General features: G+C 69.6%; 52 protein-coding genes and 1 pseudogene (1 of these 53 cut by a window edge). 26 read left to right on the top strand and 27 right to left on the bottom strand.

The window, feature by feature from the left end; all coding sequences use genetic code 11:
* The 3 genes from AB0M24_RS00925 to AB0M24_RS00915 all read right to left on the bottom strand — a co-directional run.
* Window positions 1-476 carry the beginning of an amino acid adenylation domain-containing protein gene (locus tag AB0M24_RS00925; RefSeq protein WP_363758964.1) on the bottom strand. It extends 2833 nt beyond the left edge of the window, so only the first 476 of its 3309 coding nucleotides appear in the window; its start codon is at window positions 474-476; its stop codon lies beyond the left edge, outside the window.
* 10 nt (window positions 477-486) lie between these two features.
* Window positions 487-2097 (bottom strand): BTAD domain-containing putative transcriptional regulator, encoded by a 1611-nt coding sequence (locus AB0M24_RS00920; protein WP_363758961.1) that lies wholly within the window; start codon window positions 2095-2097, stop codon window positions 487-489.
* A 114-nt stretch (window positions 2098-2211) separates the two neighbouring features.
* Complete coding sequence (locus AB0M24_RS00915; RefSeq protein WP_363758958.1) at window positions 2212-5262, bottom strand: BTAD domain-containing putative transcriptional regulator; 3051 nt, start codon at window positions 5260-5262, stop codon at window positions 2212-2214.
* Window positions 5263-5618: 356 nt separating this feature from the next.
* Between AB0M24_RS00915 and AB0M24_RS00910 the strand changes: the two genes are divergently transcribed.
* Together AB0M24_RS00910 and AB0M24_RS00905 are read left to right on the top strand one after the other, a co-directional pair.
* A complete protein-coding gene (locus tag AB0M24_RS00910) occupies window positions 5619-6161 on the top strand; it encodes a hypothetical protein (RefSeq protein ID WP_363758955.1) in 543 nt (180 codons plus the stop codon).
* Complete coding sequence (locus tag AB0M24_RS00905; protein ID WP_363758952.1) at window positions 6155-6982, top strand: sporulation-delaying protein SdpB family protein; 828 nt, start codon at window positions 6155-6157, stop codon at window positions 6980-6982. Before AB0M24_RS00910 ends, AB0M24_RS00905 begins: the two co-directional genes overlap by 7 nt.
* Here the strand turns inward: AB0M24_RS00905 and AB0M24_RS00900 are convergent.
* Complete coding sequence (locus AB0M24_RS00900) at window positions 6951-7589, bottom strand: TetR/AcrR family transcriptional regulator (RefSeq protein WP_363758949.1); 639 nt, start codon at window positions 7587-7589, stop codon at window positions 6951-6953. The genes AB0M24_RS00905 and AB0M24_RS00900 overlap by 32 nt on opposite strands.
* A 135-nt stretch (window positions 7590-7724) precedes the next feature.
* Between AB0M24_RS00900 and AB0M24_RS00895 the strand changes: the two genes are divergently transcribed.
* Genes AB0M24_RS00895 through AB0M24_RS00885 form a run of 3 tightly spaced genes read left to right on the top strand, consistent with a single transcriptional unit; the run spans window position 7725 to window position 11180 of the window.
* Window positions 7725-8528 (top strand): SDR family oxidoreductase, encoded by an 804-nt coding sequence (locus AB0M24_RS00895; protein WP_363758946.1) that lies wholly within the window; start codon window positions 7725-7727, stop codon window positions 8526-8528.
* A 1-nt stretch (window position 8529) separates the two neighbouring features.
* Window positions 8530-9651, top strand: coding sequence for a DUF5938 domain-containing protein (locus tag AB0M24_RS00890; RefSeq protein WP_363758943.1), 1122 nt, complete (start codon window positions 8530-8532; stop codon window positions 9649-9651).
* Window positions 9651-11180 (top strand): long-chain fatty acid--CoA ligase, encoded by a 1530-nt coding sequence (locus AB0M24_RS00885; RefSeq protein WP_363758940.1) that lies wholly within the window; start codon window positions 9651-9653, stop codon window positions 11178-11180. Before AB0M24_RS00890 ends, AB0M24_RS00885 begins: the two co-directional genes overlap by 1 nt.
* On the opposite strand, the gene AB0M24_RS00880 is transcribed toward AB0M24_RS00885, so the two are convergent.
* The 4 genes from AB0M24_RS00880 to AB0M24_RS00865 form a co-directional block, all read right to left on the bottom strand.
* Window positions 11173-12270: a zinc-dependent alcohol dehydrogenase family protein gene (locus tag AB0M24_RS00880; RefSeq protein ID WP_363758937.1), complete on the bottom strand. Its 1098-nt coding sequence runs from the start codon at window positions 12268-12270 to the stop codon at window positions 11173-11175. The two genes, AB0M24_RS00885 and AB0M24_RS00880, sit on opposite strands and share 8 nt — an antisense overlap.
* Window positions 12267-12692 (bottom strand): thioesterase family protein, encoded by a 426-nt coding sequence (locus AB0M24_RS00875; protein WP_363758934.1) that lies wholly within the window; start codon window positions 12690-12692, stop codon window positions 12267-12269. The genes AB0M24_RS00880 and AB0M24_RS00875 overlap by 4 nt, the downstream gene beginning before the upstream one ends.
* A gap of 15 nt (window positions 12693-12707) precedes the next feature.
* Window positions 12708-13892 (bottom strand): serine/threonine-protein kinase, encoded by a 1185-nt coding sequence (locus AB0M24_RS00870; protein WP_363758931.1) that lies wholly within the window; start codon window positions 13890-13892, stop codon window positions 12708-12710.
* A gap of 82 nt (window positions 13893-13974) precedes the next feature.
* Window positions 13975-14931 (bottom strand): WYL domain-containing protein, encoded by a 957-nt coding sequence (locus AB0M24_RS00865; protein WP_363758928.1) that lies wholly within the window; start codon window positions 14929-14931, stop codon window positions 13975-13977.
* Window positions 14932-15011: 80 nt separating this feature from the next.
* On the opposite strand from AB0M24_RS00865, the gene AB0M24_RS00860 reads away from it, so the two are divergent.
* Together AB0M24_RS00860 and AB0M24_RS00855 are read left to right on the top strand one after the other, a co-directional pair.
* Window positions 15012-15407, top strand: coding sequence for a RidA family protein (locus AB0M24_RS00860; protein WP_363761528.1), 396 nt, complete (start codon window positions 15012-15014; stop codon window positions 15405-15407).
* A complete protein-coding gene (locus tag AB0M24_RS00855; protein ID WP_363758925.1) occupies window positions 15404-15880 on the top strand; it encodes a DUF488 domain-containing protein in 477 nt (158 codons plus the stop codon). Before AB0M24_RS00860 ends, AB0M24_RS00855 begins: the two co-directional genes overlap by 4 nt.
* Window position 15881: 1 nt before the next feature.
* Here AB0M24_RS00855 and AB0M24_RS00850 read toward each other — a convergent pair whose 3' ends face one another.
* A complete protein-coding gene (locus AB0M24_RS00850; RefSeq protein ID WP_363758922.1) occupies window positions 15882-16160 on the bottom strand; it encodes a hypothetical protein in 279 nt (92 codons plus the stop codon).
* Window positions 16161-16442: 282 nt separating this feature from the next.
* Here AB0M24_RS00850 and AB0M24_RS00845 point away from each other — a divergent pair, with 282 nt between their 5' ends.
* From AB0M24_RS00845 to AB0M24_RS00820, 6 genes are all read left to right on the top strand, one after another.
* Entirely contained in the window at window positions 16443-17345 is a 903-nt protein-coding gene (locus tag AB0M24_RS00845) for an ABC transporter ATP-binding protein (RefSeq protein WP_363758919.1), read from the top strand.
* Window positions 17342-18070 (top strand): ABC transporter permease, encoded by a 729-nt coding sequence (locus AB0M24_RS00840; protein WP_363758916.1) that lies wholly within the window; start codon window positions 17342-17344, stop codon window positions 18068-18070. The genes AB0M24_RS00845 and AB0M24_RS00840 overlap by 4 nt, the downstream gene beginning before the upstream one ends.
* 10 nt (window positions 18071-18080) lie before the next feature.
* Window positions 18081-19160 (top strand): histidine kinase, encoded by a 1080-nt coding sequence (locus tag AB0M24_RS00835; RefSeq protein ID WP_363758913.1) that lies wholly within the window; start codon window positions 18081-18083, stop codon window positions 19158-19160.
* Window positions 19157-19762, top strand: coding sequence for a response regulator transcription factor (locus AB0M24_RS00830; RefSeq protein ID WP_363758910.1), 606 nt, complete (start codon window positions 19157-19159; stop codon window positions 19760-19762). Before AB0M24_RS00835 ends, AB0M24_RS00830 begins: the two co-directional genes overlap by 4 nt.
* An 83-nt stretch (window positions 19763-19845) precedes the next feature.
* Window positions 19846-20406, top strand: a complete 561-nt coding sequence (locus AB0M24_RS00825; RefSeq protein WP_363758907.1) for an NAD(P)H-dependent oxidoreductase — start codon at window positions 19846-19848, stop codon at window positions 20404-20406.
* 10 nt (window positions 20407-20416) lie between these two features.
* Entirely contained in the window at window positions 20417-21016 is a 600-nt protein-coding gene (locus tag AB0M24_RS00820) for a helix-turn-helix domain-containing protein (RefSeq protein ID WP_363758904.1), read from the top strand.
* On the opposite strand, the gene AB0M24_RS00815 is transcribed toward AB0M24_RS00820, so the two are convergent.
* From AB0M24_RS00815 to AB0M24_RS00805, 3 genes are all read right to left on the bottom strand, one after another.
* Entirely contained in the window at window positions 21009-21515 is a 507-nt protein-coding gene (locus AB0M24_RS00815; RefSeq protein ID WP_363758901.1) for a hypothetical protein, read from the bottom strand. The genes AB0M24_RS00820 and AB0M24_RS00815 overlap by 8 nt on opposite strands.
* Window positions 21505-22278 carry a thermonuclease family protein gene (locus AB0M24_RS00810; RefSeq protein ID WP_363758898.1) on the bottom strand — a complete coding sequence of 258 codons (774 nt, stop codon included), beginning with the start codon at window positions 22276-22278 and terminating at the stop codon, window positions 21505-21507. The genes AB0M24_RS00815 and AB0M24_RS00810 overlap by 11 nt, the downstream gene beginning before the upstream one ends.
* A 244-nt stretch (window positions 22279-22522) precedes the next feature.
* The gene (locus AB0M24_RS00805; RefSeq protein WP_363758895.1) at window positions 22523-24139 is read right to left on the bottom strand and encodes a M28 family metallopeptidase; all 1617 of its coding nucleotides are present in this window, start codon (window positions 24137-24139) and stop codon (window positions 22523-22525) included.
* A gap of 204 nt (window positions 24140-24343) precedes the next feature.
* On the opposite strand from AB0M24_RS00805, the pseudogene AB0M24_RS00800 reads away from it, so the two are divergent.
* Window positions 24344-24865, top strand: a pseudogene (locus tag AB0M24_RS00800) (SGNH/GDSL hydrolase family protein); the annotation flags it as partial.
* A gap of 269 nt (window positions 24866-25134) precedes the next feature.
* Here AB0M24_RS00800 and AB0M24_RS00795 read toward each other — a convergent pair.
* Complete coding sequence (locus AB0M24_RS00795; protein ID WP_363758892.1) at window positions 25135-25755, bottom strand: ester cyclase; 621 nt, start codon at window positions 25753-25755, stop codon at window positions 25135-25137.
* Window positions 25756-25964: 209 nt separating this feature from the next.
* Between AB0M24_RS00795 and AB0M24_RS00790 the strand changes: the two genes are divergently transcribed.
* The 5 genes from AB0M24_RS00790 to AB0M24_RS00770 all read left to right on the top strand — a co-directional run bounded on the left by AB0M24_RS00790 (window position 25965) and on the right by AB0M24_RS00770 (window position 32694).
* Window positions 25965-26699, top strand: a complete 735-nt coding sequence (locus AB0M24_RS00790; RefSeq protein WP_363758889.1) for a CHAP domain-containing protein — start codon at window positions 25965-25967, stop codon at window positions 26697-26699.
* A 70-nt stretch (window positions 26700-26769) separates the two neighbouring features.
* Window positions 26770-30345: a helix-turn-helix domain-containing protein gene (locus AB0M24_RS00785; RefSeq protein ID WP_363758886.1), complete on the top strand. Its 3576-nt coding sequence runs from the start codon at window positions 26770-26772 to the stop codon at window positions 30343-30345.
* 65 nt (window positions 30346-30410) lie between these two features.
* Window positions 30411-30953, top strand: coding sequence for a VanZ family protein (locus AB0M24_RS00780; protein ID WP_363758883.1), 543 nt, complete (start codon window positions 30411-30413; stop codon window positions 30951-30953).
* Window positions 30941-31600, top strand: coding sequence for a response regulator transcription factor (locus AB0M24_RS00775; protein ID WP_363758880.1), 660 nt, complete (start codon window positions 30941-30943; stop codon window positions 31598-31600). Before AB0M24_RS00780 ends, AB0M24_RS00775 begins: the two co-directional genes overlap by 13 nt.
* Complete coding sequence (locus AB0M24_RS00770) at window positions 31597-32694, top strand: HAMP domain-containing sensor histidine kinase (RefSeq protein ID WP_363758877.1); 1098 nt, start codon at window positions 31597-31599, stop codon at window positions 32692-32694. Before AB0M24_RS00775 ends, AB0M24_RS00770 begins: the two co-directional genes overlap by 4 nt.
* Here AB0M24_RS00770 and galK read toward each other — a convergent pair.
* Complete coding sequence (gene galK / locus AB0M24_RS00765; protein ID WP_363758874.1) at window positions 32654-33793, bottom strand: galactokinase; 1140 nt, start codon at window positions 33791-33793, stop codon at window positions 32654-32656. The two genes, AB0M24_RS00770 and galK, sit on opposite strands and share 41 nt — an antisense overlap.
* Window positions 33794-33882: 89 nt before the next feature.
* On the opposite strand from galK, the gene AB0M24_RS00760 reads away from it, so the two are divergent.
* From AB0M24_RS00760 to AB0M24_RS00745, 4 genes are all read left to right on the top strand, one after another.
* Window positions 33883-34578: a hypothetical protein gene (locus AB0M24_RS00760; protein ID WP_363758871.1), complete on the top strand. Its 696-nt coding sequence runs from the start codon at window positions 33883-33885 to the stop codon at window positions 34576-34578.
* A 68-nt stretch (window positions 34579-34646) separates the two neighbouring features.
* Entirely contained in the window at window positions 34647-35792 is a 1146-nt protein-coding gene (locus tag AB0M24_RS00755) for a histidine kinase (protein ID WP_363758868.1), read from the top strand.
* Window positions 35789-36415 (top strand): response regulator transcription factor, encoded by a 627-nt coding sequence (locus AB0M24_RS00750; RefSeq protein ID WP_363758865.1) that lies wholly within the window; start codon window positions 35789-35791, stop codon window positions 36413-36415. Before AB0M24_RS00755 ends, AB0M24_RS00750 begins: the two co-directional genes overlap by 4 nt.
* A 140-nt stretch (window positions 36416-36555) precedes the next feature.
* Entirely contained in the window at window positions 36556-37764 is a 1209-nt protein-coding gene (locus AB0M24_RS00745; protein ID WP_363758861.1) for a glycosyltransferase 87 family protein, read from the top strand.
* On the opposite strand, the gene AB0M24_RS00740 is transcribed toward AB0M24_RS00745, so the two are convergent.
* The 6 genes from AB0M24_RS00740 to AB0M24_RS00715 all read right to left on the bottom strand — a co-directional run bounded on the left by AB0M24_RS00740 (window position 37653) and on the right by AB0M24_RS00715 (window position 45028).
* A complete protein-coding gene (locus AB0M24_RS00740) occupies window positions 37653-38882 on the bottom strand; it encodes a glycosyltransferase 87 family protein (RefSeq protein ID WP_363758858.1) in 1230 nt (409 codons plus the stop codon). The two genes, AB0M24_RS00745 and AB0M24_RS00740, sit on opposite strands and share 112 nt — an antisense overlap.
* Window positions 38879-40075: a glycosyltransferase 87 family protein gene (locus AB0M24_RS00735; protein ID WP_363758855.1), complete on the bottom strand. Its 1197-nt coding sequence runs from the start codon at window positions 40073-40075 to the stop codon at window positions 38879-38881. The genes AB0M24_RS00740 and AB0M24_RS00735 overlap by 4 nt, the downstream gene beginning before the upstream one ends.
* Window positions 40068-41570, bottom strand: coding sequence for a polyprenol phosphomannose-dependent alpha 1,6 mannosyltransferase MptB (gene mptB, locus AB0M24_RS00730; protein ID WP_363761526.1), 1503 nt, complete (start codon window positions 41568-41570; stop codon window positions 40068-40070). The genes AB0M24_RS00735 and mptB overlap by 8 nt, the downstream gene beginning before the upstream one ends.
* A 169-nt stretch (window positions 41571-41739) precedes the next feature.
* Window positions 41740-42177 carry an HIT domain-containing protein gene (locus tag AB0M24_RS00725; RefSeq protein WP_363758852.1) on the bottom strand — a complete coding sequence of 146 codons (438 nt, stop codon included), beginning with the start codon at window positions 42175-42177 and terminating at the stop codon, window positions 41740-41742.
* Window positions 42178-42246: 69 nt separating this feature from the next.
* Window positions 42247-43122 (bottom strand): NYN domain-containing protein, encoded by an 876-nt coding sequence (locus AB0M24_RS00720; RefSeq protein ID WP_363758849.1) that lies wholly within the window; start codon window positions 43120-43122, stop codon window positions 42247-42249.
* A gap of 205 nt (window positions 43123-43327) precedes the next feature.
* On the bottom strand, window positions 43328-45028 hold the full coding sequence (locus tag AB0M24_RS00715; protein WP_363758846.1) for a discoidin domain-containing protein: 1701 nt from the start codon (window positions 45026-45028) through the stop codon (window positions 43328-43330).
* Window positions 45029-45213: 185 nt separating this feature from the next.
* Here AB0M24_RS00715 and AB0M24_RS00710 point away from each other — a divergent pair, with 185 nt between their 5' ends.
* Window positions 45214-46110 (top strand): DUF1996 domain-containing protein, encoded by an 897-nt coding sequence (locus AB0M24_RS00710; protein WP_363758843.1) that lies wholly within the window; start codon window positions 45214-45216, stop codon window positions 46108-46110.
* A gap of 89 nt (window positions 46111-46199) precedes the next feature.
* On the opposite strand, the gene AB0M24_RS00705 is transcribed toward AB0M24_RS00710, so the two are convergent.
* From AB0M24_RS00705 to AB0M24_RS00695, 3 genes are all read right to left on the bottom strand, one after another.
* On the bottom strand, window positions 46200-48395 hold the full coding sequence (locus tag AB0M24_RS00705; RefSeq protein WP_363758840.1) for a discoidin domain-containing protein: 2196 nt from the start codon (window positions 48393-48395) through the stop codon (window positions 46200-46202).
* 93 nt (window positions 48396-48488) lie between these two features.
* Complete coding sequence (locus AB0M24_RS00700; protein WP_363758837.1) at window positions 48489-49502, bottom strand: LacI family DNA-binding transcriptional regulator; 1014 nt, start codon at window positions 49500-49502, stop codon at window positions 48489-48491.
* A gap of 49 nt (window positions 49503-49551) precedes the next feature.
* Window positions 49552-52635 carry a PA14 domain-containing protein gene (locus AB0M24_RS00695; RefSeq protein WP_363758834.1) on the bottom strand — a complete coding sequence of 1028 codons (3084 nt, stop codon included), beginning with the start codon at window positions 52633-52635 and terminating at the stop codon, window positions 49552-49554.
* A gap of 126 nt (window positions 52636-52761) precedes the next feature.
* On the opposite strand from AB0M24_RS00695, the gene AB0M24_RS00690 reads away from it, so the two are divergent.
* Window positions 52762-53712 (top strand): hypothetical protein, encoded by a 951-nt coding sequence (locus tag AB0M24_RS00690; protein WP_363758831.1) that lies wholly within the window; start codon window positions 52762-52764, stop codon window positions 53710-53712.
* Here AB0M24_RS00690 and AB0M24_RS00685 read toward each other — a convergent pair.
* From AB0M24_RS00685 to AB0M24_RS00670, 4 genes are read right to left on the bottom strand one after another with little or no spacing between them, the layout of a single operon-like run.
* Entirely contained in the window at window positions 53684-53944 is a 261-nt protein-coding gene (locus tag AB0M24_RS00685; RefSeq protein ID WP_363758828.1) for a DUF6510 family protein, read from the bottom strand. The two genes, AB0M24_RS00690 and AB0M24_RS00685, sit on opposite strands and share 29 nt — an antisense overlap.
* A 13-nt stretch (window positions 53945-53957) precedes the next feature.
* The gene (locus AB0M24_RS00680) at window positions 53958-54698 is read right to left on the bottom strand and encodes a ferredoxin reductase (protein ID WP_363758825.1); all 741 of its coding nucleotides are present in this window, start codon (window positions 54696-54698) and stop codon (window positions 53958-53960) included.
* Window positions 54668-55267 (bottom strand): sulfite oxidase-like oxidoreductase, encoded by a 600-nt coding sequence (locus AB0M24_RS00675; protein ID WP_363758822.1) that lies wholly within the window; start codon window positions 55265-55267, stop codon window positions 54668-54670. Before AB0M24_RS00675 ends, AB0M24_RS00680 begins: the two co-directional genes overlap by 31 nt.
* A gap of 18 nt (window positions 55268-55285) precedes the next feature.
* Window positions 55286-56806: an FAD-dependent oxidoreductase gene (locus AB0M24_RS00670; RefSeq protein ID WP_363758819.1), complete on the bottom strand. Its 1521-nt coding sequence runs from the start codon at window positions 56804-56806 to the stop codon at window positions 55286-55288.
* 137 nt (window positions 56807-56943) lie between these two features.
* On the opposite strand from AB0M24_RS00670, the gene AB0M24_RS00665 reads away from it, so the two are divergent.
* Window positions 56944-57633, top strand: a complete 690-nt coding sequence (locus AB0M24_RS00665; RefSeq protein WP_363758816.1) for a methyltransferase domain-containing protein — start codon at window positions 56944-56946, stop codon at window positions 57631-57633.
* The last annotated feature ends 38 nt before the right edge of the window (window positions 57634-57671 follow it).

The following is a 57671-nucleotide window of genomic DNA, read 5'->3' as shown; positions in this document are numbered from 1 at the left end:
TGGACGCGCACCACCGGTTCGTCCGCCTCGACGACCGGCACGACCCGCGTCAGCACATGGCCTGCGAAGTCCACAGTGGAGGGTTCGCCCTCGACGAGCAGACCGCCCAGCGCCGCCACGACGTCTTCGGTGACGCCTTCGAGCTCAACCCACGCGGTGGCTCGGCCGGTGCCGCCGGGTTGTACTTCGGCGCCCGGCAACGGATGGCAGTCGAGGAGCGGATGGATCACCACGCGCAGCACGCCGTCCGCGACCGACACCCGGAACAGCGGCGGGTTGGCGGGGTCGAGCGGGGAGTCGTCGTTGATCCGGACGGCGATCCGGCGGGCGACCAGCCGCACCGGCGTGCCGTCCAGCTCGCGGAAGTAGGCGCGCAGCTCCACGCGCTTGGACGCCTCCGCGGTGAGCGCCTGTTCGAGCGCGGCCACGTCGGGGGCGTTCACCAGGAACTCGTCGACGATCGGGTCGAGGGACATCGGTCTCTCCTCAGAGCGAGACGGACTCGGACAGCTCGCGGGCGACTAGCTGGACCAGCGGGTCGACCAGACCGGCGGGGTCGACCAGGCCTGCCGCCACCAGCTCCTCGACGGCGAGGTCCACTTCGGACTCGGTGCGCCCATCCCCGCCCGCGTCGCCGGTGGTGGCGAGCGCCCGCAACGCCCTGACCGCGTTGGGCGACAACGCATCGAGGCTCGCAGTGATCTCCGCCCGGACACTGGTCGTGCCGATGGCCAGCTCGTCCAGCACCCCGGCGCCGGTCATGCGGTCCGCCAGCCGTGCCAGCGTCATACCCGGCCGCAGCGCCAGTCGTTCGGCGATGATCTTCAGCGCTCGCGGGTTGCCGGCGCAGGCGCGGATGACGGCGTGCGCGGCCTGGGGTTCGTTCGCGGCTCTGGCGATCCCCAGCACCCGAACGGCATCGCGATTCGACAGCGGACCGAGCCTCACGGTCTCGAACCCACCCGGGATGCGGCGCGTCGACACGAGCACCCGGCTCTGCCCCGCGCCGAGGACGAACGGCGCAACCTCCCGCGCGCCGTCCAGCACGATCAGCACCCGTCGTTCGGCCAGCAGCGACCGGTACGCCGTCGCCCGGTCCGCGATCTCGGCCGGCACTTCCTCGCGCCGGATGCCCAACGCGCACAGCAACTCGGTGAGCGCCTCACCCGTGCCGCGGGTGACGCTGTGGTAGAGCTGACCGTCTGGAAAGGACGGAGCGAGGCGCTCGGCGGCGCGCAGCACCAACGCCGACTTGCCGATCCCCGGCGGCCCGCACACGACCGTGACCCGGCTGGTCGCCGCGACGATCGCGTCGAGCTCCTTCCTGCGACCGGCGAAGTCGGCGGGCCCGGGAGGCAGCCCGCGCGGCACGGCGGCGAACACCCGGCGTTGCGCGTCCCTCAGCTGTGGACCGGGATCCAGCCCGAGCTCGGCGCGCAGCACGTCCCGCGCCTTCCCGAACGCGGCCAGCGCCTCCGCCGTGCGCCCGGCCCGGTGCAACGCCCCGACCAGCTGCGCCCAGGTCCCCTCCGCGAACGGCCGTTCCGCGACCATCTCCCGCAGCACGCAGATCGCGTCGTCCCCGCGCCCGGCCCCGCTCAACGCCTCCACCAGCGCCGACGACACGGCCCACCGCCGGTCGTCCAGCGCCGTGGCCGCCGCGTCCACCCAGGGCCCGAGCTCGACCCCACCGAACGCCCGCCCGCGCCACAACCCGAGCGCCTGCGTCAGCACCTCCACCGCACGCGAGTGCTGCCCGGCCCGCAGCGCCTCCTCGCCGGAGTCCGCGAGCCGGTGGAACACGTGCAGGTCGACCTCGCCCGGATCCACCTCGATCCGGTACCCGACCCCCACACTGCTGACCTGAGCCGTGCCGGCCAGCACCCGCCGCAGATCCGACACGTACGTGCGCACGTTCGACGGCGCCGACCGCGGCGGAGCCTCCCCCCACAACGTCTCCACCAGCCGATCGGTGGACACCATCTCGCCGGCCCGCAACAACAGCGCGACCAGCACCCCCTGCCGCTTCACCCCGCCGATCGGCAGGCGCCCCGCGGCACCGTGCACCTCCAACGGACCCAGCACGTGCAGACGCATCCGACCCCCCGGTCCCAGTCCGGCGTCACCACCGGGTGGGGAGTCAAACAACGCTCAGCATCGGCTCGGCCTTCGCTCGACATCGGCCACCGCGCGACTCGAAGGCCGAGCAAGCTAGTGGTGCGTCTCCTGCGGAACCTTCACCTCGGCCAACGGCAGCGCGCCCGCCCGAGTCCGGCACCGGCTGCACAACACGGACTCGTCACCCAAAGCCGCGAGGTGCGCACGGATCTGCGCGACCTCCGGCGCCTCACCCTGGTAGACGGGCAGCGCCTTCTCCCACAGCTTGCGCGCCCGATCGTGCTCCCCGAGCGCGGAAGCCACGTGCGCCAGCCCCTCCCGAGCCCGCGCGAGCGCCAGCGGCAGGTCTCCCTCCAAGGCGATCTGCTCCGCCTCGTGGAACGCCGCCTGCGCCTCCACGAACCGCCCCGCCGCCAGGTCCGCCTCCGCCACGGCGGTGATCGCGTCGCACTCCGGCTCGTGCAGGTCCGACGAGCGGGCCACCTCGCGCGACTCGAGGCCGATGGCCGTCGCCTCGTCCAGCCGGCCCTGGGCGCGATACGTCACGGACAACCACGACAAAGCCACGACCTCGCCCCGCACGAAACCGATCGACCTGCACAGCCGCACCGCACGCGCCAACGGGTCGAGGGCGACCGTGTCGCGTTCGCGGTTGTGTTCGAGCCAGCCGATGTTGATGAGGGTGATCGCCTCGCCCTCGACCGATCCCACCCGCTGGTGGTGCGTGAGAGCCACCTCGAACAGGGCGCGGGCACGGTCGTGCTGGCCCAGCTGGCAGGCGACGATGCCCAGGTTGATGGCGGAGTTCACGCTGTTGGTGTCGTCGCGGAGAACCCGCGCGACCTGGCGCGCTTCCTCGAACCGGACCGCGGCCTCGGTCAGCGAACCCGCCTGCAGCAGCGAGACGCCGAGGTCGCGCAGCCCGCCGGCCAGTGCGGGCAGGTCTCCCGTCGCGCGGCAGATCGCCACCGACCGCTCCAGCACGTCGCGGACCTCCAGGTTGCGGCCCTGCTCGCGCAACGCGAAGGCGACGGCCTGCCACGCCAGCGCGAGACCCTGCTGGTCGTCCAGCGTGCGCGCGGCCCGCACCGCGTGGTCGGCCAGGTCCAGGACGCCGGCGCGCTGGCCGATGCGCTGGAAGTACGGCAGCAGCACGAACGGCAGCTGCCACGCGTGCGTCAGCCAGCCGTGCTTCGAGGCGTGTTCGACGGCCGCGACGAGGTTGCGGTGCTCGGCTCGCAGCCGGCGCAGCGCCTCCTCCGGCGAGTCCGGCGGGGGTGCCGGAGAGGGGAAGGCGATCTCGGGCGTGAAGCGGGGCGCGCCCATCGTCAGCGTCGCGCAGTGCGACTCGGTGAAACCCAGGTAGTGGTCGAACAGCCGGTCGAGGGCGGTGTGCGCCTCGTCCGCGCTCAGCTCCTCCGCCATGCCGCGGGCGCAGTCGCGCACCAGGTCGTGCAGGCAGTAGCGGCCGGGGTCGCGTTGCATCACCAGGTTCCGCTCCAGCAACGCCTCCAGCCCGTCCTCGGCGTCGGCGGGCGGCAACCCGGCGAGCGCGGCGGCCGCGTACACGTCGAAGTCGTGGCCCGGCACGAGCCCGAGCAACCGGAACAGCCGCTGCCGCACCGCGCTGAGGTCGCGGTAGGACAACGCGATCACCCCGGACACGCTGTGGTCGTCCGCGGTGAACGTGCGGTCCCGTCTTCGCCGGTCGCGCAGCTGGCCGGCGAGGTCGTCCATCGTCCACTGTGGACGGCGACGGAACCGGGAGGCCGCGATGCGCAACGCGAGCGGGAGGCCGCCGCACAGTGCGACCACCTCCTCGGTCGCCGAGCGCGATGCCTGCACGCGATCGGACGACGCGATCCGCCCGAACAGCTCCACCGCCCCGTTCGGTTCGAGCACGTCCAACGGCAGCGGCACCGCGCCGGGCAGGTCGAGCAGCTGCCGCCGGCTCGTCACCAGGACCAGCGATCCCGGTCCGCCGGGCAGCAGCGGGCGCACCTGGGAGGAGTCGGAGGCGTTGTCGAGCAGCACCAGCACGCGCTTGCCCGCCGTGCGTTCCCGCCACCGGTCCCGGCGCGACGCGGGATCGAGCGGCATCTGGTGCGCGGGCACCCCGGTCTGCCACAGCAGGGCATCCACCGCCTCGTCCGCCGTCATCGGCCGCACGTCGTCGGTGTGCCCCCTCAGATCCACGAAGTACTGACCGTCCGGATAGCGGTCGCGCAGCAGATGCGCCACGTGCACGGCCAGCGCCGTCTTGCCGACCCCGCCCATGCCCTCGACCACGAGGATCACCAGACCGTCGGCCGCGAGCCCGAGCAGCTGCTCCACCTCGGCGGCCCGGCCGGTGAAATCCGGTGTGTCGTAGGGGAGGAACGACCCGACCCGCTCGCGCTCCAGCGCGCCGCCGGGCTCCGAGCGCAGCATCTGCTCGTGCAGAGACCGCAGTTCGGGACCGGGATCCGCGCCCAGCTCCTCCGCGAGAAGCCGTCGCCCCTCCTCGAACACGGTCAGCGCGTCGCCCTGCCGCCCCGCGCGGTACAGCGCCCGCATCAGCGTGGCGCGCAACGACTCCCGCAGCGGGTTCTCGGCCACGTGCCCGACGAGCTCGGCGACGAGGGCGGGATCGTCGAGCTCCAGCCGCAGCCGTGCCAGGCGTTCGACCGCGACCAGCCGTTGCTCGGCCATCGCGTCGCGGGAGGTGGAGATCGACGACGACACGAGCCCGTCCAGCAACGGCCCGCGCCACAACGCCAGCGCGTCGGTCAGCGACGCCGCCGCCTCCCGGAGCAGGCCTGCCTCGGCGGCGGCGTCCGCATCTCGCACCAGAGCGTGGAAAACCGCGGTGTCGACGGTCTCGCCGGAGATCTGCACCCGGTACCCGTGGGTCGTCGTGACCAGCCGCCCACCCGCGGCACCGATCACGCGGCGCACCCCCGCCGCCGCGTTCGACACCTGCCGCCGCGCGGTCTGCGGCGGGTCGTCCCACAGCTCGTCCACCAGCCGGTCGAACGAGACGACCGCGCCGGCGTTCAGCAGCAGGACCGCGAGCAGCTTCTGCTGTCGTTCTCCGCCGAGCTCCACAAGGCTGCCCGCGCGGCGGAGTTCGAGCGGGCCGAGTAACCGATATTCAAGAACCACGACTCCCCCGAATCGATGTGAAGGCTTTTGAATACCACAACTCGGCAGAACCGAAGCATCGTTTTCCGAAAGCATTTCGATTACCCTTCGAACGCATTCGGACACGTGCAGTGAGTGTTGACAGCGCGCGTCGAACCGGCTCTTATGTGTAACCGCCGCCACACTTGCCCGTGGCGGACCAACCAGAAGCGGGGGCCTTGAAAATGCGTTGGTATGCCTTAGCAGGAGCACTGACCGCGGCGTTGGCACTGGCCGCTGCCCTACTGCTGCCCGGCGCCGACAAATCGGGTCCGGGCTCGACCGAGACCGTGCAGGCAGGTCTCGCACCGTGCTCGACCGGGTGCTGAGCTGTTTCGGTGCCCGCCGATCCTGACGATCGCGCACGCGCCGCGCAGGGTTTCGCGTTCACCTGCGCGGCGCTTTTAGTACTCGTCGCCGTCATCGGCAGCACTTATCTGCCCACTCGTGTTGCCGGTGAAGAGATCACCGCCCGGCAGGACACCGCTAAATTGATCTGGCCGATGGCGTGGCGTTTCTACATCAATTCCGCCGAACGCGAGTACACGGTCGCCTATCAACAGGCCGCCGGCGAGTTCGTGCCACTGAGCCACCCGGCCGCCGACGCCCGTTACCTGCACGGCATCAGCAGGACCTCCTACGGTGACGCGATCAGGGTCGTGTCGACCGCGCAGTCCATTCAGGCGGACCAGTGGCGCGACTGCGACGCGCCGGACGTCTCCGCGTGCCGCGACGTGATCGCCGGGGCTCCGCGCACCCGGATTCCCGACCGGTTCGCGCCGCACGTGTGCGGGCCGGCGGTCTTCACGATCGAGCGCCCCTCCGACGAGCGAACCACCCGGCGGATCAGCCGCGTGGCCGCCGTGGAGCTGACGTGCTGAACCGGCTCCTCGCCGCTGACCCGCGGTCACCGCTGCTCGGCGCGGCCAGATCCCTCGTCGCCGCCGCCCAGCTGCTCACCCTGATGTCGACGTCCGACACCGGTCTCTTTCCCGGTCTCGACGGCGCCCCGGACGGCCCGCTGTGCACCGGTCTGCGCGCGACGTCGTTGTGGTGCCTGGGTTTCGACCCGGTGATCCCCCGCTGGACGGCCATCGTGGTCCTCCTGGCGGTGGCGAGCGGCTACCGTCCGAAATGGACCTGCGTGCCACATTGGTACGTCGCGTTCAGCTTCACCGCCGCTCTGATCGCACCCAACGGCGGCGAGCACATCAGCAAGATCCTCGCCCTGCTGCTGATCCCCATGCTGCTCGGCGACGACCGCCGCTGGCACTGGACCCAGCCGCGGACACCGATGTCCCCGCGCTGGCACGGCGCGGCGGTCGCGAGCCACCTGGCGATCCGCGCCCAGGTCGCGTACGTCTACGGCTCGGCGGTGTGGTTCAAGCTGCGCGAACCGGAGTGGCGTTCCCGCGACGCCATGCACTACGCGATGCAGGACGCCTACTTCGGCGCCACCCCCGCGATCGCCGAGCTGATCGACGGCGTGGGGCCGGTGCTGACCTGGGGCACGATCGCCGCAGAGGCCTTCCTCGCGGTGTCGGCGTTTTGCGGTCTGCGCATCCGGCGGTGGGCGGTGCTCGTCGGCGCCGCGCTGCACGCCGGGATCCTGGTCGTGCTGGGCCTGGTCGGCTTCGGCCTGGTGATGGTCGGCCTGCTGCTGGCGTCCGCTAGCCGGAGCTCTTCACCAGCAGATCCATGACGTCCGGAAGTTCGGCGCGCAACGCGGCGACCGTCTCGGCGTTGCCGCTCAGGTGGTGCAGCAGCGCGCGCTGGAAGACGCCGTCCAGCGTCACGTAGGCCGTCCCGGGTGAGGCGGCAGGCGTCGCTTGGCGCAGCTCGGCGTACCGGGTGATCACCCGCCACACCATGTCCTCGCGGTGGCCGTCGATCTCCAGCACGTCGGCGCGGAAGTACTCCTCGTACAGGCTCTGGTTGCGCAGGTCGTACCAGAGCCGGTGCAGCGTCGCGTCCTGGACCAGGGTGTCGAAGAACATCGCCACGAACTCGTCGCGCAGCTGGTCCGCGCTGGTGGCGTGGGCGACCACCTCGTCGTACTTGGTCACGCAGACGCGCTCGTACTGGCGGACGGCCTCGATGATCAGGTCGCGCTTGTCCGCGAAGTAGTAGTGCAGGACGCCGTGCGAGAACTCGGAGTTCTGCGCGATCTCCCGCAGGCTCGTGCGCGCATAGCCCAGCTCGGCGAGCGTGTGCAGCGTCGCCACGGCGAGCTCGGTCCGCCTGGCGTCGAACTTGTCGACCTGCCGGCGGGCGATCTTGTCCTGTTTGCGCTGGGCGACCTCCGTCACAGCGCTGATGCTAACCCAGATCGCGACAACGCCTGACCACTCGTCCAAAAAATCTTGGACAGTCGTCAAGAAAAAACTTGACGACTGTCAAGCATTGATTAGGGTGTGAGCCAACTCACTTCAGGAGGCGACTCGATGACGAGCTATCAGCTGAGCGGGCGAAAAGCGCTGGTCACAGGCGGTGCGCGCGGTCTGGGCGCGGGCATGGCGGAGGCGTTGGCCGCAGCCGGCGCGGCCGTTCTGATCGGGGACGTCCTGGAGGACGAGGGCAAGCAGACCGCTCAGACGCTCAGGGACTCGGGCGCGACGGCGGAGTTCGTGCCGTTGGACGTCACCGACGACGCGAGCTGGGCCTCCGCGGTGAACACGGCGATCGACGCGATCGGCGGGCTCGACATCCTCGTGAACAACGCGGGCATCGAGATCACCAGCCTGATCACCGAGCTTGACCCGTCCGACATCCGCAAGATGCTCGACGTCAACGTGCTCGGCACGGCGCTCGGCATGAAGCACGGCCTGCGCGCGATGCGTCCCGGCGGCGCGGCGGGCAACGGCGGCTCGATCATCAGCGTCGCGTCCGTGGCCGCGACCATCGCCTTCCCCGGCATCAGCGTCTACTCGGCGACCAAGTCCGCCATCGACCGCCTGACCCGCGTCGCCGCGCAGGAGTCCGGAAAGCTCGGCTACGGCGTGCGCGTCAACTGCATCTACCCCGGCCTCACGCCCACCGCCATGGGCAACCAACTCGCGGTCGACTGCGCCAACCTCGGCCTGTTCCCGTCGCCGGAAGCCGCTGCCGGTGCCGTGGTGGAACTGACGCCGCTCGGACGGCTCGGCCAGGTCGACGACATGGCCGACGCCGTGGTGTTCCTCGCCTCCGACGCCTCGAAGTTCATCACCGGCGCGGGTCTGCCGGTCGACGGCGGAATGGGTATGTGACATGGCCAAGCCTGTTGTCGTCTACGGAGCGTCCGGCTACACGGGGCGCCTGATCTGCGAGTACCTGCGTGAGTACGGGATCCCGTTCCTCGCCGTCGGCCGCGACGCGAAACGGGTCAAGGAAGCCGTGGACGCGGTGCCCGGCATCGACACGGTCGAGTACGAGGTGCTGGAGGTCGAGCACACCGAAGAGGCGCTCACCGAGGCGTTCGCCGGCGCTCGCGTTGTGCTGAACACCGTCGGGCCGTTCTCCCGCTACGGCCACGAAGCGGTCAAGGCGAGCCTCAACGTCGGCGCCCACTACACCGACACCAACGGCGAGCAGGACTGGATGATCGACGCCGACGCGCAGTACGGCGCCGACTTCGCGGCACAGAACCTGCTGCTCTCCCCCGGCCTCGCGCAGATGTACACGGTCGGCGAGATCGCCGCGCAGATCTGCCTGGAGAACCCCGGACTGGACACTTTGGACGTCGCGGTGTTCTGGAAGGGTTATCCCACCGTCGCTTCCACCAACACGATCCTCACCAACGCGGCGTTCGCGAAGGCGTACTACCTGGAGCAGAACGAGTACGTGGAATGGCAGGCGGACGCGGGCCTCTACGAGCTCGTCGTGCCCGGCCAGCACGAGCTGGGTCTCGCGTTGCCGTGGGGCGGCACCGCGCATCCGGTGTGGTTCAAGAGGGATCCGCGCGTCGCGTCGGTCCGTGCGTTGGGTGGCGTGTTCAACCGGCCGTTGATGCTCGGGGTGCCGCAGATCGTCGCGGCGGCGCTGGAACAGATGGAAGGCAAGACGGACGCGGAGAAGTACGAGATCGTCGACGCGTTCTCCGCCCAGGTCCGCAGTGAGATGCCGCCGCGCGAGAACCCGCGGATCAACATCTCGCTCGACTCCGTGCACGCGTCCGGGCCGCTCGGTCGCGCCAGCTGCGTCATCCACGGCAACTGCAACTACAAGCAAACGGCGTTGCTGAACGTGCACGCCGCCGTGCACCTGCTGCAGGACGCGCCGCGCAGGGTCGGGTTCGCGTCGGGCTGCCAGGCGTTCGGGCACCGGGAGCTGCTGGGCGCGCTGCGGTCGTTCGGCCTGGTGCTCGACCCGATCGTCGAAGTGCACCGCTGATGCGGCTCTCCGACTACCTGGACAAGGGCGCGTCGCTCGGGGGCGACGCGCCCTGCCTCACGATCGGCTCCCGGTCCCAGACCTACGCCGAGGTGCGGCAGCGCTCCTGTGACATCGCGGGAGCGTTGCAGGACAGCGGAATTCTTCCCGGAGATCGGGTCGCGGTGTTGTCCGCCAACGATCCGCTGGCGCTCACGTGCGTGTTCGGCATCTCGCGGGCCGGGGCGGTGTGGTGCCCGGTCAACCCGCGCAACGAAGCGGCGGAGAACCGGGAGCTGTTGGATCTCTTCGGGTGCCGGTGCCTGTTCTTCCAGTCGGCGTTCGCGCCGCTCGTCGAACGCATCCGGGGCGATCTTCCGGCGCTGACCACGTTGGTGTGCCTGGACGGCGAGGTCGAGGGCGCTGTCACGTTCACCGAGTGGCTGGCGAAGCACGGCCGCGAGCCGTCGCCGGTGTCCGTGGCCGACGACTCGCTGTGCGTGCTGGCCGGGACCGGTGGCACGACCGGCAGGCCCAAGGGCGTGCGGCTGACCGGGCACAACCTGGAAACCGCGACCGCGCTGACGTTGATGAGCTACCCGTTCGGCGTGCGGCCGCGCTACCTGGCTTTGGCACCGCTGACGCACTCGGCGGGCGTGCTCACGTTCCCGATCATGGCATTGGGCGGCGAGACGGTGATCATGCCGGCGCCGGATCTCGGCGAGTTCCTGCGGCTGATCGAGCACCATCGGATCACGCACGCGTTCCTGCCGCCGACCGTGATCTACGGACTGCTCGACCACCCGGCTCTCGACTCGACGGACCTCAGTTCGTTGCGGTGCCTCTGGTACGGCGCCGCGCCGATGTCCCCGGTGCGGCTCACCGAGGCGCTGCACCGGATCGGCCCGGTGATGGGTCAGCTGTTCGGGCAGACCGAGGCGCCGAACATGATCGCCACGCTCGCTCCGGCCGATCACTTCCTGCCCGACGGTTCGATAGCGGTTTCCCGCCTGTCCTCAGCGGGCCGACCGACTCCGTTGACCCAGGTCGCGATCATGGCTCCGGACGGCGAAGTTCTGCCTCCCGGTGAGCGCGGCGAGATCGTCGTGCGCGGGCCGTTGGTGATGGAGGGCTACCACGAGAACCCCGCCGCCACGGCCGAGGTGAGCGCGCACGGCTGGCACCACACCGGCGACATCGGCTACCTGGACTCCGAGAACTTCCTCTACATCGTCGACCGCGCGAAGGACATGATCATCACGGGTGGTTTCAACGTGTACTCGGCCGAGGTCGAGCAGGCGCTGCAGGCCCATTCCGCCGTCCAGGACTGCGCCGTGGTCGGGCTGCCCGACGACAAGTGGGGCGAGCGGGTGACGGCGGTCGTGCAGCTGCGGGCGTCCGGGAACACCGATCCTGATGCGTTGATCGCGTTCGTGAAGGAACGGATCGGCAGCGTGAAAGCACCGAAGCAGGTCGAGATCTGGCCCGACCTGCCGCGGTCCAAAGTGGGCAAAGTGCTCAAAGCCGAGATCCGGCAACGACTTACATGACCACGACCTGACGAACCGCCTCGCCGGACGCCAGCTTGGCGAAGCCCTCGTTGATCTCGGTCAGCCCCAGCCGCCCGGACAGCAGCCCTTCGACCGGCAGCCGTCCGGCGCGGTAGAGGTCGATGAACCGCGGCACGTCCCGGCGCGGCACGCACGACCCGAGGTAGCTGCCCTTGAGCGTGCGTTCCTCGGCGACCAGGTTCAGCGCGGGCAGCGTGACGGTCCGGTCCGGGTGCGGCAGCCCGACCGTGACCGTCGTGCCGCCCACAGCCGTTGCGGCGTAAGCCTGTTCGAGCACGGCCGCGACACCGGTCGTGTCGATCACCTTGTCCGCGCCGCCGTTCGTGAGCTCGCGGACGTGCTGGACGACATCCGGTCCGCCTGGCGCGTCGTGCGTCGCCCCGAGGGTTCTCGCGAGCTGCCGTTTGTGCTCGACCACGTCCACCGCCACCACCTGCGTCGCCCCCGCCGTGATCGCCGCCAGCACCGCCGCCAGCCCGACCCCGCCGAGCCCGAACACCGCGACCCGGTCTCCCGGTGTCACCTGAGCGCTATAGAACGCCGCACCCGCACCCGTCAGCACCGCGCACCCGAACAGCGCGGCGATGTCCAACGGCAGATCTGGCGGGACGAGTGTCGCCGACCTGTCCGAAATCACCGTGTACTCGGCGAAACCGGACACGCCGAGGTGGTGGTGGGGCTGCGTGCCGTCCGGGAGCGTCCACCGGCGATGTCCGCTGAGCAGTGTGCCCTCGCGGTTCGCGGCAGCGCCCGGCTCGCACAGCGCCTGACGCCCCGACGAGCACGGACGGCACGCACCACACGCCGGAACGAACGACAGCACGACGTGATCACCGGGCTTGAACTCGGCGTTCGGCCCGGCCTCGACGACCTCGCCCGCCGCCTCGTGGCCGAGCACCATGGGCAACGGCCGGATCCGCGAGCCGTCGATCACCGACAGGTCGGAGTGGCACAGGCCGGTGGCGTGCACCTTGATGAGCACCTCGCCGGGGCCGGGAGGGGCCAGGTCGAGGTCGAGGATCTCCAGCGGCCCGCCGACTGCGGTGAGCACGGCTCCACGAGTCTTCACGCTGCCACCACCAGCCCCTCCATCGCGGCACGCAGTCCCGCCGGGATCTCCACCGGCTTGCGGCTCACCCGATCCACGAACACGTGCACGAAGTGACCTTCCGCCACCACGTCATCGCCGCCCTCGACGAAGAACCCGACCTCGTACCGCACGCTCGACCGGCCGAGGTGCCCGACCCGCAGCCCGGCGTCCAGCGCGTCCGGGAACGAGACCGAGGCGCGGTAGTTGCAGTGCGACTCGACGCACAGCCCGATCTCCTGCCCCGCCTGGATGTCCAGCCCGGCCGCGATCAGCCACGTGTTGATCACCGTGTCCATGAACGCGTAGTGGACGACGTTGTTCACGTGCCCGTAGACGTCGTTGTCCGCCCATCGGGTCGGAATCCGCTGCCAGTGCCCGTAGTCGTCGCGCGAGGTGCTCACCGGCCCACGATAACGTCAGAAGCCGCAGCCCTCCTGCGACCACGCGTTGTCGCTCGCGTTGCTGCCGTCCGCCCGCACGACCCGCACCTGCACGCACAGCGCACCTGGCGCGTAGAGCTCGACCGACGGGGTGTCGACGGTGCCGGACTTCAGGTCGTCGTTGGTGCGCCAGGCGAACTTGTCACCCTCGGCCGGCTGCGGGTACGTCCAGGTGAACCGCAACGTCGTCGGGTTGACCCGAGACACGGTGACCTCCGCCTTGCCGGTCGGCGCGGTCGGGCCGTCCGCTGCGGCCTGCGGCTGCACCTTCTCCGGAGAGTTCGGCAGCGAGTCGCCCTGCAGGAACAGGACTCCGCTGGTACCGATCACTCCGGCGGCGACCGCGGCGACCGTCGCGTACACCGGCCAGCGCTTCCGCTTGGGCGACGGCGGGGCGGCGTGCACCGCCACGACGTCCGATGTGGACGGAACACCCTGGAGCATTCCCCGCAACCGCAGGCCGAACTCCTCGGCAGACCTCGGCCGCAACGCCGGGTCGGCCGCCATCGACTGGTGCAGCAGGGCTTCCATCGCCTGCGGTGCTCGCCTGGTCGGGGGCGGGCTGCCGCGCAGGACGCGGTGCTCCAGGGCGGCGTGCGAGTTGTCGCCGCGCGGCACCACGAACGGCGGGTGCCCGGCGAGCAGGTGCCACAGCGTCGCCGCGAGCGAGAACACGTCCCCGCGCACGCCGTAGGAGCCGCTGGTGACCACCTCGGGCGCCGTCCACGGCAGGCGGTCGCGGCCCAGCACGCCGAAGTCCGTCAGGCACGCGGATCCGCCCTCGTCGAGCAGGACGTTGGCCGGTTTCACGTCGCGGTGCACCACGCCGGCCTCGTGCGCGGCCTGCAGCGCGTCCGCCAGCTGGACGCCGATCTCCAGCACCCGCTCGAACCGCAACGGTGCGAGCGCGCCGGCATCGCCGCCGGTGTAGTGCTTCATGACCAGGTACAGCAGACCGGCGCGGGTGCGCCCGGCTCGGTGCACGGTCACGATGCCGGGGTGCCCGAGGCCGAGCACCGTGCGCATCTCCGCCGCTCGGGCCGGGTCGACGAGCAGTTTCACCGCCACCTCGCCGCCACCTTCGTCGCGGTACAGGTGCACGTTCTTGCCGAGCGGTCGGACGTACCGGAATCCGGGGATCTCCGGTAACTCCTCTGTCATTCGCCACCTCGTTGCCACACGGCTGCCGTCAGGTGGCCCCGACCACCTTCCGGTGACTGAGTAATCCACCTCGCGGCGACTGTCAACGGTCAACCACCAGTTGAGACGACCGGTAGCGGTCGGCGATCGCCGCCGCGCGGTCGTGCAGCCTGGCCCGCAACTCTTGGGGGGCCAGTGCTTCCGCCTGAACACCAAGCTCCCAGAGAGCCCACTCCGCGTGCCACAAATCCTGGAACATCGCATCGATCTTCATCCAGCCGTCACGTTCCCGTGAGGCCGCGCGGACGGCCACGGCGAAGTTCAGGAGGTCCTCGTGCCGTGAAGGATTCACGCGCAGCTGCACGGAGATGTGGCCGCTCGACAGGAACTGCGCGCACCTCTCCCGCCAGACGCGATCGAGATCGACCTGCGGCGGCCGCAGCGCCGGTTCGTCGAGTGCCTCAGCAGCCAGCACGCGGGACAGCCGGTAGGTGCGGTCGGCGCCGGATCTGGTCGCCAGCAGGTAGCCGCGGTCCCGCACGGTCACGAGCCCGATCGGGTCAACGATGCGCCACTGCGGTTCCTGGTTCGAAGCCGCGTAGTGCAGGCGCAGCTTGTGCCCGGACAACACCGCTTTCCGGATCTCGGCCATGCCCGGCACCTGCTCGGTCGCCGCCCGCCGGTTCAGCAGGTCGGTTTCCGGCTCGACCAGGAACCGCCGGGCAGCGTCCTGACTCCCGGGCAGCGCGTCGGCGACCTTGCGCACGGCCGACGCCAGCGCGCTGCCGAGCCCGAACGCCTGCTCCCGGCCCACGGTCAGCAACGCGAGCGCCTCGTCGTGGTTCAGGCCGGTCAGCTCGGTCCGGAAGCCGGGCAGCAACGAGAACCCGCCGTTGCGACCGCGGTCGGCGTAGACCGGCACACCCGCCGCGGACAGCGCCTCGATGTCGCGCAGCACGGTCCGCGTGGACACCTCCAGCTCGCGGGCCAGCGCCGGCGCGGACAGGCGGCCGCGTTGGCGCAGCAGCAGAACGAGCGAGACCAACCGGTCGGCGCGCATGGTCCGAAAATACACGACAGAGGATGTCGTGTATTCGTTGCGAGGCTGCCACCACCAACGTGAATGGAGCTGAAGTGGCAGTGGAACGAACGGCGGTCACCCCGGTCTCGTGGTCGGTCGAGCTGGGGTTCGACCAGGGCGTCCTGGTGTCCGGGCACACCAGGACCCTGTACTGCTCCGGGCAGACCGCGATGGACGCGGACGGCAAGCCGCGGCACGACGGCGACATGGCCGCTCAGCTGGCGCTGAGTCTCGCCAACCTCGAAGCTGTGCTCGAGGAGGCCGGCATGACGCTCTCGAACCTGGTGCGGCTCAACGTCTACAGCACGGACGTCGACCTGTTGTTCGAGCACTACGGGGTGCTGGCCGGACGACTGGGTGCCGCCGGCGTCGCGCCGGCGACCACGATGCTCGGCGTGACGCGGCTGGCGGTTCGCGGTCAGCTGGTCGAACTGGAAGGGACAGCGGTCGCGTGACCAAGGTGGTGACGATCGGCGTCTACGGCTTCGACGCGGACTCGTTCTTGAAGTGCTTGCGGCAGGCGGACGTCAGCGTGCTGATGGACGTGCGGCAACGGCGCGGGGTGCGCGGGCACGAGTACGCGTGGGCGAACTCGCAACGGCTGCAGGCCGCGCTCGCCGACGCCGGGATCGCCTACGAGCACCACACCGACCTCGCGCCGACCACGGACATGCGGCAGGCCCAGTACGCCGAGGACGATCGTCTGGGCGTGGGCAAGAGGTCACGGCAGGTGCTCTCCGACTCCTACGCCCGCCGCTACACCGCCGAGATCCTCGCGCACGCCGATCTGGCACCGATCGCGACGGGTGACGGGGTCGCCGCGTTGTTCTGCGTGGAGGCCGACGCCGAGGCGTGTCACCGCTCGCTGGTCGCCGAGAGGCTCGCGAAGGAGTTCGGGGTGACGGTCGAGCACCTCCACCCGGCCTGACTCAGGGGATGCGCAGGTCGGAGGCGCCCTCGCCGGTCCAGAGGGCGACCTCCACGTGGTAGGCCGGCCGCTCGTCGGACCAGTCGTCGAAGTGGAAGGCCCGCTCCGAGAACAGCTCGTCGTCGGGTGGCAGCACGGGCCGCACGCCGTAGTGGTCGAGTGCCCAGGCCATGTCCTGCGCCGGCAGGCCGGTGGTCCAGCCCTCCAGCTCGGCGTACTGCCCCGCGGCGAGGTGGCCCACCGCTCGCCGCACCAGGTCCTGGACCTCCCGCGGTGCCATGTCGAGTCTCCCGAGTCAGGGTCGTGCCGCGGCCAGTGCGCTCGTCCTGCACGCCGGTCACCCTGCCGTGCTCGGTCGAGCCCAGCGGATGGCCTTCGCGCCGGGTGGACGGGCCTTCCAGGTTGACTGCAGGAGCCTCGCATTCACAGCGGTTCACCCAACAATTCGGACAAATTCCACAGTGGACCCTTTTGGACGTGGCCGAAAGCATGACATCTGTCATGGCGGAGTCGTGACAGCCGATCCCTCACTCGCCGACTACCGGACCCGAGCATTGAGGGCATGACGGAGACAGCTGTGCGAGCGGGCGCCGCCGTGGCGCTCGGAGGGTTGCAGAAGCGGTTCGGCGAGGTGCGCGCGGTCGACGGGATCGACCTGGTGATCTCGCCCGGCGAGGTGGTGGCGTTGCTCGGCCCGAACGGAGCCGGCAAGTCGACCACGGTGGACATGCTGTTAGGTCTGTCCACTCCGGACGGTGGGACGATCAGCGTGTTCGGCAAGACCCCGCGCGAGGCCGTGGTGGCCGGGCAGATCTCGGCGATGCTGCAGAGCGGGGCGTTGCTCGACGACGCCACGGTAGCCGAGGCGGTCGGGTTGATCGCGGCGCTGCACCACCGGCCGATGCCGGTGAAACAGGCCTTGCAGCAGGCCGGGATCGCGGATCTCGCGAACCGCAAGTGCACCAAGCTTTCCGGCGGGCAGCAGCAACGGGTGCGGTTCGCGCTCGCGCTGGTGTGCGACCCGGATCTGCTGGTGCTGGACGAGCCGACCGTGGCGATGGACGTCGAGACGCGGCGGGCGTTCTGGCAGCAGATGCGCGCGTACACCGACACCGGCAGGACCGTGCTGTTCGCGACGCACTACCTGGAGGAGGCCGAGGAGTACGCGGACCGCGTGGTGCTGATGCGGTCCGGGCGGATCGTGGCGGACGGGTCCGTGGCACAGGTGCGGGCCGCGGTGTCCGGGCGGACGTTGCGCGCGGTGGTACCGCACGCGGCCGACCTCGACCTGCCCGGTGTGCGCGCCACCGAACGCCGCGGCGACCGGATCACGTTCACCTGCACCGACTCCGACGCGGCGGTGCGAGCGCTGATCCAGCGCTACCCGGCCGCGCACGACATCGAGATCACCGCGCTGGGCCTGGAGGACGCGTTCCTGGCGCTCACCGGGGAGGACAACCGATGAACGCCCGATTCCTGACGCTGGAGCTGATGCGCGCGGTGCGCAACGGCCGGTACCTGATCTTCACGGTGGTGGTGCCGTCGGTGATGTTCGTGCTGTTCGTGAACCTCTACGGCGGCGGCCCGGGCGCGTTCCCGAACGGCCTGCCGGTCACCACGTCGCTGATGATGAACATGGCGTTGTTCGGCGTGATGGCCGGGCCGTTGTCGATCGGCGCGCGGATCGCGGTCGAACGCGGTCTCGGCTGGCAGAAGCAGCTCAGGCTGACGCCGTTGACCGGCGGCGGCTACCTGGCGACCAAGGGCGCGCTGGGCATGCTCGTCGGGCTACCGGGGATTCTGCTGGTGTGCGTGGTCGGCGCGATCGAGGGGGTGCGGATGGACGCGATGCACTGGGCCGGCGTGCTCGGGACGCTGTGGCTGGGCGCGATCCCGTTCGTTCTGCTCGGCATCGTGATCGGGCTGGTCGCGAGCCCGGACGGCATGCAGGCGATCACCGGTCTGGCGTCGATGCTGTTCGGTCTGCTGGGCGGGATCTGGATCCCCGCGGACGTGGCGCCGGACTGGCTGGCGACGATCATGAAGGCGCTGCCGACGTACTGGGTCAAGCAGCTGACGCAGGCGCCGTTCGTGTCCGGAGTGGACGTCAAGCAGGCGTTGCTGGTGATCGTGCTCTGGGTGGCCGGACTCTCCGTGATCGCCGCGCGCCGCTATCGAACGCAGAGCTAGGTTCTAGGTCGTGCGCAGAGGCAGCGGCAAGTGGTTCTGGTTCGCGGCGCTGTTCGTGCTGCTCTACATCCCGGCCCTGACCTACGACGTGATCGTCAGCGACCGGAGCATCCTGGCACGGGTGGTGCTCACCGTGCTGATCGTGGCGTACGGGGTGGGCTGGACGATCGCGCCGCGCTGGCTGTGGGGCAGCGACAGCGAGAACGTCAACACCGCGATCTGCCTGGCGTTGCTCGTGCTCGGCCTCGTCGTCGTGTACTGGCTGGGGATGTCGTCTGCGGGCCTGATGGTCTACATCGTGTCGACGATCGCGGTGGTGCTGACGCCGTGGCGGGCGATCGCGATCAACGGAACCGTGCTGGCGGCGCTGGCGGGCACGATGTACCTCCAGCACGACCTCGCGATCGACGGCGGCCAGCTCGGCACGTTGTTCTCGATCTCGCTGGGCATGCTCGCGATGGGCAGGATGATGCGGGCGAACCGGGCGCTTTCCCTGGCGCAGGACGAGATCGCGGCGTTGGCGAGGACCGAGGAGCGCAACCGGCTGGCGCGCGACCTGCACGACATCCTGGGGCACAGCCTGACCACGATCACGCTCAAGACCGGCGTCGCACGGCGGTTGCTGGAAAGCGATGAGCCCGATCGCGCGCTGGCGGAGATCCGCGAGGTCGAAGGCCTCACCCGGCAGGCACTCAGCGATGTCCGCACCACCGTCTCCGGCTATCGCGAAGTGTCGCTGTCCGCCGAGGTCGTCGGCGCACGGGCGGCGTTGCGGGCGGGTGGGATCGAGGCGGATCTGCCGCACGCGGTGGACAACGTGCGACCCGAGCTCCAGGGGGTGTTCGGGTACGTGTTGCGCGAGGCAGTCACCAACGTGCTGCGGCACGCGGCCGCCACCCGGTGTTCCGTGCGGCTGGGCGACACCTGGCTGGAAGTGCAGGACAACGGGCGCGGCGCCGGGGTCGGCGAGCCGGGAACAGGGCTGCAAGGCTTGGCGGAGCGACTGGCCCCGCTCGGAGGAACGGTGCTGGCGGGCCCGCTGGACGGCGGCGGGTACCGGCTGCGGGCGGAAGTGCTGGAGGCAGTGTGATCAAGGTTCTGCTGGCGGACGACCAAGCCCTGGTCCGGGGTGCGTTCGCCGCCATGCTCGGCCTCGAAGCCGACATCGAGGTGGTGGCCGAGGTCAGCGCGGGCGACGAGGTGGTCCCCGCCGCCCGACGCACGAAACCCGACGTCGCTCTGCTCGACGTGCAGATGCCCGGCAAGGACGGCCTCAGCGCCGCCGCCGAGCTCAGCCAGGCCCTGCCGAGCTGCCGGGTGATCGTCTGCACGACGTTCGGCCGCCCCGGTTATCTGGCGCGGGCGATGGCGGCGGGCGCGGCCGGGTTCGTGGTCAAGGACGCCACACCCGAGCAACTGGTCGACGCGGTCCGCCGCGTGCACTCCGGTCTGCGAGTCGTCGATCCGGCTCTGGCCGCCGAGTCGCTCGCCACCGGTCAGAGCCCTCTGACCGATCGCGAACGGGACGTGCTGGCCGTGGCACGAGACGGCGGCACGGTGGCTGACCTGGCCAAAGCACTCCACCTGTCCGAGGGCACCGTCCGCAACCACCTCAGCGCGGCGATCGGCAAGACGGGCGCGCGGACGAGGGCCGAGGCGGTCAAGGTCGCGGAGGACAGCGGCTGGCTGTGACCCAGCGCACCGAGGCGCGACCCAATAAGCGGGGTAGAGTCCACTTAGTAACCGGACTACACCCCGCTTATTGGAGCTCGGACATGACGCACATCGGCATCATCATCGGCAGCACCCGCCCCGGCCGGAACGGCGAGCAGGTCGCCAGGTGGGTGCTCGACCAGGCCAAGCAGCGCGACGACGCCACGTTCGAACTGGTCGACCTCAAGGACTTCCCGCTCCCCCACCTCGACGAGCCGCTGCCGCCGATGATGGGCCAGTACCAGCACGACCACACCAAGGAGTGGTCGGCGAAGATCGCGGGCTTCGACGGTTTCATCATGGTGACGCCGGAGTACAACCACTCCACGTCCGGCGTGCTCAAGAACGCCATCGACTACCTCAACGCCGAGTGGAACAACAAGGCGGTCGGCTTCGTGTCCTACGGCGCGGTCGGCGGCGCCAGGGCCGTGGAGCACCTGCGGCTCGTGGCGGGCGAGCTCAAGATGGCCGACGTGCGCACCAGCGTGGCGCTGTCGATGTTCACCGAGTTCAAGAACTTCACCGAGTTCGACCCGTCCGAGTACCAGGCCACCACGCTCACAACGATGATCGACGAGCTGGTGCTCTGGAGCAACGCGCTCGCCCCGGTGCGCGAACGGTAGCGTGCTGCCCGTGGAACCTGTCGGGCTGTCACTGGGTCAACCGCGCGAGGAGCGGGCGGACGCCGCGCGCAACCGCGCCCATCTCATCGAGGTCGCTCGCGAGATGGTGGCGGAGCTCGGCGCCGACAAGGTCACCATGGACGGTCTCGCGGAACGCGCCGGGCTCGGCAAGGGCACGGTGTTCCGCCGGTTCCGGACCCGCGCGGGCATCTTCCACGCGCTCTTCGACGAGGAGGAGAGGCGGTTCCAGCAGCGGGTGCTGAGCGGACCGCCGCCGCTCGGGCCGGGAGCGCCGGCGGTGGAGCGCCTGGTCGCGTTCGGCCGGGCACGCCTCGAGTTCCTCGTCGAGCACACGATCCTCGCCCGCGCCGCGCTCGATCCCGGCAAGCCTGTGCCGGTCGGCGACGGCCCGTCGCTGTTCCACGTCCAGATGCTGCTGAACGAGGCGTGCCCCGAGGCGGCCGCGAGCGGCACCCTGGCGTTGCAGCTGGTCGCCGCGCTGGAGGGGCCGATTCTGCTGTACCTGCAGTCCGCGGACGCTCCCAGCCCGATGGTGGACGACCTGAGCGCGAGCTGGCAGGTGCTGGTGGAGCGCGTCGCCGCTAGTTGAGCAGCTCGGCCACGTGCACCACCCGGTCCCGCGGCCACGACTGGCGCAGCTCGCCCTGGAAGGTCACGTCGACCTCGTCCTCCACCACGACCCCGATCACCTGGGTCACCGGCCCGATCGAACCGTAGACGCGGACGAGGTCGCCGACCGCCAGCTCGTCCGCGTGCTTCGTCTCGACGTTGCGCGCCACCGACGCCGGCCGCACCCGTGTCGTGAAGAACCACCAGAGAAGGCCGCACAGCACCGGCATCACCAGCACCAGAATCCCTGCTGTGACGGGGACTGCGCGCACCGACACAGCCGCGCCGACCAACGCCCACAGCAGTCCGGCCAACGCGGCGAGCGAGGCCGAGCTCACGGGGTGGTCGCCGATCTGCAGCCAGCCCGTCGTGCGGACCCAGCCCTCGTCGGTCAGGCCGCGCGGCGTCTTGCCCTGCGCCAGGAGAGGCGCCGGTTCCACCGGTTTGCTGAACAGGTCGATGCCGTCGTCAGTCCGCACGCCGCCACCTCAGCTTGTTGCCGCTACGGGTGCAGACCAGCTCTCCGCCACCGGAGGCCTTCCGCTTCGCGCCTTCCTTGAAGCAGATCTTGCCCAGCCAGAAGTCGTCCGGTTCCTCGTCGGGAGGCGGCTCGACGGAGGTGACCGGCGGCCTGGGCGCCGGTTTCCGCGTGGTGGTCTCCTCCGTCGTGGTGGTCGTCGTTGTCGTTGTCGTCGTGGTGGTCGTTGTCGTCGTCGAGGACGGCGGCTCACTGGACGTCGTGCTCACGATGCGGATGCAGGAGGACGCCCAGAGACCGCGATGTTCTTGCCGGGCAACGGTTTCGACCTGCGCCAGCTCGTCGCGGGTCGACACGTCCGCCGGCGCCATGCCGTCGTGCACGAGCGTCTGCGCGTAGTCGGTGCCGTCCGGCAGCTGCACGTCGACGACGATCCGGTCGCTGTCGGAGTAGTCGACGTCCTTCTTCACCGTGAGACGGACCATCTTGCCGCGCAACAGGTTCTGCGCGGTTGTGCGGGACTCTGCCAGCCAGCAGTCCGCGATGCGACCCAGCCCTGCGACGCGAGCGTGGAAGAGAACTCCCGAGGCGGGCTCGACTCCGTCGAACAGGTCCACATCGGACACCGTGTGGACGGTCACCTCGAACGAGTCACCCCGGTGCATGGTGTCGACGCCGGCGTCGACGCTCTGGCGCGGGCCGTCACCTCCGACGAAACCCGCCGCGGCGGTCGTGGCCAGTGCGGTGAGAACGCCGAGGCACATGACCGCGAGCCTGGTGTGATGGCTCGCGCCCCACCACGAACGGCGGACGATCCCTGGGCTCCGCAACAGCACCCCCCGGCTCGGTGAGCAGTTGTCGAGGCAGTGTTGTCGGGTGTTACTGGACCGTCAAGAACGAAAAAGGTTCAAAATATTTTCGAGCAATGTTTTGACCAATAACCGCTGGCTGTGATTGTGCGAGCACACGCACCCCGCACGGAGACGGGGTGCGTGGACCACTCGGTTTTCAGCCGTTCAGGTTGAGCGTCCAGGTGTCGATCTTGCCGACGTCGATGGCCGCCGCGTCGCGCACGCGGAGCTTCCACGTGCCGTTGGCGGTCTCGCTGGAGAGGTTGACGGTGTAGGTCTGGTTGATGTTGTCGGCGCTGCCACCGGAACGGTTGTGCAGCGAGTAGGTCGAGCCGTCCGGTGCAACCAGCGAGACGATCAGGTCACCGATGTAGGTGTGCACGATGTGGACCTCCACCTTGGCGGCGGTCGACGGCGTGGCGGTGCAGCCCGAGATCACGATGTCGCTGTCCACGGACGTCGTGGTGTTGTCCGGGATGGCGACGTCGTTCGGGTTGGTACCGGTGCAGCCGCCACCGGGGCCACCGGTGACCGTCAGGGTGTAGGTCGCGGTGTGGGTCACCGATCCGGCCGCCGTCACCGTGACCGGGTAGGTGCCCGACGGCGTCGACGTCGTGGTGTTGATCGTCAACGTGGAGCTGTTGCCGGTCGTCACCGAGGACGGGTTGAACGAAGCCGTTGCGCCGGAAGGCAGTCCGGACGCGGAGAACGTCACGGACTGCGCCGCGCCGCTCGTCGTCTGGGTCGACACGGTGGCCTGCACCGACGAACCCGCCGCCACGGAACCGGACGTCGGCGACACCGCCACCGAGAAGTCCGCGCCCGGCGTGCCCTGGACCGCCCTGTCCCACAACGTGTAGGCGATGCCGTCGGCCGCACGGTTGATGTGCGTGTCACTGATGTTCGTCGTGGTGTCGCACGACGAGTGGTAGCACGCGTCGTACGCGGCGCCGGACGTGCCGCCCCACTTGGTCGCCTGGGCCGCCGTCTTGCGCGCGCTGGCACCCATGGCGTAGCCGGACGCCGGGATGCCCGCGTTGGTGAAGGACGCGTCGTCGGAACGGTTGCGGCCCTCGGTGTTCTCCTCGGGCTGCAGGCCCAGGGAGTCCCAGTACGCCTTCATCGGCGCTGACTGGGTGGAGTTGATGTTGTTGATGAAGTAGCCGCCGTTGCGCGACCCGACCATGTCGAAGTTGAAGTACGCCTTGATCCTCTGGCGCTCGCTCGTCGGCAACTGCGAGACGTAGTAGCGCGAGCCGAGCAGGCCCTGCTCCTCGTCGCTCCACCAGGCGAAGCGGACCTTGTTGAGCATCGACGGGTTCAGCTCGGCGAGTTTGAGCGCGACCGCCAGGATCGACGCGGAGCCCGAGCCGTTGTCGTTGATGCCAGGACCCGCGGACACGCTGTCGAGGTGGGCACCGAACATGTAGACGTTGCTCACGTCGCCGCCCGGCCACTCGGCGATCAGGTTCGGACCGGCACCGGTGGAGCAGCCAGAAGCACAGGGCTGCTCGGTCACGGTGTAGCCGGCCGCGGTGAGCTTGCCCTTCACGTAGGCCACCGACGCGCGGTAGCCGGCGGTGGTCGACCGCCGGTTGCCGCCGTTGTTCGTGGCGATGGTCTGGAACTGCGTCAGGTGTTCCTTCACGGCCGCCACGTCGATGTCGGGGGCGGCGAGCGCGGTGGCCGGGGCAGCGGTGGCCGCAGGGACGACCATCGACGCCACGACGACCAGTGTCGTCAACGCGGTGGAGAGCAGGGATCTTCTTCGCACCGTTGGACTCCTTCGCAGGGTATGCAGGGTCAGGCCAACGTAACCGCGCCGACAGTTGCTCACATCGCGTCGAACGGATGATTGTTCTGACGTTTGACGTGCGAGGCTTGATCGGTGTGGTGGCGAATCGCGCTGGTCCTGGCACTCTGCGTGGCGGTGCTGACGAGCCCGTCGCGCACCGAGTCCAACGGCGGCGTGCGGGTGATGCCCCTCGGCGACTCGATCACCCACGGGTTCACCGTTCCCGGCGGCTACCGGGTCGAACTGTGGCGGCGGCATCGGGTCGACTTCGTCGGCTCGGCGTCCAACGGGCCGGTCGAGCTCGGCGATCACGACCACGAGGGCCATCCCGGGTTCCGGATCGACCAGCTGGACGCCCAGATCGTCACGTGGGTGCGGCGGGCGAACCCCAGAACCGTGCTGCTGCACGCGGGTACGAACGACCTCAACCAGAACTTTCAGGTGGCTGACGCTCCGGCGAGGCTCGGCGCGTTGATCGACAGGATCCGCTCACTGGCACCGCTGGCCGAGGTGTTCGTCGCCCAGGTCACGCCGATTCCCGACTACGAGGTGCTGGAGGCGCGCGTGCGGGCGTTCAACGCGGCACTGCCGGCGATCGTGGCGCAGCGAGGTCCGCGGACTCATCTCGTCGACATGCACACCGGGTTCGCCGCGGCCGACCTGGACGACGGCCTGCACCCGAACGCGGCGGGCTACGCGAACATGGCGTCCCGGTGGGCGGCGGCGCTCGAATCGGTGCCGGGCAGCCTGAAGCCCGCCAAGCCTGTTGGTGCTGCCGTGCTGTCGAACCCGCTGTCGTTGCGCTGCCTCGACTCGTCGATGGTGCTCCGGGACTGCAGCGGTGCGCCGAGCCAGCTCTGGGAGTCGGGGTTCGTGCTCTCCCCGGACGGTGGGCCGCCGGGACAGCCGACGGGTCGGTGGTGCGGCCCGTCGCCTGTCGCGGCACGCCCGGCCAGCGGTGGTCGGCGCGGTGATCAGCCCAGACCGATCTGCGCGAAGAACGTCTGGTTGTCCCAGAACAGGAACTCCTCGTCCATGGTGCCGCGCCGGTTCCACAGCCCGACGGTCGCCATGTTGACCGCGTACCGCTTCCCGGTCGGCTGGATGAGACCACCCTTGCCGTCGGGCATCGGCCGCGTGAACGTCCCCTTCATGACTCCGGCGACCGCGGTCAGCCCGCCGTTCGCGACGCGCAGGTAGTGCGACTCGATGCGGGTGTCCGGCGCCCAGACGAACAGCGCCTTGAGGTCCACGATGTGACGGTCGATGCCGTCGGTGTAGTGCCCGTCGGGCCAGTGCACGCGGATCGTGCGGGCGTGGCTCTCCCCCAGCCGCGCCCACTTCTGGTGGCTGAAGACGTCGAAGTCGAGCTCGTCGAACGTCTCCAGGTTGCGCCGCTCGGTGCCGGTCAGGTCCTTGGCGAACGGCGGGTTGGGCACCGGCGTCGCGGACGGGTCGGGCAGCGGCGTCCACGGCGAGTACCCGGCGGGCGCCGCGGCCTCGGCGACCCCGGTGCCTCCCGTGACGGCCGCGAGCGCCATGGCTCCGAACGCGGCGGTGCTGCCGCTGGTGATGAGTGAGCGTCGGTTGAGCATCTCGTGCACCTTTCACTCGGTCTGTGCACGCGAGAGCCTCGCACTAACTTCTGGTTAGCGCTATCGTTTCTACAGTGTCGTGCCTCACACGCGTGTACCTGCGTTGACCAGCGCAAAGGGAGACGGTCAACCCCTCGACGGCCCGGTCGCGGCGCTCCGATGCTCGGAAGTGACAGCCAGTCACTGATCGAACGCAGAAGGGCATCGAGATGAACGCACTCACTCGGATCGGAGTGGCCGTCGCGGTCGCCGCGTCCGTGCTCACCCCGCTCACCGCGTCGGCGGCCAGCCACCCGTGCGCGGGGGTCGCGGGAGGCATCCGCGTCCAACGCGGCCCCTGGATCTGCATCGGGCACGAGTCCAAACCGCTCAACATCATCGCCGACCGCTGCTTCGCCACCGCCGGCTCGATCGTCGAGTACTTCCCCGGCGTCGGGTCCAAGCCCATCCGCTGCGCGACCGGCGACCACGTCATCGAGCCCGTGCGCACCGTCTCGCTTCTCCACGCCTGGAAGCGTCCGGACGCGTTGACGAAGACCGCCGTTCTGGATGGACAACTCGCCGACGACTACCCCCACAAGAACGGCTCGTGGCACGACCCGGACCAGTGGAACTTCTACAAACGCGAGTGCGTGTCGTTCGTGGCGTGGAGGATCCGTGAACGCCTCGGCATCCCGTTCCACAACCACTGGAAGACCCACTGGGGCAACGCGAAGAACTGGGACGACGCCGCGCGCAAGATCGGGCTGAAGGTCAACGACAACCCTGCCGTCGGAGCAGTCGCGCAGTGGAACTCCGGCGAGTTCGGGCACGTCGCGTGGGTCGCTCAGGTGAAGGGAAATGAGGTTTTCCTGGAGGAGTACAACAAGGGCGGCAGCCACAACTACGGATCGCGCTGGATCAAGGCGAGCGCCGTGGAGAACTTCATCCACTTCAAGAGCTGAGACACGTTGGGGTGAGTTCGCGTCCAAACGGAGTGCTGGGGCGCGGACTCACCCGTAACTTTCGGCGTTGATGGACTTCGGCACCGAGCTGCGCAGATGGCGGACCAAGCGAGACCTGTCCCTGGCAGGTCTCGCTCGCTTGACGCACTACAGCAAGAGCTACCTCAGCAAGATCGAGAACGGCGACAAGCCGGCCACGCCCGACGTCGCCCAGCGCTGTGACGAGGCGCTGGACGCGGACGGGGCGCTCACCGACCTGTTGCCGCCCGAGGTCGTGATCCCGTTGCAGGTCTCCGGCGACCAGTGCCCCTACCGAGGGCTGGCGGCGTTCGACGCGGAGGACGCGCGGTGGTTCTTCGGCCGGGAACGCGCGGTCGCCGCTCTGGTGGACCGGCTGGGTCAGCGGTGGCTCGCGGGCGGGCCGGTGATCGTGGTGGCACCGTCGGGTGCGGGCAAGTCGTCGCTGCTCAGGGCCGGTCTGGTGCCCGCGCTGGCCCGCGGGGTGCTGCCCGCGGCCGGATCGCGGGACTGGCCGGTGCGGGTGTTCACGCCGACCTCCGACCCGCTGGGCGCACTTGCCGCCCAGCTCGCTTCCATCGGGTCCGCGGACGGGATGGTGCTGATCGTCGACCAGTTCGAGGAGACGTTCACGCTGTGCCCCGACGAACGGCAGCGAGAGCAATTCGTGGCCGAGCTGTGCGGGTTGGCGTCCGGCGAACCCAAGGCCGCTGTCGTTCTCGGTGTGCGGGCCGACTTCTACGGTCAGCTGCTGTCCTGTCCGGACCTGGTGCCGTCGTTGCAGGACGGTCAGGTCGCGCTCGGTCCGCTCGGGCCGGACGAGCTGCGGGCCGCGATCGTGCAGCCCGCCCGGCTGGCGGGGCTCGGCATCGAGCAGGGCCTCGTCGAGCTGCTGGTCCGAGACCTCGGTGGACGCTCAGGTTCCTACGATCCTGGCGCGTTGCCGTTGCTGGGCCACGCGTTGCTGACGACGTGGCAGAACCGCGACAGCCGTCAGCTGACCGTAGCCGGGTACCAGCTGACCGGCGGCATCCACGAGGCCGTCGCGAACACCGCCGAACGCACCTTCACCGGCCTCGACGAACACTCGCAGGCGATCGCACGACGGTTGCTGCTGCGGCTCGTGCGCGTCGACCGGCACGGGCAAACCCGTGCCCGCGCCGACTTCTCGCAGCTGAGCGGCCACTCCGTGCTCACGGCGTTCATCCGGGCCCGGCTGCTCACCGCCGGCACCGGCACCGTCGAGATCACCCACGAGGCACTGCTGACCGCGTGGCCCCGGCTGCGCGAGTGGATCGAGGCCGACCGCATCGGACTCCTGGCACGCCAACGGCTGTCCGAGGCCGCTGACGAGTGGGAGAACCACGCGCGTGCACCGAAGCTGCTGTACCAGGGCGCGGCGCTCGCGGTGGCTCGTGCCTGGGCGGCTGATCACCCCGACGAGCTGACGGCGTCGGAACGCGACTTCCTCCGTGCGGGCAAACGGGAACAGCAGCGCGGTGTCCGCCGCCTGCGCCGATTGGTGGCACTGCTGAGCGTGCTGGTGCTGCTCGCGGCCGCGGCCACTGGAGCCGCGCTGTGGCAGCAGAAGGAGGCGGCGAACCAACGTGATGTGGCTGTGGCGCAGAAGGTCGCGGGACGTGCCGGTGAGCTGCGGGCGACCAACCCGGCGCTCGCAATGCAGTTCGCGCTCGCCGCGTACCAGCGCAAGTCCACCGTGGAGACTCGGGGCGCGGTACTCAGTTCGGGCACGCCGTTCGCCAGCAGGTTCCACTCGGCGGGCGACTGGGTGGAGGCGGTCGCCTACAGCACCGACGACGAGGTGCTCGCGGTCGGCACCAGTGACGGCGTGATCGAGCTGTGGGACGCCACGAACCCTCGGCGCCAGGAGCCCCTCGGCACTCTCCCCCGTGCCGAGGACAAGGTCTGGCAGCTCGCGTTCCACGACCGCACCCTCGTCGCCGCCACCGGCACGACCCCTGTGCTGTGGGACGTCTCGAACCCCGCCGCACCCGCCCGTCTCGCCTCGCTGTCCGGCCACCGCGCACCGGTGCGCGGCGCGGCGTTCACCGCCGACGGCGCGCGGCTGGTGACGACCAGCACCGACGGTGTGGCCCAGGTCTGGGACGTCACGGGCTCGCCGCGCCTGATCAGGACGATGCGCGACGAGCAGGACATCGGCACCGCAGTGGCCGTCAGCCCGGACGGCAACACTCTGCTCACCGCCCACAGCGGCTCCCGGGCGCGGTTGTGGGACCTGGCCACGGGACTGCCGGGAGCGGTGGTCCCCTGTCCGCGGCACACCTTCGGCAGAGCCACGTTCAGCCCCGACGGACGGTTTCTCGCGCTGGCCAACAACGACGGCCAGACCTGGCTGTCCACAAAGGACTCACCCGGCGGGTTCGGTCCCGCCGAGCCGCTCGCCGGCATGTCCTCGCTGGCGTGGGGGCTCGCGTTCAGCCCGGACAGCACCAGGCTCGCCACCGCGGGCAACGACCGCATGGCCCGCGTCTGGGACGTCACCACGCGGGCCGAGCTCATCCGGCTGCGACACCCCAACCGCGTGCTCAGCGTCGCCTTCAGCCACGACGGCCGCACGCTCGCGGCGGGTGGCATCGCGGGCTCGTTCCACCTGTGGCACGACCCGATGGTGACGGTTTCCGGACAGCTGGCGCTGATCGGCACGAGCCGTGACCGTCAGCTGTTCGCCACGTCCGCAGGCACCGCGATCACGCTCTGGGACGCGGGTCTCGGCAGGCTCAGCACGCTCCCGGCGCACCACGTCGCGTCCGTGGGCACCGCCGTGATCAGCGACGACAAGAAGATCATGGCGACTGTGGCGTACGACCACGACGTCGTGCTGTGGAACATCGCCGACCCGCGCGCGCCGCGGTTCCTGCACCGGCTCGACATGATCGACGAAGAGGTCGTCACCGCCGCCCTGCGCCCCGACGGCACGCTCCTCGCCACCGGCGACAACAGCGGCGTCGCGATGCTGTGGGACCTCGCGGACCCGACGGCCCCGCGAAAACTCGTGCCGTTGCGGGAGAACTTCCGCAACGTCAACGCACTCGACTTCAGCCCCGACGGCACCCGGCTCGTCACCGGCGACACCAACCACGGCGTCCGGTTGTGGGACGTCTCGGTTCCTTCGAGTCCGCGGCAGATCGCACACCACACCGACCACACCGAAGCGGTCGCCGCCGTCCGCCACGCCCCGGACGGCACGGTGATCAGCACCAGCCACGACTGGTCGGTCCGCCTCTGGCGGCCGGGAACCGCGTCGGTCCGGCTCACCGGGCACACCAACCAGGTCGGCGTCGCGGACCTCAGTCCGGACGGCCGTCTCCTCGCCACTGCGGCGGCCGACGGCACGATCCGCCTCTGGGACCTCCGCTCCGCCACGACCTGGGCCGCGCTCACCCAGCCGGGATCCGGCCTCGGCACCGGCCTGTTCACCGCCGACAGCCGCGGTGTGGTGACTGCGTCCGGCGGGCACATGCGGTTGTGGGACACCGATGTCGACGCGGTGGCGCAACGGATCTGCTCGCTGGCCGGCCAGCACGTCACCCGGGACGAGTGGGCGCAGCAGTTCGACTCCGCCGCGTACTCGCCGCCGTGTGCGTGACATATCGCGGGCATATCGAAAACCGCATACGCCCTGGCAACCGTCGTGCGTCTTGACTTCGGTCCGTGCTCAACAGCTGGTACGCGTGGTTCGGTACGTACACCGGGATCGTCGCTCTCACCGTGCTCTCGTTGCCGGTGGCGGTGCTGGTGGCGGTCTTGGTGGGATGGCGGCGGAAGGTGCGCGGTGCTCCGTCGCCCTGGAGGACGGCCGTTGCCGAGGTCGGCCTGGTCCACGGGACGGTGCCGTGGGTGTGGATGACCCTGTTGCCGGGCAACGAACTCGGCAAACACGGCGTGCTGAGCCTCGTGCCGTTCGCGGACCTCCTGGCGATGGACCGCGGTCAGATCATCGGCAACCTGCTGATCTTCTTCGCGCTAGGGTTCTTCGTGCCGTTGCGGTTCCCCGGGATGGCGTCACTGGGGCGGGTGCTGCTGCTGGCGTTGTCGTGCTCGGTCCTGATCGAGGTGGCGCAGTACGCGCTGCTGCTCGACCGGGTGTCCTCAGTGGACGACGTGCTGCTCAACACGACCGGCGCCGGCCTTGCCGCGCTGCTGTCGTACCGCTGGTGGCGCGTTGTCCCTAGGCTGCCGGTATGCGCGTACTGATCGTGGAGGACGAGCCCTACCTGGCCGAAGCGGTCAGGGACGGCCTGCGGCTGGAGGCGATCGCAGCCGACATCGCGGGCGACGGCGACACCGCGCTTTCGTTGCTGAGCCTCAACTCCTACGACATCGCGGTGCTGGACCGCGACATCCCCGGCCCGTCCGGAGACGAGGTCGCGCGCCGGATCGTCGCGTCCGGCAGCGGCATGCCGATCCTCATGCTGACCGCGGCCGACCGCATCGACGACAAGGCCTCCGGCTTCGAGCTCGGCGCCGACGACTACCTCACCAAACCGTTCGAGCTCCGCGAACTCGTCCTGCGGTTGCGCGCCCTGGACCGCAGGCGCGCCCACGCCAGGCCCCCGGTCCGCTCGCTGGCCGGGCTGCGGCTGGACCCGTTCCGCCGCGAGGTGTTCCGCGACGACCGCTACGTCGCGCTCACCCGCAAGCAGTTCGCGGTGCTCGAGGTGCTCGTCGCGGCGGAGGGCGGCGTGGTCAGCGCCGAGGAGCTGCTGGCGCGGGCGTGGGACGAGAACGCGGACCCGTTCACCAACGCCGTCCGGATCACGGTCTCGGCGCTGCGCAAACGGCTCGGCGAACCGTGGATCATCGCCACGGTGCCGGGCGTCGGCTACCGGATCGACACGTGACCCGGCGTTCTGGGATCAGCGCCCGCCTCAAACTCACCCTCAGCTACGCCGGTCTCGTCCTCGTCACCGGCGCGGTCCTGCTGATCCTCGTCTGGACGTACCTGCTCCGCTTCGTCCCCGACACCGACCAGGGCCTCCTCGGCATCGCCCCCAACCAGTACCTCCTCTGGCGCACCTTCGCCCCACCCGCCGCGCTGGCACTGGCCGCGTTGCTCGCGCTCGGCCTCGCCGGAGGATGGTTCCTGGCGGGCCGCATGCTCGACCCGCTCAACCGCATCGCCGACACCGCGCGGCTGGCGGCGAAAGGCGAGCTCTCACACCGGGTCGGCCTGCCCGGCCGCAACGACGAGTTCCGCGAGCTCGCCGACACGTTCGACACCATGCTCGAACAGCTCGAGTCCCACGTCGCCGAGCAACGACGGTTCGCCGCCAACGCCTCCCACGAGCTGCGCACACCGCTGGCGATCACCCAGTCGCTGCTGGACGTCGCCCGCCACGATCCCAGCCCCGAACAGATCGACCGCCTCCACGTGGTGAACAAGCGCGCGATCGACCTCACCGAGGCACTCCTGCTGCTCAGCCGCAGCGACAGCGGCACCTTCACCCGCACGACGGTCGACCTCTCGCTGGTCGCCGAGGAAGCCGCCGAAACCCTGCTCCCGTTCGCCGAACAGCGCGAAATCACCCTCGACGTCACCGGCGACGCCACCAGGACAGCCGGGTCCGCGGAGCTGCTGCTGCGGATGGTCACGAACCTCGTCCAGAACGCGATAGTCCACAACGTCGACGGCGGCACCATCACGGTCCACACCTCACAGCTGCCCGGCGAGAGCGTGCTGCGCGTCGAGAACACCGGTCAAAATCTCACGGTAGACCCGCAGACCCTCACCGAGCCGTTCCAGCGCGGCGCCGAACGCACCCGCCAACCCGAGCACGCCGGCGCCGGGCTGGGGCTGGCGATCGTGGCGAGCGTCGTCCGCGCCCACGACGGAACCCTGGACCTCACACCGAGAACAGCCGGCGGTCTCAAGGTCACCATCAGGCTGCCCGACGTCACAGGTCCCGGCCGGCTCCCGCCGCTGGAATCGCGGTGAACATGCGCGGCGCACCAAACCCTTGCGCGGCAAAGGCTTCCAACACCGCCTGCTCGACGTCCGCACGCAGCGGAGCCGGCACGAGAGCGATCGCGGAACCGCCGAACCCGCCACCGATCATCCGCGCACCCAGCGCACCGGCCTTCTCAGCGGCCGACGCGGCGACGTCCAACTCGGGGCACGACACCCGGTAGTCGTCGCGCAGGCTCGCGTGCGAGGCGCTCAGCAGCGGCCCGATCTCCTCGTACCGATCGGATCGAAGCAGCGCAACGGTGTCCAGGACTCGCGCGTTCTCGGTGATCACGTGCCGGACCAGCGGCTGCAACTCATCAGGCAACCCGGCCTCGGTGTCCAGATCGCGCACCGCGGCCACACCGCGCAGCCGCGCCGCCTCCTCACAGCCCGCACGACGTTCGGCATACCCCGAGGTCACCAGCGAGTGGCTCACCCGAGTGTCGATCACGAGCACTTCCAGCCCGTGCCGAGCCGCGTCGAACGGCACCTGCTCCTGCTGGCCCGACCGCACGTCCAGGAACAACGCATGTGCTGCCGTGCAACACAAAGACGCCGTCTGGTCGAGCAACCCCGTCGGCGCGCCCACGAAGTCGTTCTCGGCCTGCTGCACCCACTTCGCGATGTCGGCCGCAGACGCCTCCACCCCCGCCAACCCCAGCAACCCCAGCGCCGTCGCCACCTCCAGCGAGTGCGACGACGAAAGGCCAGACCCGTGCGGCACGTCCCCGTCGATCACCAGGTCCGCGCCACCGGTGATCCCCTGCTGCCGCAACACCCACGCGACACCGGCGGGATACGCGGCCCACCCCTCGACGCCGGGCGCGAGCGACGCGAGGTCCAGCGGCTGCGCCGTGACCACCGAACCGTCCACGACGCTCGCCAACGTGATCAAGCCGTCCGAGCGCGGCGCCGCGGCCACCCAGGTGCGCTGCGGGATCGCGAACGGCAGCACGAAGCCGTCGTTGTAGTCCGTGTGCTCGCCGATGAGGTTGACCCGGCCCGGCGCCGACCACACCCCGGCCGGGGCCACGCCGTGCAGCCCCGCGAAGGCCTCGGCCGTGCTGTTCGATCCTGTTGACTTCATACCGCCCGATCCCAAGCCCGTCGACAGTGCCGACGGCGAGGATGACGTAGATCAAGCCGAATGACAATGTTGATTCTTGATTGAATACGTTGAGTGCGGTTAGCCTCTGGTTTCCCGAAGGAGGTCCCCGCCGTGCTGCTCGAAGCACCCGCCCGCTCGTTCTCTGTGCCGCTGGGCGACCCGTACCGCTCCTCGACAGGCCCGAGCAGTGGGGCACGTGGCGCCACCACCTGCTCCTGCCCGCGCTGGACGGCCGGATGTCGTTGCTGCGCACCACCATCAGCGCACCGCACGCTGCCGTCGTCCGGTTCGGCGAGATCAGCGACCGCACGTCGATCTTCCTGAACGGCCAGCCCGTCGGCGTCCTGCACAGCGAGCTCAACGACCGCGCGGTGTCCCTCAGGGACGCGAACGGCGAGCTCACGATCCTCGCGGAGGGCACCGGCCTCGCGGACGTCACCCTCGACGGCACGCCCGTGACCGGCTGGGACGTCATGCCGCTGCTCCTCGGCAGGCCGGTCACCGTGCGGCCGGACCGCAACGTCCCGGTGAGCGGCCCGGTGTTCCGCCGCGCCACGTTCACCACCCACGAGCCGGACGACCTGGTCCTCGACACGTCGGGGTGGGGCTGCGGCGTGGTGTGGGTGAACGGGCACGATCTCGGCCACTACGGGTCCCGCACGCCGTTGCACGTACTCCGAGAGGCGCTGAAAGCAGGCTCCAACGAGCTGGTCGTCTTCGAAACCGGCGTGCCCGCGGACCTGACCGCGAGGTTCAGCGCCTAGCCGATCGGCCAGTCCCTCGGCCGGAAGACGGAGAGCGAGCGCCGCCCGGTCCTCCTACGATCGCGATCATGCTTGGCTATCGCCGTCACTGGATCGTCGCCACCCTGGTCATCGCCGTGTACGGCATCCAGCTGGTGTACGGGCCACAGCCGTGGGGCGGGCAGCAGTGGGTGGTGCCCGCGCTGATCGCGGTGGTGGTCGTGGCGGCGGCCTTCGCACATCACCACGTGACCGCGACCGTGTTCGCGTGCGCGGGCATCCTCGCCGTCACGATCCTGGCCCCGTTCCCGTGGAAGACGGGCGACCTCCAGTACGGCGGGCTCGCCGAGCCGATGCGGTTCGACCACGGGCCGCTGACCGTCTCCGAGGCACTCGCCGGGATGGTGCTGGTCGTGGTGCTGGTGTGGACGGCGACCCCGCTCACCGCCGCGATCTGCACCGCAGCCCTGTTCGCCGTGTCCGTCTTCTCCACCTACGTCCGGACGGTCCAGTACGAGCTTCCCACCGCGGTCCCGAGCGTCGTGCTCGGAACGGTCGCCGCGGTCGCGCTGGGATATCTCCTCCGGGTGCGCGACCGGACACAGGCCCAGTTGGCGGCCGCCGAGGAGGAGCGGGTGCGCCGGGAGGAACGCCTCGACATGGCGCGCGAGCTGCACGACGTCGTGGCCCACCACGTGACGGGAATGCTGGTGCAGGCCCAGGCCGCGGTCATCGTGTCCGATGGGGACAAAGACGCCGCGTGCGGGATGCTGCCCGGCATCGTGAACGGCGGCACGGACGCGTTGGGAGCGATGCGCGCGATGGTCCGAGCACTGCGCGACGCCGAGGCGACACCCGGAACCAGCGACCTCTCCGCGGATCTCAAAGCACTGGTGGAAAAATCAGGGCTGCCGGTGCGCGCGTCCATCGAACTGCCGCAGGACGTGAGGCCGGAACTGGGGCGGTCGGTGCTGCGCCTGGTGCAGGAAGCACTGACGAACACCCGCAAACACGCCCACGACGTCACCGACGTGGAGGTCGAAGTGCGGCTCACCGCAACGGCTGTGCTGCTGTCCGTTGTGGACAACGGCACGACGAGGCCGGCGCATTCAGGAGGATTCGGGTTGGTGGGCATGAAGGAACGGGTCAGCGAGCTGGGCGGCCGGTTCTTCGCCGGCGCCACGGGTGACGGCTGGCTCGTGACGGCCGAACTGCCGCTGGCGGTGCACGCGTGATCTCCGTGCTCATCGCCGAGGACCAGGACATGGTCAGGACGGGCTTCCGGCTCATTCTCGAGTCGCACCAGGACATCACCGTGGTCGCCGACGTCGCGGACGGCGTCAGCGCGGTCGAACGAGCCCGCGCGCTGAGCCCGGACGTGTGCCTGGTCGACGTCCGCATGCCCGGGCTGGACGGCCTCGAGGTAACCCGGCAGCTCGCGCCGCACACCCGCATCGTCGTCGTCACCACCTTCGACACGGACGAGGTGCTGCACCAGGCGTTGGACAACGGCGCGTGCGGGTTCCTCACCAAGGACGCCAGCCCGGCGCTGCTCGTCGAGGCGATCCGCTCGGCCGCGCGGGGCGACGTGCTGGTGTCGCCTTCCGTCGTGCTGCGAGTGCTCGGCCGCAGCGCCCCGAAGGTGCCGGACGTCGACGCGGGCCTGCTCACCGACCGCGAGCTCGACGTCGTGCGGCACGTCTCGCGAGGGCTGAGCAACGCGGAGATCGCCTCGGAGCTGCAGCTGTCCGTCTCGTCGATCAAGTCCTACCTGGCGTCGGTGCAGGCCAAGATCAACGCGCGCAACCGGGTGGAGGTCGTCGCCTGGGCGTTCCGCGCGCACGTGGTGGCCGGTTGACCTCGGCCGAACGGTTGAGGCGCACCATCTCCACTACCTGACAGGCCAGCGGTTCGCGGCCTTCGAGCTGATCCGGCACACCCCTCCCGACCAGCACTCTCGTCCACATCGGACAGTTCGACGAGAGGCGCGGTCACCCGATGCTGGACCACCTGCGATCATCGCTGCACAGCGTGCTCTACCTGGCTTTCGCCGGGTTCGCGCTCATCACGACGATGACCTCGGAGTTCTACGGCTACCGCCTGTGGGGTGCCTTCGCCGTCATCGCCTTCCTGGGCGCCGGGGCGTTCGCGGTGTTCAGCCACAGGCTCGCGCTCTGGTTCGCGCTGGGCCTCGGCACCGTCGCCCCGCTCGGGGTGCTGGTCTTCCACCGCGACGCCGCCGCGGAGGACTTCAGCGGCACGCCGTGGACGTGGAGCGCGCAGCCGGACGTCTGGGTGATCGAACGCTCCGCTCGCCTGCTGCTCGCCCACGGCACGCCGTACGTGGACGTGACGGGCCTCGGCAGGGCTCCGGACGTGAACGACTACACCCCGTACGGTCCCCTGATGACGGTGTTCGGGCTGCCCAGGGCACTGTTCGGCGACTCACCGCTCACCGACGCCCGGATCATGTTCGGCCTGGTCGCGGTGGCCGCCGTGGTGCTGAGCCTGCGGTTGCTCGGCCGGCCGCGCATCCCGGTTCTCGCCGCCCAGTTCGCCGCGGTCAGCCCGTTGACGATGTTGACCGCCACCACGTCGGGCGAGGACATCGCGGTGCTCGCGCTGATCGGCCTCACCGCCACCCTGGTGATCACGAAACGCCACTGCTGGGCCGCGGTGCTGGCCGCGGCCGTGGTGAGCATCAAGCTCATCGCACTGCCCGCGATCGTCGTGCTCGTCGTGTTCATGCTGGGGCGCAAGCACATCGCGATGTTCGCGGCCGCGCTGGCCGGGTTCAACCTGCCCGTGGTGCTGGTCGATCCAGGCGCGTTCGTCGAGCACGCCATCCGGTTCCCGACGGGTGGCGCGCAGGTCGCCTCACCAGCGTCGAGCCCGTTCCCCGGCCACCTGCTCACCGAACTGGGCCCCGCCGGGCACGTCGCCGCGCTGGCGTTGCTGGTCGTGGCCGGGCTCGCCGTGGTGGCGTGGCTGGTCCTGCGTCGTCCCGCCACTGTCGCGGACGCGTTGTGGCGGGTGGTCGCCGGTATGGGCGCGGCGATCCTGCTGATGCCGGCCAGCCGGTTCGGCTACCTCGTCTACCCGATGGCGCTGATCGGTTCGGCGCTGTTCTTCTCGGCCGTCGAACGGCCGGAACCGCGCAGGACGATCGCGACCACCACCAGCGTGACCAGCGCGAACGCCGGGTAGGCCCAGCCGATCGCTGACAGCCAGCCGGGGCGGCTGATCGTCCAGATCGTCGGCTGCCGGTCGAGCTGGAACGAGATCAGGTCGAAGAACATGACCGGCACCCACAGCACCAGCAGCGTGTTCCGCGCCCACGGGGCGATGCCCGAGTACACGAGCCAGATCAGCAGCGGCGCCACCCACACCCAGTGGTGGTCCCACGAGATCGGTGACAGCAACAACCCGAGGAACTGCACGGTCAGCACGCCGATCAGCGCGTCGCTCGCCCGGACCGCCGCCCGCAGCGCGACCAGCGCCAGCAACACCGCGACGACCGCCGCGATGATCCACGGCAGGGACATCTCGACGTCGTAGCCCAGAGACCTGGACAACGCCCCGCGCAGCGACTGGTTGTGCGCGGTCGCGATCGGGCCGACCCGGTCCGCCGCGCCGAGCAGCTCGAACCAGTACGTCTTGGACTGCTGGAAGTCGACCAGGAAACCGAGGCCGACGCTCGCGGCGAACGCGACGAACGACCACACCGCGGCCATCCACCGGCGCGTGGCGAGGAAGTACAGGCCCGAGATCGCCGGGACGAGCTTCACACCGGCCATCAGGCCGATCCCCGCACCGGCGAGCTTGTCGCTGCGCGCCACCATCGCGGCCAGCACGATCGCCACCAGCACAAGGTTGATCTGACCGAACTGGAACGTGTGGAACACCGGCATCATCCACAGCAGCACCGCGGTCCACAGGATCGACCGCCGCCGCCACAGCTTGGCGTCCACGGTCCAGGACTCGCCCGCGACGAGCCGCAACGCCACCCGCACGATCCAGTACAGGCACAGCAACGAGATGAGGCGCCAGGTCCACTGCGCGAGGCCCCAGAACATCCACGTCATCGGGAGGAACACCAGCGCGCCGAACGGCGGGTAGGTGAACGGCAGCGGGAAGTCCGGCGGCGAGAACGGCGAGAACACCCGGTACAGGTCGCCTTCGAGCACGTGCGGCGCGAGCACCCAGTACACGCGCAGGTCGAGCGTCTCGTTGCCGAACCCGCTGACGATGACCACGGTCCGGACCGCCACGGAGACCAGCAGCAGCCACGGCGCGATCGCCAGCAGCCGCTTTTCCAGCTTCACAGCGCCACTCCCGTGCGTTGTTCAGTGCGCAGCATGGCCGGCGCCGCCGCGAGGAAGGCCAGGCCCAGCGCCGGGTACACCCAGCCGAGCAGGGCGAGCGGCCACGGCCTCGGGATCTCCCAGATGGTCGGCTGCAGCTCGATCAGGATCGAGATGATGTCCGTGACCATGACGACGACCCACGCCCAGGCGAGCACCACGCGGGCGCGGTGCTGGGCGCCGTAGACCATCCAGAGCACGGCCGGGATCATCCACAGCCAGTGGTGGCTCCACGAGATGGGCGAGACGAGCAGCCCGAACGTCTGCACGACGACCACGGCGGCCAGCTGGTCGTTCGCCCGGACCGCGGCGCGCAGGGCGAAGAACGTGAGCACGGCCGACACGGCGACCGCGAGCAGCCACGGCCAGCCCATCTTCACGTCGTAGCCGAACGACCGCGACAGAGCGCCGCGCAGCGACTGGTTGATCGCCGACCCCACCGGGCCGACCCGGTCGGCCGCGCCGAGCAGCTCGAACCAGTAGCGCCAGGAGTCCTTGGCGGACACCAGGAAGCCCAGTGCGACGGTGATGGCGAAGCCGATGGCCGACCACACCGCGGCGGTGAACTTGCGCGTGGCCAGGAAGTACAGCACCGAGATGCCCGGCGTCAGCTTGAGGCCGATGCCGACACCGACGCCGAGTCCCGCCGTGATCTGCCGGACCGCAATCATCGCGGCGAACACGCCGGCGACCAGCGGCAGGTTGATCTGACCGAAGTCGAGGGTCTTGCGCACCGGCTCGAACCACAGCGCCAGCGCGGTCCACAGCAACGCCCGGCGCTGCCACTTCACGTCGTAGTCCTGCTCGGCCTTGGTGGCGATGAGCTTCAACGCCGTGCGGATCAGCCACCACAGGCAGAACAGCGACAGGACCTGCCACACGATGCGCGCGGCGACCCACGGCAGCGCGGACACCGGCAGGAACGCCAGCGCCGCGAACGGCGGGTAGGTGAACGGCAGCGGGAAGTCGGCCGTGAACGGCATGTTGATGTCGTAGAGCTGGTCGCTCAGGACGTTCGGCGACAGGCTCCAGTACACCTTCAGGTCGATCATGCCCCAGTTGACGGGGTTGCCGAGCTTGACGGCGTAGACGACCAGCGACAGACCGAGCAGCAGCGGAGCGAACCTGAGCAGCCGGTTCTCCAGCTCAGCCACTTGCACCACCCACGCTGGTGCTGGGGCTCGTGGTGCTCGGGATGCTCGCCACGGTGTTCTCGACCTCGTGCGGCGCCGGCTGCGGCTTCGTGAGCTCCTTGAAGACCCACACGCCGACCGCGATCGTGGCGGCGAGGTACGGCCACCACACCCACGGGTTCATGTTGTCGTAGGTCCAGCGGAAGACGACGGTGCCGTCGGGCAGCGTGATCAGCGTCATCCAGACCGAGATGCCACCGAGCACGGCGACCCCGCGGTTGCTCCACGCGAACACCGCGGCCAGTGCCAGCGACCAGGTGAAGTACCAGGGCAGCACGGACGGGGCGAGCAGCGACGCGGCGAGCAGGGCCAGCATCGCGCGCCGGACCGCCTCCACACCGCCTTCGCGCGCGAGCCACCACTGCCGGACCAGCACGTACGCGAGCGCGACCATGCCGGCGACGCGGAAGAAGCCCAGGAAGCCCTCACGGGTCCAGCCGGGGATGTGCGTGCCGATCGAGTAGAAGAGGATCTCCGCCGCCGCGCAGGGCAGCGAGAGCCAGGTGAGCAGCGGGGTCTGGGACTTCAGCACGCCGATCCAGCCGAGGCCGACCCCCGCGACCATGCTGGCGGCCGCGAAGACGACCACGAACGCCGCGCCACCGGCTCCGGCGGCCACCAGGAAGCGGTGCCGCGCCGACCCGCTCAGCCTCGCCGCCCACACCCACACGAGGAACGGCAGGACCAGCAGTGCCGTGGCCTTGACCGCCACGGCCAGCGCGATGAACGCGAACCCGCGCAGGTGCTTGTGGTCGAGCACGAACGCCACGCCGACGGCCATGAGGCCGACCATGAGGATGTCGTTGTGCACGCCGCCGACGCCCAGCGCGAGCACCACGGGGTTGGCGACCGTGAGCCACAGCGCGACGTTGTTGCGGCCGCCCAGGTGCTTCGTGAGCTTCGGGATGGCCCAGACGAGCAGCGCGAGACCGCCGAGCACGGCGATCCGCATGAAGATGGCGCCGAGGATGACGTTGTCGCCCGTCAGGCGGACCGTCACCTTGCCCAGCATCAGGAACAGCGGCCCGTACGGGGACGGCGTCTCCTGCCACAGGCCCGCGACGTTGCCCCGCAGCGGCAGGTCCAGCACGGCGGCGCCCTTGGCGTACGGGTCGAAGCCGCGCAACGCCACCGCGCCCTGCGCCAGGTAGCTGTAGACGTCCCGGCTGTAGAGCGGCGGCGCGATGATCAGGGGTGTGGTCCAGGCCGCGGTGGCCATCGCCACCACGCGGCCGCCCGCTTCACCGCTGAGCACCATGCGGCCGAGCCGCACCCACGACAGCACCATGAGCCCGAGGCCGACGAACAGCACCATGAACGCGAGGTCGTGGCCGTGGCCGTACCTCATCGCGTTCAGCGCCGTGCCGCTCAGCAGCGGGTCCCTGCGGACGATCGCGCCTGCACCGAGCCCACCGACGGTGAGCATCGTCGCGCCGATAACGCCCGGCAACAACACTCGTCGCGGAATTCGCCGGAATAGTCCCAGCCATACGTTCACAACCGGATCCACCCTCTTGAACGCGCTCCTCGTCCCCTGCGGCGTGCGCCACTGCAACACCTATCGCACCGGGGCCTGTGCAAACGGATTCCGAATGGAACCGGCTTTGTGCGAGTTTATCAGAAGATCACGAAGGGGGCTGCGGCAGGGCCCGCCGAACGGCGCAAGCCTCTTCGTCAAGCAGCTCACGGGCCCTCTCCGCCCAGTCCGCGGCGATGTGGAATCCGTCACCGGGAAAGCGCGGAAATACGTGCAAATGGAGGTGGAAGATCTCCTGGAACGCGGCCTCCCCGTCGGCGAGGAACATGTTGACTCCCTCACACCGCAGGTCAGAGCGTCGCAGCGCACGTCCGACGCGATGACCGAGCCGCCAGAGGTGGGCGCCCGTGTCCTCGTCCAGGTCTTCCAGTCCGACGGCATGGGTGCGCGGCACGACCAGAACATGTCCCGGCGTCACCGGGTTCAGGTCCATGAACGCGACCGCCTTCTCGTCCGCGTGCACCACACTCGCCTCCGCCTCACCTGCGACGATCGCGCAGAAGACGCATCCCCCGTGTTGATCCACGTGAGGAATCTTAGGTTGTTACATGCAATTCACCACGCCGATACACCCGTCCCAGGAAAACGGGATGGATCACACGTTCGGGGAGATTCCGCGCGCGCGGACGTCGTCGAGCCGCACAAGTTGCGCGCGCGGGTACTTCCGTCCCGGGATCGGCACGGGCGAACCGGTGAACGACACAGGAGTACCCGCCAGCAGCAGCGTCAACCCCTCCGGCAGATCGTCGCGTGACACGAACCACGACCCGCCCCGGCTGTCGGTGATGAAGCCGTGCGACTCCCCCGACTTCCACGTCGACACCGTGCCCTTGCGCCTGCCGCGCGGCGCACCCACCGGCGAGGCCACCGCCTGACTGGACCGCACGAACGGGCTCCGCAGCGGGTACTCCTTGTGGTCCGCGGGGGCGAACAGGGCGTCGAAGCCGGGCGTGAACGGGGTGGCGGCCCTCAGCGGCGCGGCGGTGCGCGGGGTCCAGGCGGGAGCCTTCTCGATCGTCTTCACGTCGACGACCGGCACGATCACGTGCACACCTTTTGCGGTGAGCCTGGTCACGAGGGGTGCGAAGTCCGCGTCACCGGTCAGCAGCACGACCCAGTCCAGCGGGACGGTCGTCGCCCGGTCCCACGCCTCGAGAGCGAGCTGGACGTCGACGCCCTTCTCCTTGCCGCCGTGCAGGGGCAGGTCGTGGCGGGTGATGCCGGCGTTGGCCAGCGCGGCGTCGAACGAGGCGGCCGGCGTGTCGATGCGCCCCCGCACGTAATGGGCCTCCGCGACGACGCACTCGTCGAGCGGCCGGCCGGTCTCGGTGTGCACGAACCACCTGAGCGCGTCGTGCAGACCGTCCAGCGAGATCCGCGCGGCCCGCTGGTGCGCGGTCGCGTAGAAGTCGCTCAGGTACGCGAACCACGTGCCGTCGTAGAAAACGCCCAGGCGGACGATCTTCCCCATCGGACCGACTTTACCCGGCCGGGGAGGCGCGCTCCCCGGCCAGGCCCAGGTCAGCGGGGTGGGGCGGCGGTCGTGTGGCGAGGAGCTCAGCCCGGACGGCCGCAGGGACTCGCGTGACGCACCAACCAGCCCCACGCCTGCATCCTCGCTCCACCGCCGCAGGCCCCAGGCCGCGCCACAGCGAGCCAGCCCCGGCCCGCCCAACTCAGCGCCGATACACCCCCAGCTCGAACACCGAATAGCCCCACCCGGTGCCGCGCTGCGTGGCGTGCACCCGCACGTACCGGCCGGTCGCCGTCACGTCGATCGAGTCCACTCCCCCGTTGCCCGACGAAGTGCCGTACACCGCGCGCCAGTCGCTGCCGTTGTCCGACACCTGGATCTCGTAGGCACGGCCGAACGCCGCCTCCCACACCAGCTGGACGTGCTGGAACGTCGTGACGGCACCCAGGTCGACGCTCAGCCACTGCGGGTCGGACCAGTCGCTGGCCCAGCGCGAACCCGGGACACCGTCGGTGGCGTTGCCGGGCGGGAACGGGGCGCCGTCGCCGACCTGCTGGTACGACGACGCGGTGGCGGGCCTGCCCTGGGCGACGTTCACGCCGGCGGGACGTGGTGCCTCGACTCGGATCGACCTGGTCTCGATACCGATGTTGCCGCGGCCGTCCTCGGCCATGACGTAGACCTTCCACACGCCGAGCCGGTCGGGCGCGGTGACGATGAGGCGGTTGCCGGAGACCTCGGCAGGCGTGTTCCCGAGGCCGCCGCTGCCGTCGAGGTACTTGGAGTTCCACGCCGCCGACCACGTGATCGGGTCGCCGTCGGGGTCGGAAGCCGCCACGTCGATCGTCACCCGCGCGCCGGCCGCGACGGACTGCGGCGCGTTCATCGTGGTGATCACGGGTGGGGTGTTGGTGACGCTGCCGCCGAACGCCCGCGCCACCGAGTAGAACGACAGCCGCTTCTTGCCCGCCGGGGTCAGGTTGAACCAGACCGCGCCGAAGTCGTACTCGGTGCCGTAGTGGAAGAGCGTGCCGCCGAACGACACGCCGGGGTGGCCGGTGATGCAGTTCCAGGCCTGGGTGTAGCCGTCGCGCTTCTGGACGTCGGTGGGTTCGAGAGGCACGCCTTGAGAGTCGTTCGGGACTTCCCACTCACCGGGCGGGCCGGCCTCGGTGAGGATGTACGGCTTGGTGTAGCCGCCGTTGATCCAGTCCTGGCGGACCTTGCAGACGTTGCCGTACGAGTTGACGGCGTAGAGGTCGAGGTCGGGCGCGTACGCCTTCAGATAGACCCAGGCACCGGTCCACGCATCTGTGTTGGTGACCGGGTGCTGGGTGTCGATCGCGTGGATCGCCCGCGCGGCTTCGTTCAGGTAGCGGGCGTAGGCGACGCGCTGGTTCTCCAGTTCGGTGCCGGAGTAGCAGTTCTGCAGGCCGAGGATGGACTCGTTGCCGACGTTCCACATCAGCACACCCGCGTGATCGCGATAGGCCGTGACCCACTGGCGGATCGTGGCGAGCATGTCGGTCTTGTACTGGGTGTCGGTGACGTAGTTGACGCAACCGCCGGAACCGGGACCGCCGCCGGGCTGCAGCCAGAAGCCGTTGATCACGCGCAGACCATGAGCCGCCGCCGCGTCCAGGAGCGGTTTCGTCGAGGCGTCGGTGCCCCAGGTGCGCACCGTGTTGACGCCCATCGCGCGAAGCTCCGGCATGTACCGCGGGGCGTCGGCGGCGGGCGGGCCCCAGGTGAGGCCCTTCACCGTCCACGGCTGACCGTCGACGGTGAGCTGCCAGTTGCCCTGCGAGCCGGTGACGTGCACTCCGGACGGCGCCGCGTGCGCCGGAACCACGAGAAGTGCCAGCACGGCCAGGACCGTGCCGAGGGAACGGACGCGAAGCATCGCGCCTCCTGCCAGGGGTAGGGAGTGACGGCGTGGAGAGCGCTCTCACAACCCTGCCGACGGACGTTACGACCAGACGTCGGCGGTGTCAAAAGAACCGGTCTTGACACCTCCGCGACGGGCACGGGAACCTGGTTCGGAGAGCGCTCTCCCAGCCGGTTCCCCACGTCGGCAGGAGGACAAAGGTGTCCCGGAAACTCAGCGCACTGGCGGTCACGGCCGTCCTCGTCACGATCGCCCTACCCCCGGCCCAGGCCGATGACCTGGTCACACACCACGAGTTCCAGGCGAACTGCTCGGTCACGCACCACCTCCCGGACGACCCGATCGTCCTGCCGGGACTGCCGGGCGCGTCGCACCTCCACACGTTCCTCGGCAACCCCTCGACCAACGCCCGCACCACCAACGACTCGCTGAAGAACGCCGAGACCAACTGCAAGACGCCGGACGACAAGTCGGCCTACTGGTTCCCGTCGGTCTACAACGGCGACCAGCTCGTGCCGCCGGACTTCCCGCAGGTGATCTACTACAAGTCCGGCATCCTCAGGTACCAGGACGTGGTGCCGTTCCCGCCCGGAATCCGTTTCGTGGTCGGCAGTCCCGCGGCCACTCAGGACGAGTTCCGCACGGCACCGGGCGCGGTCGAGGGCTGGGAGTGCGGCGACAGCACCCACAACTGGGACATCCCGGCGTGGTGCCCGCCCGGCACGCAGCTCAACATCCGTTACCAGGCACCGAGTTGCTGGAACGGCCGCGATCTCGACTCCGCCGACCACAAGTCGCACATGGCCTACCCGGACCGCGCGACCCTGGTCTGCCCGTCGTCACACCCGGTCGCAGTGCCGATGATCGAGTTCAAGATGGCGTTCCCGGTCGCCGGTGACATGGCGCGTGTCCGGCTCTCCAGCGGCCGCGGCTACAGCTGGCACTACGACTTCATGAACGCCTGGGACGCGCCCACCCAGGCCGCGCTCGTCCGCCACTGCGTCAACGGCGGCCTGCAGTGCGACCCGCGCGGTTTCGACCAGTACAAGCCCAACCGAGGCGCCGCGCTCGGACCGGACTACCGGTTGCCGAGGTAGCACCGAACACTTCCCGGGGCGGCGCGTGCCCTGGGATCGGAGAACACCCCAGGGACATGCGCCCCTGGGGTGTTCTCACGCTCGGCGCGTCACGGATAGCCGACCAGATACCTGACCTGGTTCGCCGTGTTCGCCACCCCGCCCGTGCCGTTGATGACGTTGGCGATCGTGCCGACACCACCGAGCGACACGGTGACCAGGTGCCGGAACCGCACTCCGGAACGGTTCGGAGCCTCGAAACCGTTGTCCGTCACCACACTCGGGTTCGCCTGGTTGTAGCAGTAGACGCCCACGCCGTACGCCTCGTGCGTGGTCACCGAGTCGGCGACCTTGTACGCCGCCCAGCCCCGCTTCGAGCCGTTCATCCACGAAGCCTGGTCCGGCGGGTCGTACGGCAGCTCGTTCTGGAACAGGTAGGTGCGCCCGCCGTTGCCGTTCCACACCACGTTGTGCTGCTGGTAGTGCTCGACGAACAGCCCGTACGCGGTCACGTCGTCGCCGTTGACGATCACGCCGTTCGCGCCGGGGTTCGCGGTCCAGCTGACGCCCTCGCCGTGGTCGGCCCGCCACACCCAGGTGTGGTCGATGATCGTGTTGCGGCTGTTGACCCGCATGCTCACGGTCGCCTTGCCTGCCTGCGACCCGCCCACGCGCACGTAGACGTCGTGCAACGACGGCGGATTCGCCGCATGATCGGCCGCGCTGGAGTCACCGATCTCCAGCAGCACGGGCGAGTTCTGCACCCCGGCGTCGACCAGGAACCCGGCCAGCCGCACACCGTCCACATCGGACGTCGTCAGCGCCGCCTTGCCCGTGGTCGGCGTCAACGTCGCCAGACCAAGACCCAGCACCACGGTGCCAGGACGCGTCACGCGGATCGTGTCGGAGAGCTGGTGGATGCCCGGAGTGAGCAGCAGGTGCTTGCCCTGCGCCAAAGCCGCGTTGGTCGTCGCGACCGGTGTGCCCGGCTTGACGACGAAGAAGTCCGCCAGCGACACCGACGTTCCGGGATTGCCGTTCTCCCAGCTGGTGCCGCGGGAGTTGGTCCGCAACGCAGGCAGGAACACGCGGTACTCACCGGACGAGTCGAAGTACAGGAACGGCTTCTCCCGCGTCACCGGCGACGTGTCGACGACGGTGTGCGACGGATCCGGGAAGTGGTCCGCCGGCGCGCCCTGGGTGCCGGCGAACACCATGTTCCACACCGAGCCCGCCCAGCCGTTGACGAGGTTGCTGTTGCGGGTCAGGAACTGCTGCTGCGACCCGGAGACCACCACGTCGTCGATGCGGCTGTCCACGATCAGGCCACCGCTGGCCCAGCCGTCGTAGCCGTTCCACAGGTGCGCCTGGCCGCGCAGGTGCATCCGCCGGTACGCGGTGGCTTGCGAGACCGCCCAGCGCTCGATCTGGTTCGGCGGCAGCGTCACGGAGAGGTTCTCCGCGCCACGCCAGAAGTTCTGCGTCGCGTTGCCGAGGTTGTTCGGATCCTCGCCCTGCTGCAGCCAGTCGGCCTCGACGCGGATGTGGCCGTTGATGTTCACGTCGTCCGGACGCAACCCCAGACCCGCGACCTGGGTGTAGAAGCGCAGGTTGACGTCGGCGTTGTAACTGCCCGGCTTGAACAGCACGGCGTAGCGCTGCGGACCGAACTGGTTCGTCTTCATCTGCGCGGCGATCGAGTCGAGCCGTGACTGCATCTCCTGCTGCGACGAACCCGGCCCGTAGACGAACACGTTCGGCCCGAAGTCCGGGTTGCGCGGGTCGGTCGGCGGCACGCCGGTCGGATCGGTCGTCGTGAAAACTCCCAGTTCCCACAACGAATAACCCCACCCGGTGGCGCGCTGGGTGCCGAGCACGCGCAGGTACCGGCCGGACCCGGTGACGTCGAGCGTCTGCGTGCCACCGGTGCTCGTGGTGGTCGAGTAGACGCTGCGCCACGACGAGGAATCCGTTGGGGTGTCGGTGATCTGGACCTGGAACGCACGCGCGTGCGCCGTTTCCCAGTTCAGCGAGACGCGGCAGACCTGTTGTGTGGAGCCGAGATCGACCTCGAGCCATTGCGGGTCGGAGAACTGCGACGACCAGCGCGTGCCCGCGTTGCCGTCGACCGCGGCGGAAGCCGGGGTTCCGCCGTTCTCGGTGGAGGAAGCCGTCGCGGGACGGTTCAGAGCGACGTTCGTGGTGCCGCAATCGGCGGCCACAGCTGTGGATGTAGCGCTGACGGTTGACAACAGACACAGGGCGGCAGCGGTGAGCGCGGCGGCCCTGGACAGGGTTGAGCCCATGATCCTGCCTGACGAGGAAGGGCGAAAAGCCGTGGACAGGGGCGTGAGAGCGCTCTCCCAACCGACGTTAACGCCACGTGTCAGGCAGGTCAATCAGGCAGAGCCCCGCACCACGAGTTCCGGTTCGAAGATGACGGATCTCGGCCGCTGTCCCGGTTTTTCCAGACTTTCCAGCAGCAGGTCGGCCATCGCCGCCGCCATGTCCTCGACAGGTTGCCGCACGGTCGTGAGCAGCGGGCGGCAGGCCAGCGCGGGCGCGCTGTCGTCGAAGCCGACCACGGCGACGTCGCCGGGAATCTCTCTCCCGTACGAATGCAGGCAGTTCATCGCCGCTTGCGCCATCAGGTCGTTGGCGGCGAACACCCCGTCGAGGTCCGGATGCTCGATGATCAGCTGCTGCATCGCGACCACGCCGCTCTCCCCTGTGAACCCGCCCTCCGCGCTGGGAACGTACGGGAAACCGTGGCGCGCCATCGCGTCCCGGAACCCGTCGTGCCGGTCCCGGCTCGCGAGCACGTCCAACGGCCCGGAGATCGTCACCACGTTCCTGCGACCGGTCCTGACCAGGTGGTCGGCGGCCAGCGCGCCGCCCGCGCGGTGGTCCATGTCGACGTAGCTGACCGGCATCGGCGTGCCGGGACGCGCGTACAACACCGCGGGCACCGACGCGTCCAGCAGCCGTGCGGGCAACGGGTCGGCGGAGTGCGTGGTGACCAGCAGGGCGCCGTCCGCGCTCCCCTGCCGCAGGAACTCGACGACCTCGGTGCGCGCCGCGTCCGTGTCGGCCAGCATCAACACGGGGTGCACCGCGTGCAGGCGCAGGAAGTCGACCACGCCCGCAGTGACCCGGCCGAAGAACGGGTCGGTGAACACGTCCGAACCCCCGCCCGCGCCGGAGATCACCAGCGCGACCGTGCCTGTTCGGCGCGTGACGAGGGACCGGGCCACGCGGTTGGGCGTGTACCCGGTCTCCTCGATCGCGTTGCGCACCGTCGCCTGCAGCTCAGGGTCGACGTTGCGAGTGCCGTTGACGACGCGCGACACCGTCGCCCGGGACACCCCGGCGACTCTCGCGACGTCCTCCAGCGTGGGGGCAGCCTTGGTCATGCACCGGTTCTACCACGGGGTACCCGCTTCGGAGAGCGTTCTCCCATGATCAACCGGCGACGATTACCTCCGCGACCGCCCCTCTCCAGAAGTCAACGTTCTGACCTCCCCATTTAGCTCGTCCGACGGCGAGAGCACCCGTGCTCCGCGTTGCCGGTCCTGCAGCGGCAGTCGCGACCAGCACACCGTCCACGGAGAGCCGGATCTCGTTTCCGACGCGCTGGCCCTTCAGCTGGTACCAGCGGCCGAGCTCCGGCGTGATCACGTACCGGGCGCGGTTGCCGCCGGGTGTGCTGAACGCGAACGCGCCCTGCCCGTACTGCAGGTAGAAGGGGTTCTCCTGCTGCCTGCCGTCCTGGCTCACCGCCGTCGCGTAGTTGCCCGGCAGCTCGTCGAGCCGCACGCGTGCGGACACCGAGTAGTCGCGAGTCGTGTCGATGACCGGCCCGTACGTGTCCGCGGAACCGTTCCGGAGCTCCAGCGCGCCGTCCTTCCACGTGGCGCCGGTCGGGCTCAAGGTCAGCGGGTTCCTGCCGGTCGAGTCCTTCGCCGTGGATCCGCTGGTCTCGTTCAGCTTCCACTCGCCTCTGCCCGCGTACGGGTACGGCGTGCCGGCGTTCGCTCCGGCCTCGATCACCCGCCGGTTGATCTCGCGGACCGGACCGGGGTCGACCTTGATGCGCTTGCGGTCGTAGGTCCACAGCCCGTTGAGCTCGCCTTCCAGGTCCGTGACCTGCGTGTAGACCGACGCGGACAGCTCCTCCCGCGCCTGGCCCAGGTAGAACGTGCGGGTGTTGTCGACGTACTTCGCCGTCAGCGCCGCCTTGTCCGCCACCCCGCTGTAGATCGCGATCGGCGCACCCGGCCACTGGTGTCCCGGCGTGCGCAGCGTGAAGCCGCCGTGCTCGCCGTCCATCACGACGCGCTTTCCGTCCGGACGAGCCGGGTCGGTGTTGTTGTAGTCGTGGTGGTCGATCACGTCGCCCTTGCCGCTGTCCCCCTTGGAGGCGCAGCAGTTCACGCCGCTGTGGGCGTTGACGATCCGGCTCGGGTCGGCGGCCTTCACCTGGTCGGTGATCTGGCCGGTGACGTTCCGGTCCCACTCGCCCCAGCCCTCGTTGAACACGATCCAGGCGTAGATCGACGGGTAGTTGTGCAGCTGCTCCATCAGCTCGCGGCCCTGGCTGAGCCACGCCTGTTGCGCCTGCGGGTTGTTACCGTCCTCCACGGACACGAAGTCCTGCCACACCAGCAGTCCGAGCCGGTCCGCGTGGTAGTACCAGCGGGCGGGTTCGGCCTTGATGTGCTTGCGCACCGCGTTGAAGCCGAGGTCCTTCTGCGCCTTCAGGTCGAAGATCAACGCGTCGTCGCTCGGCGCGGTGTTCAGGCCGTCCGGGTAGAAGCCCTGGTCCAGCTGCATCAGGTTGAAGATCGGTTTGCCGTTCAGGGTCAGCTTCGGCGTGCCGCCGACGTTCGCGATGCCGGTGGAGCGCATGCCGAAGTAGCTCTTGACGTTGTCCTTGCCCAGCTTGACGTCGAGTTTGTAGAGGTACGGGTCGTCCGGCGTCCACAGGTGCGGGTTCGGCACCGGCAGCGTGAGGGTCGAGTTCGCCGGTCCGGTGACCGAGCCGACCTGGTTTCCCCTGGCGTCACGGGCGATCGCCGTGACGGTCGCGTTGCCCGCGGACTTGACGTTCAGCGACAGCGAGCTCGTCGCGAGGTCAGGAGTCGTCTTGATCTCGTCGATCCCCTTGTCCGCCACGGGTTCCATCCACACCGTCTGCCAGATGCCCGACGACGGCGTGTAGAAGATGCCGCTCGGGTTGGGCGACTGCTTGCCCTTGGGCTGGTACGGGCCGGTGGTGTCGGTGACGGCGACGACGATCTCCTGCTCACCGCGCCTCAACGCGTCCGTGATGTCCGCGCTGAACGCCGTGTAGCCGCCGGTGTGCTGGGCGACGAGCTTGCCGTTCACCCAGACCTTGGCCTCGTAGTCGACCGCGCCGAAGTTGAGCTTCACCCGCTGCCCGTTCCAGTCCCGCGGAACCGTCACCGTGCGGCGGTAGAACATGTGGTCCTCGTGCCGTTCCAGGCCCGACAGCTGCGACTCGATCGGGAACGGCACGATCACGCGTTCCTTCAGGCGGTGCCCGAACACCGGCTGCTGACCGGCCTTGGCCGCGGCGAACTCCCACGATCCGTTGAGGTTGAGCCACTTCTCCCGTTCCAGCTGCGGCCTCGGGTACTCCGGCAACGGGTTGCGCGGGTCGGCCTTCTCACCCCACGGCGTCCTGAGCCGCTCGGTGGAGACGTTGCCGGTGGTGCGGGCGGTCTTCGCGACCTTCCGGCCGTCGACCGCGAGTGCCCCCGCGCCGTCGTAGTACATCCGGACCCGCTGGCCCTTCAGCACGCGCTCGTCCAGCCAAATCGTCGCCCTGTTCCGGTTCGCGCTGACGAACGAGACCGGCATCGGAGTGGCGTCGACCTCGACGCGCAGGTGCTCCTTGAGGTCGTTCGTGCCGGTGACGCGGCCACCGAAGTCCGCGGTGAGCGTGCGGCCGTCCTTCGAGACCTCGGCCGTGCGCGGCACGACCTCGAAACCGGCGGGCGGCGTGAACGCGGACTCGGGCACGAGCTGCTTCGGCAGGGTCGCGCTCGACCAGCGCAGGAACATGTTGGCGCCGCCGACGTCCTGGAACATCTCCAGCTTGAACGCGTACTGGCGCCCGGCGGTGAGCGTCACCGGCGCGCTCGTCTGCTCGCGATCCCAGTCCGGCACCCAGTGGTCGATCACCGGCTGGTCGTCGATCAGCAGCCGGAACCCGTTGTCGCCGATGGCGTGGAACGTGTAGGCGCCGGTCTGCGGCACCGCGATCTGCCCGGTCCAGCGGGCTGTCGTGTGCTCGGTGCGGCCGTTGAGGAACGCGAAGACACCCGTCAGGTCGCCCTGGTTGATGTCGGCGTCGAGCACGGTTCCACCGAGGGTCGCGAAGTCCCGCGCACCCGGCGCCGACATGCTGAAGTACTCGCCCTTCAGGCCGTGCACGGGCTCGGCGGCACCCGCGGGTGGTGTGCCTGGTGCGACGCCCAGCGCCAGCAGCAGCGCGACGAGCACGGAAGCGGGTTTTCTCATCGGCGAGGTTCCCCTTCGTTTTTACAACGTTGTAAGAGCGCTCTCATATATCCACGCACAGGGTCAGGAGGCCGAGCTACCTCCGATCGGAGGTATCGGCCGTGTCAAACAGGACAGAATTCAGCGGTGACCCATGAGCTGCTGCGCGGAGATCGCTGGCGTTCCCTGACCGCTGACCACGAGAAACTGCGCGTCTACTCCGACGACGAGTGCTTCACGACGGGATTGAACGCCGCGTACGACGTCCTCGGTGACGACGCCGCACGGATCGTGCAGCAGCACGCCGTTCTCGTGATCCAGCCGGACTGCATCGCGGGACGGCAGGTCGAGCGCTGCCTCGACCTGGTGCGGCGCCAGGGGTTCGAGCCGGTGCACGCGATCCGGTTCCGCTTCGGTCCCGAGCAGACGCACGGGATCTGGCGCTACCAGTCCAACATCTCGACGCCGGCCAGCCAGCGGATCGCCGACGAGGTGTGCGGCAAGGGCGACTCGCTGCTCGTGCTGTTCAGGGACACCACACCTGCGCCGGTGCTGCCCGCGAGCCTGCGCTTGTCCGACTTCAAGGGCCGCTCAGACCCGGCAATGCGTACCGAACGCCACCTGCGCACGGTTCTCGGGGCACCGACGTGCCTCGTCGTGCTGGTGCACACGCCGGACGAGCCCGTCGACGTCCTCCGGGAGAGCGCTGTCCTGCTCGGTCCGCGCACCCGTGAGCTCTACGCGGCCATCGTGAAGCCCGCCGCTGACGACCTCGCGGCCCACGTCGAGGCCCTGTACGCCGAGTCCGAGCCGCACGACCTGGATCTCGGCGCCGCCTGGGATCGGATCACCAGCTCCATCACCGATCCGACGCTGGAGAGGGTGCGCGCGGGAGAGAAGCTGGACTGGTCCTGGTTCACGGGCGTGCTCTCCGCCGCCGGGCTCGATCCGCTCGGCTGGGACGCGCTGCTCGTCGGCAGTGAGCACATCGAGCACGACCTGGCCGGGGTTCCCAGACTCGTCGACCGGGTCAGCGTCGAGAGCTGGACCAACGGCGACGCGGTGCTGCTCAGGACTGCAGCGGGATCTCCAGGCTGACCGTTCCGCGCAGGTCCAGCCACGCCCGGCCGGGTGCTCGAACCAGCCGCAGCACGACCTCCTCGCAGTGCGGGCAGCGAGCTACGGTTCCCGGCGCGTTCTGGTAGACCCGCAGCGACGCCACGGATCCCTTGTAGCCGCAGCCCGCGCACTGCCCGGTCGCCACGGTCACGTCCACCGCGAAGATCTCCCGCAGGTCGCCCGCGAGCGCGTTGCCGTCGACGTGGGTCATGGGTGATCTCCTGTCAGCCGAAGCGTTCGGTGCGGACGCGGCGCGGATCGTGGCCCAGCGCCACGAAGATGTCGGACACCGTCTCGACGAACCCGGTCGGCCCGCACACGAAGACGTTGGGGGTGAACTCGGCGGGCCACGCGTGCGTGTTGACGGTGGCCACACCCAGCCGGACCGGCGGCTCCGGAGAATCCTCCGGAGCTTGCCGGGTGTAGACGATCTTGACGTCCAGGCCGCCGTCCTCGCGGGCACGTCGCCGCAGCTCGTCGGCGAACATCACGTCGTCGGGCGTGCGCACCGAGTAGATCAGCTTGAACGGAACCCGGCTGCCCTCGGCTGCGCGCGCCCGGATCATCGCCATCAGCGGCGCGATCCCGGATCCACCCGCCACCAACGTCACCGGTGAAAGGTCGGTCGCGCGCCACACGAACCAGCCGCCGACCGGTCCGCGCAGCTCGATCTCCGCGCCGACGGGCAGCACGTCGCACAGGTACGGCGACACCTCGCCGTCCTCGACCCGCTGGATCGCGAGCTCGACCAGGGTGCCGTCGGGTGCCGACGAGATCGAGTAGCTGCGCTGCACCGAGTAGCCGTCCTCGGCGGTCAGCCGCACGTCGACGTGCTGGCCCGGCAGGTGACCGGGCCAGTCGGGTACGTCGAACACCAGCGACCGCGCGCTCTTCGTCAGGTCGGTGGCTGCGGCGAGAGGCGCCGCCCGCCAGGTCAGTCGCCCTGATACCGCTGCTCGCGCCATGGGTCTCCGTAGTCGTGGTAGCCGGCGGTCTCCCAGAAGCCCGGCTCGTCCTCCAGCAGCAACTGGATCCCGCGGACCCACTTCGCCGACTTCCAGAAGTACAGGTGCGGCACCAACAGCCGCGCCGGGCCGCCGTGCTCGGGCGTCAGCTCATCGTCGTCGTAGCGGTACGCGATCCACGCCTGCCCGTCGAGAAGGTCCTCCAGCGGCAGGTTGGTCGTGTAGCCGCCGTAGGAGTGGATCAGCGCGAAGTCCGCCGCCGTCTCCACTTCCTCCATCAGGACGTCGAGCGAGACACCCTTCCACCGCGTGCCCAGCTTGGACCACTTGGTGACGCAGTGGATGTCCGTGGTGACCTTCTCGGCCGGCAGCTCGATCAGGTCCTGCCACGACCACGTGTACTTCTTCCCGACCTCGGTGCTGACGGTGAGCTCCCACCGGTCGGTCGGCACGCGCGGGGTCGGGCCCGCGGTGAGGACCGGGAAGTCCTCGGTGAGGTACTGACCGGGCGGCAGCTTCGCGTCCGGTGACTGACGCCGCCCGGTGAAGCCGGGAGAGACGATGGCCATGCCGTGCAGTACACAGCACTACGAGCGAACTTGCACGCGCACCAACACGGTGTCGAGGAACGTTTCCATGGCCTCCGCCGAGTCGGTGACCGCCGCGACGTACCCGTCCGGCCTGATCAGCACCAGTCGCGGGCCGTCCACCTGGTACGCGCGGAACGCGGCCACGTCGTCCGGCTGGATCACGTGGGTGGTCACGGGACCGTCGAACCGCACTGGTGGCACCGAGAACAGCAGCACGTGGTAGCCGGGGGTGTGGGTCAGGTCGAGCACGCCGGGTGCGTACGGCGCGCGTACGCCTGCTTTCAGCTGGCCGACCGCGCGTCCGACCGCACGGCTGCCCCGGTAACCGATCCAGAGCTGGGAGAACATGTGGAAGAACATCCGCCTGATCGGCGCGAGCCGGGAAACGACGCCGACGATCCTCGTCGCCACGTGCGTGCGCATCCACACCGCGATCGCGGTGTTCCCGGTTTCCAGCTTGAAGCCGAGATCGGTGCGCTTGAGCACGGTCTGGGCGATGGGCCGCCGTTCCTCCTCGTAGGTGTCGAGCAGCCACTCCGGTGCTTCGCCGCGCACGACCTGCGCGAGCTTCCACGCCAGGTTCACGGCGTCACCGACGCCGAGGTTGAGCCCCTGGCCGCCGGCCGGGTTGTGGATGTGCGCGGCGTCGCCGGCCAGGAACGCGTTTCCCACCCGGAACTTCGCGGCGAGCCGGCTGTGGAACCGGAACATCGACGCCCAGACGACCTCGTCCAGCTTCGCGTCGACCTTGAAGTAGTCGTCGAACCAGCGTTGCAACACCTCGTGGTCCAACGGCGCGTACGACTCGTGCGTGACGGTTTGCTGCTGCGGCCCGCTGTGCAGGTACGGCGGCACAACGCCGAACAGCCGGTAGCGGCCTGATTTGAGCGGCAGGATCCCGACGAACCCGCCGGGCGTCAGGTTGAGCCGCATGCCTTTCACTCCGAGGTCCACGTCGAGCGTGACGTCGGCGAGCAGGCCCGACTGCTCGTAGGTCTCGCCTTCGAACTCCTGGCCGAGGAACTTCCGGATGGCGCTCGACGCGCCGTCGGCACCGACCAGCCAGCGCGCGGTGATCACGCCGTTCCCGGTCTCCACCTCGACGCCGGATCCGGTGTCGCTCAGGTTCGTGACCTCGGTTCCCCACTCGACGTCGAGGGTTTCCCCGAGGATCCGCTCGGTCTCGAACTGTTCGAGCGCCAGTGCGTACGGGAAACGCGTCTGGTCCGCCTCTCCCTTGCCCGCCAGCGGCATCTCGCCCACGTGCTTGCCGGACGAGTGGATCGCGACGTCGGTGATCGGCACACCCCTCGCGATGGCGGCCTCGGCGACGCCCAGGCGGTCCAGGGTTTCCAGCGTCCGCGCGTGCACGATCGCGGCCCGCGACTGCTCGACCGGACCAGGTTTCCGGTCCACGATCCGGACCCGCACACCGTGCTGGGCCAGCATCAGCGCGGTGCAGAGGCCGGCCGGGCCCGCTCCCACCACGAGAACGTCGCAGTCGTGTTCGTCGCGCATGCCGTCGAGTGTCTCGGTCTCTCCGCGTTCTCCACATCGCCTGGCGCGGGCCCTGGTGAGACCACCACCCCGCACGTGTGCGCAGGTTTCGCGCGCGAGGGTGTCCTGGCTGGTGGTGGCGGTCGAAAGTTCGTCTCATGAGCGCACCGGAAGCGTATTTCGACGACCTGGCCGAGCTGTACGAGCGGTTCACCGGCATCCGTGATGCCGCGACGAGCCCGGTGCGCTCCTGGCTGACCTCGCAGCTGCCTCCTGGTCGTCGCGCCATCGACGTCGGCTGCGGCGGCGGCAACAACTGCGGCCTGCTCGCCGACCGCTACGACGAGGTCGTGGGCGTCGACATCTCCCAGAAGATGCTCGATATCGCCGCGTTGAAGCCCACGCGCGTGCCGGTGCGCTACGAGTGCCGGGAAGCGCTCAGCCTGTCACCCGAGCGCGACGGCCTCTTCGACCTGGTGATGTCGGTGAACGCCGTGTTCCACATGGGACCGATCGAGCAGGTGCTGGACGTGCTGCGCTCGATCGTCGCGCCCGGCGGCCGCCTGGTGATCGTCGACGTGACGCAGCCCGACGGTGCCGCGGCGCCCGCCGAGCAGAGCGCCTACGCGTTCGAGACCGGCAAGATCGTGTACGACGTCTCGGGCGACGTCGAGGCCGCGTGCGACTCGATCCGGATGATGCTGCACCCGCGCTGGCTGGAGATGAGCAAGCAGGCGATGCCGCTCACCGACACGGAGTTCGAGCAGCAGTACTCGAAAGCGCTGCCGGGGGTGCGGATCACGCGCGATCTGATTCCGACGATGAGCGCGGCGGTCTGGGAAGCGTGAGTTACGGGTGGTGGGCCGGAACCCACCACCCTCCTCCT

This window comes from Lentzea sp. NPDC051838 (genome assembly GCF_040681245.1).
Lineage (GTDB): Bacteria > Actinomycetota > Actinomycetes > Mycobacteriales > Pseudonocardiaceae > Lentzea.
The sequence above is the reverse complement of the archived record's forward strand: the minus strand, read 5'-3'. Positions and strand labels throughout refer to the sequence as shown.

Coding starts and splice junctions, on each gene's coding strand:
- AB0M24_RS00870 (WP_363758931.1), bottom strand. CDS start 13,892: ATGACAGAGGAGTTACCGGAGATCCCCGGATTCCGGTACGTCCGACCG.
- AB0M24_RS00675 (WP_363758822.1), bottom strand. CDS start 55,267: ATGGCCATCGTCTCTCCCGGCTTCACCGGGCGGCGTCAGTCACCGGAC.
- AB0M24_RS00795 (WP_363758892.1), bottom strand. CDS start 25,755: ATGCTCAACCGACGCTCACTCATCACCAGCGGCAGCACCGCCGCGTTC.
- AB0M24_RS00825 (WP_363758907.1), top strand. CDS start 19,846: ATGACGCACATCGGCATCATCATCGGCAGCACCCGCCCCGGCCGGAAC.
- AB0M24_RS00755 (WP_363758868.1), top strand. CDS start 34,647: ATGCTTGGCTATCGCCGTCACTGGATCGTCGCCACCCTGGTCATCGCC.
- AB0M24_RS00700 (WP_363758837.1), bottom strand. CDS start 49,502: ATGACCAAGGCTGCCCCCACGCTGGAGGACGTCGCGAGAGTCGCCGGG.
- AB0M24_RS00685 (WP_363758828.1), bottom strand. CDS start 53,944: ATGACCCACGTCGACGGCAACGCGCTCGCGGGCGACCTGCGGGAGATC.
- AB0M24_RS00790 (WP_363758889.1), top strand. CDS start 25,965: ATGAACGCACTCACTCGGATCGGAGTGGCCGTCGCGGTCGCCGCGTCC.
- AB0M24_RS00890 (WP_363758943.1), top strand. CDS start 8,530: ATGGCCAAGCCTGTTGTCGTCTACGGAGCGTCCGGCTACACGGGGCGC.
- AB0M24_RS00775 (WP_363758880.1), top strand. CDS start 30,941: ATGCGCGTACTGATCGTGGAGGACGAGCCCTACCTGGCCGAAGCGGTC.
- AB0M24_RS00885 (WP_363758940.1), top strand. CDS start 9,651: ATGCGGCTCTCCGACTACCTGGACAAGGGCGCGTCGCTCGGGGGCGAC.
- AB0M24_RS00715 (WP_363758846.1), bottom strand. CDS start 45,028: ATGCTTCGCGTCCGTTCCCTCGGCACGGTCCTGGCCGTGCTGGCACTT.
- AB0M24_RS00680 (WP_363758825.1), bottom strand. CDS start 54,698: ATGGCGCGAGCAGCGGTATCAGGGCGACTGACCTGGCGGGCGGCGCCT.
- AB0M24_RS00850 (WP_363758922.1), bottom strand. CDS start 16,160: ATGGCACCGCGGGAGGTCCAGGACCTGGTGCGGCGAGCGGTGGGCCAC.
- AB0M24_RS00845 (WP_363758919.1), top strand. CDS start 16,443: ATGACGGAGACAGCTGTGCGAGCGGGCGCCGCCGTGGCGCTCGGAGGG.
- AB0M24_RS00720 (WP_363758849.1), bottom strand. CDS start 43,122: ATGGGGAAGATCGTCCGCCTGGGCGTTTTCTACGACGGCACGTGGTTC.
- AB0M24_RS00785 (WP_363758886.1), top strand. CDS start 26,770: ATGGACTTCGGCACCGAGCTGCGCAGATGGCGGACCAAGCGAGACCTG.
- AB0M24_RS00810 (WP_363758898.1), bottom strand. CDS start 22,278: ATGTGCCTCGGCGTTCTCACCGCACTGGCCACGACCGCCGCGGCGGGT.
- AB0M24_RS00665 (WP_363758816.1), top strand. CDS start 56,944: ATGAGCGCACCGGAAGCGTATTTCGACGACCTGGCCGAGCTGTACGAG.
- AB0M24_RS00920 (WP_363758961.1), bottom strand. CDS start 2,097: ATGCGTCTGCACGTGCTGGGTCCGTTGGAGGTGCACGGTGCCGCGGGG.
- AB0M24_RS00670 (WP_363758819.1), bottom strand. CDS start 56,806: ATGCGCGACGAACACGACTGCGACGTTCTCGTGGTGGGAGCGGGCCCG.
- AB0M24_RS00695 (WP_363758834.1), bottom strand. CDS start 52,635: ATGAGAAAACCCGCTTCCGTGCTCGTCGCGCTGCTGCTGGCGCTGGGC.
- AB0M24_RS00745 (WP_363758861.1), top strand. CDS start 36,556: ATGCTGGACCACCTGCGATCATCGCTGCACAGCGTGCTCTACCTGGCT.
- AB0M24_RS00895 (WP_363758946.1), top strand. CDS start 7,725: ATGACGAGCTATCAGCTGAGCGGGCGAAAAGCGCTGGTCACAGGCGGT.
- AB0M24_RS00865 (WP_363758928.1), bottom strand. CDS start 14,931: ATGCGCGCCGACCGGTTGGTCTCGCTCGTTCTGCTGCTGCGCCAACGC.
- galK (WP_363758874.1), bottom strand. CDS start 33,793: ATGAAGTCAACAGGATCGAACAGCACGGCCGAGGCCTTCGCGGGGCTG.
- AB0M24_RS00705 (WP_363758840.1), bottom strand. CDS start 48,395: ATGGGCTCAACCCTGTCCAGGGCCGCCGCGCTCACCGCTGCCGCCCTG.
- AB0M24_RS00840 (WP_363758916.1), top strand. CDS start 17,342: ATGAACGCCCGATTCCTGACGCTGGAGCTGATGCGCGCGGTGCGCAAC.